This is a genomic window from Salmonella sp. FC25216 (assembly GCF_057751355.1).
In genome coordinates, this window is the sequence record NZ_JBDGON010000013.1 from 56,837 (window position 1) to 114,507 (window position 57,671).

Genomic DNA, 57,671 nt, shown 5'->3' on the forward strand with positions numbered 1-57,671 from the left:
TTTGCCTGCAGGAACAATGCAGCGAACGGGTGCTGCGGCAGCAGTTTCGCGCCCAAACCGGGATGACGATTAACCAATACTTACGCCAGGTCCGTATCTGCCACGCGCAGTATCTGCTTCAGCATAGCCCGCTGATGGTTAGCGAGATTTCGATGCAGTGCGGTTTTGAAGATAGTAACTATTTTTCAGTGGTGTTCACGCGGGAAACCGGGATGACGCCGAGCCAGTGGCGTCATCTCAGTAATCAAAGCGATTAGCTGGCCATGCCTAAACCAACAATATTCGCCGCGATAATAATTACCACGCAGCCGAGGCTTAAGACGCCAACGGGACGGCGACCAGCATTTTTCCACTCTTTTAGCACCAGACCGACCAGCCCCCCGCACAGCACATAGAAGCTCATGTGCAGCATCCAGCTCATGTAGTCATATTGCGCCGGAATGCGCGCGTGACCCCAGGCATAGAAAAAGAACTGTAAATACCACATCAGACCGCCAAGCGCGGACAGCAGAATATTGCTGATAATCAACGGCCTTGCCAGCGAGAAGTCGGCTTTTATCGACAGATTTTGTACTTTTGCCAGGCGGATAAAACAGAAACCGAGGTTAACCAGCGCGCCGCCGCCCATAATCACTACGTAACTCGGCAGCGCAGCATAGAGCGGGTCAACGCCAAGCGCGGCAGCGGCCTCATGCATCGGTTTAGCCGCGTTCATGGCAAAGGACATCCCCGCCGAGAAAATACCGCACATTACTGCCAGCAGAAGCCCTTTCTTCAGATTGAACTCCTCTGCTTTAATGCCCATTTTGCGTTCTTTTAACTGTCCGGCGCGCGTCACAATTCCGACGCCGATCAGCGCGACAAAAACGCCAAGTAGCGTCATGCGTCCCCCTTCGGTATGGATTAACACCTCGACGTTACCGTTGATGACAGGCGTCATCAGCGTGCCGACGATAAGCGTAATGCCGATAGCGATGCCGATACCCATCGACATCCCGAGATAACGCATGGTCAGACCGTAATTAATATTGCCGATGCCCCACATGGCGCCGAACAGAAAAACCGGTAAAAGGGTGGAGAGGTTAAATTGTCCATAATAGGCCCAGAAATCGGGCAGTAAGAGGGCGCTAATTGTCCACGGCAGAATAAGCCAGGAGACAATGCCGCCCACTGACCACATGGTTTCCCATGACCACTGTTTCACTTGCTTGAACGGGGCATAGAAGCAGGCTGCACTGGCCGCACCTATCAAATGCCAGAAAATACCCATCGTAATCGCGTTACTCATCACTTAATCCTCGTCGTTTTTAACGTCTTGTTACTGCTGCGATGAGACGAGTGTAAAAAGTGCGCAGATGATTAACCTTTCGCCAGTTGCCGTCGTTCCGATCTTCCTGGCAATCATCAGGATAAGTGGGTGATTTGGCTCACATCTTAGGCAATGTTATGAAAAATTATATCCTTACGAAAAGTACGGCATTGATAATCATTTTCAATATCATTTAATTAACTATAATGAACCAACTGCTTACGCGGCGTTAACACCCGGCCGCTCGACAATACTGGAGAGGAATATGAGTTATACACTGCCATCCCTGCCGTACGCTTATGATGCACTGGAACCGCATTTCGATAAGCAGACGATGGAGATTCACCACACCAAACACCACCAGACTTATGTGAATAACGCCAATGCGGCGCTGGAAAGTCTGCCGGAATTCGCTAACTTGTCTGCTGAAGAGCTGATCACCAAACTGGATCAACTACCCGCGGACAAAAAAACCGTACTGCGCAACAACGCGGGCGGTCACGCTAACCACAGCCTGTTCTGGAAGGGGCTGAAAAAAGGCACCACTCTGCAGGGCGATCTGAAAGCGGCGATCGAGCGTGATTTCGGATCTGTTGAGAAATTCAAAGAAGAGTTTGAAAAAGCGGCCGCCAGCCGTTTTGGTTCCGGCTGGGCGTGGCTGGTGCTGAAAGGCGATAAACTGGCTGTTGTTTCTACCGCTAACCAGGACTCTCCGCTGATGGGCGAAGCCATTTCCGGCGCATCCGGTTTCCCGATCCTGGGTCTGGACGTCTGGGAACACGCTTACTATCTGAAATTCCAGAACCGTCGTCCGGACTATATCAAAGAGTTCTGGAACGTAGTGAACTGGGATGAAGCGGCTGCACGCTTCGCTGCGAAAAAATAAAGTTGCATTGAAGCCCGTGAGAAGCGAGTCTGATGACTCGCTTTTTTTGTATCTGCATAAGGAGTCGCGATGCATTATCCGGTTGAGGTATTCACAGGCAAAATTCAGGATTACGCGGGAAGCCGCCCCAGCGCTATCGCGAAAGTGCAGGTCGATGGCGAACTCATGCTGACGGAGCTGGGTCTGGAAGGTGATGAGCAGGCGGAGAAAAAAATTCACGGCGGTCCCGACCGCGCGCTGTGCCATTATCCGCGCGAGCATTATCGTTACTGGGCGCAGGAGTTTCCGGAACTGGCGGAACGGTTTGTCGCCCCGGCGTTTGGCGAGAACCTTTCCACCGACGGTCTGACCGAGCAAAATGTTTATATCGGCGACATTTTTCGCTGGGGAGAGGCGCTCATTCAGGTAACGCAGCCGCGTTCGCCGTGCTTTAAGCTCAATTACCATTTTGCGATTAGCGACATGGCAAGCCAGATGCAAAACGTGGGTAAAACCGGCTGGCTCTACAGCGTGATAGCGCCAGGCAAGGTAGCGACAGATGCGCCGCTGGCGCTGGTTTCCCGCGTGAGCGATGTCAGCGTGCAGGAGGCGATCGCCATTGCCTGGCATATGCCGTTTGACGATGAGCAGTATCACCGGTTGCTGTCGGCGGCGGGATTATCGAAAAGCTGGACCCGAACCATGCAAAAGCGTCGCCTGAGCGGCAAGATTGAAAATCAGTCACGACGTTTGCAGGGCTGATGTGATGCCCGGTGGCGTTGCGCTTACCGGGCCTACGAGTTCCGTAGGCCGGATAAGGCGCTTACGCCGCCATCCGGCGCCACAGCGTTAATTACGAACGTTTATATAGCGGCAGCCAGATCACTAACCGCAATCCCCCCAGCGGGCTGTCATCCGCTTTCACCCAGCCGCGATGCTGTTGAATGGCGGTTTCGACAATCGCCAGACCCAGGCCGGTACCGCCGGATTCACGGTCGCGCGCCTCATCGGTGCGATAGAAGGGACGGAAGATCTGCTCTCTGTCTTCAGGGCTGACGCCCGGTCCGTCGTCATCGACCGTGATCGTAATACCGTCTTTATCCACCGAGAAGCCGACTTCAATCTTCGTGTGTGAATAGCGCAGCGCATTACGGACAATATTTTCCAGCGCGCTTTCCAGCGCGTTCGGGTTGCCATAGAGCGGCCACGGCCCCGGCGGATAATTTACCGTTAACGACTTGCCCATCTGTTCGGCTTCAAAGGCAGCGTTATCCAGCACTTCGCCCCATAGCTGATTAGCTTTCATCGTTTCACTGACCAGCGCGTTTTTCTGTTGGTTACGCGACATCACCAGCAGGTCGTTGATCATGCTGTCCAGACGTTGCGCTTCGGTCTCAATACGCTCCAGCTCTTTGCTTTCGCCGCTACGACGACGCAGCAGCGCGGTACCCAGTTGCAGGCGCGTAAGGGGCGTTCGCAGCTCGTGGGAGATGTCTGACAGCAAACGCTGCTGCGAGGTCATCATCCGTTCCAGCGCCGTCACCATCTGGTTAAAACTGGCGCCAGCGGCGAGGAACTCCTGCGGACCAGCCTCCAGCTCCGGGTGCTGACGCAGGTTGCCTTGCGCCACTTCATCAGCCGCGTTTTTCAACTTACGCGCCGGTTTTGCCAGACTCCACGCCAGCCATAGCAAGAGCGGCGAACTGACCAGCATCGTGACAATCAGCAACAGGAGCGGGCGGTCAAACAGCAGATTAATAAAATCGGATTGTGAACTGCTGGCCGGTCGAATCAGGTAAAGCTGGTAATTGTCTTCTCCATCGCGAACGGAGAATGGCCCGACCATCTCTACGCGGCCATATTTTTTCTTCTGCGGATGATCGGCGTTATCCGCCTGACCAATGAAGTTACGAATGATCTGCATTTCGCTGCGTTCAGCGCCGATCACGCGTCCTTCAGAGGTCACCAGTAATAACCGCTGTCCAGGCGGTGCCCACTTGTCGATCGCGCGGAACAGGCGACGCCACCACATCAGGTCGTTGGGCGGATCGTTCGCAAGTTCAGCTTCTACATGTTGCTCTATCATCAATCCCTGGCGCTGTTCGCTGTCCATCAGCTCGGTCATCTGGCGTGAATCGAGCTTGGGCAACATCAGTACCAGCATTAGCACCAGCGCCAGCGTCAACCAGAAGATGGCGAAGATGCGCGCGGTTAAACTTCCTATCATGAAGCGGAAACCATCAGATAGCCGCGACCACGCAATGTTTTAAACCACGGATGACCGTCTTTGCGTTCCGGCAGTTTGCGGCGCAGGTTAGAAATATGCATATCAATGGCACGATCGAACGGTGTCAGGCGCTTACCCAGCACTTCCTGACTTAAATGTTCACGGGAAACCACCTGGCCGAGGTGTTGCGCCAGCAAATAGAGCAGGGTGAATTCCGTACCGGTCAGTTCCAGCGTTTGGCCATCGAAACTGGCTTCCTGACGGCCAGGATTAAGGCTTAGCGCATCGACTTCCAGCGTCGGCGAGCCATTGTCGCTGCTCTGCTGCTGTTCGCTCCAGTGGGAGCGGCGCAAAATAGCCCTGATGCGCGCTACCAGTTCGCGGTCGTTAAACGGCTTAGGTAAATAGTCGTCCGCGCCCAGCTCAAGGCCGAGAACGCGATCCAGCTCGCTGCCGCGCGCGGTCAGCATAATGACAGGCGTCTGGTGTGTCTGGCGAAGCGCCTTCAACGTATCGATACCGTTTTTCTTCGGCATCATGACGTCAAGCAAAAGTAAATCGATGCTGTCATCCAAAAGCTCAAGCGCCTGCTCGCCGTCGTGGGCCACCAGAACATTAAAACCTTCCATTTCGAGGAGCTCTTTTAACAGGGAAGTCAGCTCTCGGTCATCATCAACTAACAGGATTTTATTCATTGTTTACATACCTCCGAGGCAGAAATTACGTCATCAGGCGTCGCTAATCCATGACTTTACGTTGTTTTACACCCCCTGACGCATGTTTGCAGCCCGAATCGTAAACTGTCTCTCGTTGAATCGCGACAGAAAAGATTTTGGGAGCAAGCGATGCGCAAAGTTACCGCTGCTGTTATGGCCTCAACGCTGGCATTCAGTTTCTTAAGCCACGCAGCTGAAGTTGTTACAAGCGATAACTGGCACCCCGGTGACGGGGCCACGCAGCGTAGCACGCAAAATCATATGTTTGACGGCATAAGTTTAACCGAACATCAGCGTCAACAGATGCGAGATCTTATGCAGCGGGCAAGGCACGAACAGCCTCCTGTTAATGTTAGCGAAATGGAGACAATGCATCGGCTTGTCACCGCAGAAAAATTTGATGAAAGCGCTGTGCGCGCTCAGGCAGAAAAAATGGCGCAAGAGCAGGTTGCCCGCCAGGTCGAAATGGCCCGCGTGCGTAACCAGATGTATCGCCTGTTAACGCCGGAGCAGCAAGCGGTTTTGAATGAAAAGCATCAGCAACGAATGGAGCAACTGCGCGACGTGGCGCAATGGCAAAAAAGTTCATCGTTGAAATTATTGAGTAGTAGCAACTCACGTTCCCAGTAACAACCCTGTTTTCCTTGCCATAGACACCATCCCTGTCTTCCCCCACATGATGTGGGGGTTTTTTTTATCCCCAATTTGTCATTCTGTTATTAGCTTACTGTTTTAAACCATCCGTTATACTACCGGCAGAAGATAGCGGGAGTATTTATGAATCAAACCTATGGACGGCTGGTCAGCCGGGCGGCTATCGCGGCAACGGCGATGGCATCAGCGTTACTTTTGATCAAAATTTTTGCGTGGTGGTATACGGGCTCGGTGAGTATTCTGGCGGCGTTGGTGGATTCGTTGGTGGATATTGCCGCGTCATTGACGAACTTATTGGTCGTGCGTTATTCGCTGCAACCAGCAGATGATGAACACACGTTTGGTCATGGTAAAGCGGAGTCGCTGGCGGCGCTGGCGCAAAGTATGTTTATTTCCGGTTCGGCGCTGTTTCTATTTTTGACCAGTATCCAGAACCTGATTAAGCCGACGCCAATGAACGCCCCCGGCGTGGGGATTGGCGTTACCGTCATCGCTCTGATATGCACTATTATACTGGTCACGTTTCAGCGCTGGGTGGTACGCAAGACCCAAAGTCAGGCGGTACGAGCGGATATGCTTCATTATCAGTCTGATGTTATGATGAACGGAGCGATTCTTATCGCGCTTGGGTTATCCTGGTACGGCTGGCATCGTGCGGATGCCCTGTTTGCGTTAGGTATTGGCATCTATATTTTGTATAGCGCGTTACGTATGGGGTATGAGGCGGTGCAGTCATTATTGGATCGCGCGCTGCCCGATGCGGAACGACAGGAAATTATTGATATCGTGACGTCATGGCCGGGCGTCAGCGGCGCGCACGATCTCCGCACGCGGCAGTCAGGGCCGACCCGCTTTATTCAGATTCATTTGGAAATGGAAGATAATCTGCCGCTCGTTCAGGCGCATTTAGTGGCTGAACAGGTAGAGCAGGCGATTTTGCAGCGTTTTCCGGGTTCAGATGTCATTATTCATCAGGATCCCTGTTCAGTCGTCCCCAGGGAAGGCAAGAAGTTCGAGCTTGTATAATTGATTGTTAAAAAGTGAGCCAGGCCAGCATTTTGTGTATAAATTACCGCCATTTGGCCTGACCTGAATCAATTCAGCAGGAAGGGATTGTTATACTATCTGTATATTCGTTGGATCGTTTCGAAGTGCGAAATCGGCTTCCGGCAATAGATTTCATTTTGCATTCCAAAGTTCAGAGGTAGTCATGATTAAGAAAATCGGTGTGTTGACAAGCGGCGGTGATGCGCCGGGCATGAACGCGGCAATCCGCGGTGTTGTGCGCGCAGCGTTGACGGAAGGGCTGGAAGTCATGGGCATTTATGACGGCTATCTGGGCCTGTATGAAGATCGTATGGTTCAGCTTGACCGTTACAGCGTATCTGACATGATCAACCGTGGCGGTACTTTCCTCGGCTCCGCCCGTTTCCCGGAATTCCGTGACGAAAATATTCGCGCTGTCGCGATCGAAAACCTGAAAAAACGTGGCATCGATGCGCTGGTAGTTATTGGCGGCGATGGTTCTTATCTGGGTGCAAAACGTCTGACTGAAATGGGCTTCCCGTGCATCGGTCTGCCAGGCACCATCGATAACGATATCAAAGGCACCGACTACACTATCGGCTATTTCACTGCTCTCGGCACCGTGGTGGAAGCGATTGACCGTCTGCGTGACACCTCCTCTTCTCACCAGCGTATCTCTATCGTTGAAGTGATGGGGCGTTATTGCGGCGACCTGACGTTGGCGGCGGCTATTGCCGGCGGCTGTGAGTTTATCGTGGTGCCGGAAGTTGAATTTAATCGCGAGGATCTGGTGGCGGAAATCAAAGCCGGTATCGCGAAAGGTAAAAAACACGCTATCGTCGCTATCACCGAACATATGTGCGATGTTGACGAACTGGCGCACTTTATTGAAAAAGAAACGGGTCGTGAAACGCGTGCGACGGTGCTGGGCCACATCCAGCGCGGCGGTTCTCCCGTACCTTACGATCGCATTCTGGCTTCCCGCATGGGCGCTTATGCTATTGACCTGCTTCTGGAAGGCCACGGTGGTCGTTGTGTCGGTATCCAGAACGAGCAGCTTGTTCATCATGACATCATCGATGCGATTGAAAACATGAAGCGTCCGTTCAAAAGCGACTGGATGGAGTGCGCGAAAAAACTGTACTAAGTTTTGGCGACGTAAATTGCCTGAAGGCGCTGTGCTTATCCGGCCTACAAGTTACGTGTAGGTCGGATAAGTCGCAAGCCGCCAAAAATCCCTCTGTTACATATTCCCCTCTGTTATAGCCAATCTTTTTTTATTCTTTAATGTTTGGATCGCTTTCTGGCACGCTTTGCTCATCACAACACAACATAAGCGAGTCGGGCGATGAAAAAGTGGGGCGTGGGATTCACATTATTGCTGGCGTCAACCAGCGTTCTGGCAAAGGATATTCAGCTACTTAACGTGTCTTACGATCCAACGCGCGAACTGTACGAACAGTACAACAAAGCGTTTAGCGCGCACTGGAAACAGGAGACCGGCGATAATGTGATTATCCGTCAGTCGCACGGCGGCTCAGGCAAACAGGCTACGTCGGTGATTAACGGTATTGATGCGGATGTCGTTACGCTGGCGCTGGCCTGGGATGTTGATGCCATTGCCGAGCGTGGGCGCATTGATAAGGCCTGGATCAAACGCCTGCCGGACAATTCTGCGCCGTATACGTCCACCATTGTCTTCCTGGTGCGCAAGGGCAATCCAAAACAAATTCATGACTGGAACGATCTGATTAAACCCGGAGTGTCGGTGATTACGCCAAACCCGAAGAGCTCCGGCGGCGCTCGCTGGAACTATCTGGCGGCATGGGGTTATGCCCTGCATCATAACAATAATGACCAGGTCAAAGCGCAGGATTTTGTCAAAGCGCTATATAAGAACGTCGAGGTGTTAGACTCCGGCGCACGCGGCTCAACCAATACCTTTGTGGAACGCGGGATCGGCGATGTATTAATCGCCTGGGAAAACGAAGCGTTGCTGGCGACGCACGAGCTGGGCAAAGACCAGTTCGAGATTATCACGCCTGGCGAATCCATTCTGGCGGAGCCGACCGTGTCCGTGGTCGATAAAGTCGTTGAGAAGAAAGGGACGAATGCGGTGGCGGAAGCATATCTCAAGTACCTCTATTCGCCGGAAGGCCAGACAATTGCGGCAAAAAATTATTATCGTCCGCGCGATGCTGACGTGGCGAAAAAATACGACGATGCGTTTCCGAAGCTGAAGCTGTTCACCATTGACGAGGTGTTTGGCGGCTGGGCAAAGGCGCAAAAAGATCACTTCTCTAATGGCGGTACGTTCGACCAAATCAGCAAACGCTAAACCGTTTATAAACCCGGTAACGTATTATGTTGCCGGGTTTTTTCTTTGCCATAATTTTGCGTTACTCTTCTCCGTCTATGAGACACAGGGAACGCATAATATGAAAAAAACAGGCTACTTTTTACTGGCGGTGATAGTGATTGTCGCCGCGGCGGGCGTCGGTTACTGGAAATTTTCCGGCAATCCTGATGCATTACGGGAAATCGTTCTTGAACAGTGCCTGCCCGATCAGTTACAGCATCAAAATCCAGCGCCCTGCGCGGAAGTCAAACCTCGCGCTGGCTATGTCGTCTTTAAAGATCGTCACGGCCCGCTGCAATATTTATTGATGCCCACCTACCGTATCAATGGTACGGAAAGCCCGCTGCTGCTGGAGCCCGCTACGCCCAACTTTTTCTGGCTGGCCTGGCAGGCTCGCGGCTATATGAGTAAAAAATACGGGCATGATATTCCGGATAGCGCGGTTTCGCTGACGATTAATTCGCGGCTTGGTCGTTCACAGGACCATTTACATATCCATATTTCTTGCATCCGTCCTGACGTTCGGGAACAACTGGATAATGATCTCACGCGCATCAGTACTCACTGGCTTCCGCTGCCGGGCGACCTGATGGGGCATGAATACCTGGCGCGCCGGGTAACCGAGAGCGAGCTGGCGCAGCGTAGCCCGTTTATGATGCTGGCGGAAGAGGTACCGGAAGCACGCAATCATATGGGACGCTATGGGCTGGCGGTGGTGCGCCAAAGCGATGGTTCTTTTGTTCTGCTGGCGACGCAGCGTAATTTATTGACCCTCAATCGCGCTTCTGCTGAGGAAATTCAGGATCATCAGTGTGAGATTCTGAAGTAACTCTGGCGATTCTGGCGTTTACTCTACGTGCCTGTCCCCGTATTCTTGTTGAAAAAAACAACAGGAGACAGGCATGTCGCTCTGGCTTTCGCACCCTCTGTTTCTTCCTTCGCTGGTTGTCGGCATTACTATCCTGCTTTGGGCTACTTCGTTGCTGCCGGAATTTATTACCGCACTGCTCTTTTTTACCATAGCGATGGCGGCGAAAATTGCGCCGCCGGATACGATCTTCGGCGGTTTTGCCTCTTCAGCTTTCTGGCTGGTATTCAGCGGATTCGTACTGGGAATCGCGATTCGTAAAACCGGGTTGGCGGACAGAGCGGCGCGCGCATTATCGGATAAATTAACGGACTCCTGGTTTCTGATGGTTAGCAGTGTGGTGTTGCTTAGCTATGCTCTGGCGTTTGTGATGCCCTCAAATATGGGACGTATTGCGCTGCTAATGCCGATTGTCGCGGCGATGGCGAAACGCGTCGGAATAGCGGATGGCACCCGCGCCTGGTATGGATTGGCACTGGCCGTCGGGTTTGGCACCTTCCAGCTTTCCGCCACCATTTTGCCTGCGAACGTGCCCAACCTGGTGATGAGCGGCGCGGCAGAAGGCTCTTATGGCATCCACCTGAACTATGTGCCGTATTTACTGCTGCATACGCCGGTGCTGGGATGGTTAAAAGGCATCGTATTAATCGCCCTGATTTGCTGGCTATTTCCCGGTGCGCCCCATGCGCAGCACGAGGCAGCGCCGCCTGCGCCAATGAGCCGCAATGAAAAGCGGCTGGCGTGGATGTTGGCGGTGGTGTTGACGATGTGGGTAACGGAAAGCTGGCACGGCATTGGCCCAGCCTGGACCGGTCTGGCGGCAGCGGTAGTGACGATGTTGCCGCGAGTAGGTTTTATCAGCGGGGATGAGTTTGCCAGTGGTATTAATATTCGCGCCTGTATTTATGTCGCCGGGATTCTGGGGCTGGCGCTCACCGTAACGCAAACCGGTATTGGTAATGCGGTGGGGGAAACATTACTGCGCGTTATGCCATTAGATACGCAAAAACCGTTTACCAGTTTCCTTGCGCTCACGGGAATCACGACGGTACTGAATTTTATTATGACCGCTAACGGCGTACCGGCGCTCTATACGACTTTGGCGGAAAGTTTTGCAGATGCTACCGGTTTTCCACTGTTATCGGTCATTATGATTCAGGTGCTGGGTTATTCCACGCCGCTATTACCGTATCAGGCGTCGCCGATTGTTGTTGCGATGGCGTTAGGAAAGGTGCCGGCAAGGGCGGGAATGTTACTGTGTCTGGCGCTGGCGGCGGTGACGTATCTTGTACTGCTACCACTGGATTACGCCTGGTTTCGAGTTCTGGGTAAATTATAGTTTTAACGGACTGTTAATTTTTTGTTTTGTGAGAGGGTGAATTGTTTTATTTGCATCGATGCCGGTTAATACCGGAGCGCAGATGTGTGCGCTGGAAACTCAAGGATTGATTCATGGACAGATTGACCCCCATTCGCTGTTGGCCTGCCATCATTTCGATCGTGATTACTCTGACCATCTGGTTTGTTATCCCTTGTCCTGCGAATGTGACTCCACAGGCATGGCAACTGCTGGCGTTGTTTATCGGTACTATCGCGGCGATTATCGGGAAAGCCATGCCTATTGGCGCTATTGCGATTGTGGCGATTATGCTGGTGGCAATGACCGGCGTCACCCATCCCGGTAAACCTTCAGCGGCGCTGAACGATGCGCTGAGCGGTTTTTCTAATCAACTTATCTGGCTGATTGGCTTATCCATCATGCTGTCGCAAAGTTTGTTGAAAACGGGACTGGGCGCGCGTATAGGCTATGGGTTTATTGCTCTGTTTGGTAAAAGAACGTTGGGGATCGCCTGGGCATTAACGCTGGCAGAAACCCTGATTGCGCCGGTGACGCCAAGTAATACCGCGCGTGGTGGCGGCATTATTCACCCGGTGATGCGGGCGATTGCGGAAAGTCTTGGTTCCGAGCCTGGAAACCGTGAGAATGGCGCGACGGGCCGTTACCTCGCGCTGGTGAATTACAATATTAATCCGATCAGTTCGGCGATGTTTATCACTGCAACCGCGCCTAACCCGTTAATTGTCAGTTTCTTGACCAAAGGGACGGACGGGGTACTGAATATGACCTGGGGAATGTGGGCTATCGCCGCGCTCCTTCCTGCGGTGGTATCGCTGGTTGTGATGCCCATTGTGATCTGGTGGCTCTACCCGCCTGCCGTTACGCGTACGCCGGATGCGCCGCAGTTCGCCCGACAAAAGCTAACTGCGCTTGGCCCTCTCTCGCTGGCAGAGAAAATCACCCTCGCGGTTTTTATTTTGCTGCTTTGCCTGTGGGCTGGCGTTCCTGCCATGCTCATGGGGAGCGGCTGGACCGTCAATCCTACCAGCGCCGCATTAATTGGCTTATCAATTCTGTTACTGACGGGAGTATTAAACTGGGACGACATTCTGAAATGTCGTGGGGCGTGGGATACTATTGTCTGGTTCGCCGCGCTGGTGATGATGGCTGATTTTCTCAGCAAGCTGGGGTTGGTCGGTTGGCTGGCGACCAGCGTCGGTAGCGCCATCAACCATCTCGGCGTGCACTGGAGCATAGCAACGCTACTGCTGATCCTGCTTTACGTTTATTCGCATTACTTTTTCGCCAGTACCACGGCGCATATTACCGCGATGTTTGCTGCGTTCTTCGCCGCGGGATTGGGTCTCGGCGCGCCGCCGGCGCTGCTTGGGCTGATGCTTGGTTTCTCTTCCTCGTTGATGATGTCGCTGACGCACTATGGCACGGGCACCGCGCCCATTATCTTTGGCTCTGGCTATGTTACGTTGGCGGAGTGGTGGAAAACGGGGCTGGTGATGAGTGTAGTCAACCTGACTATCTGGGGCGTGACCGGTGCCTTCTGGTGGCACTGGTTGGGATATTGGTGACACGATAATAACGGGAGGTGAGTTCCTCCCGTCGCAACAACTTAAGCCTGTTTAGCAGCTTCGGCTGCTTTCACGATCACGGCGAAGGCGTCAGCTTTCAGAGAAGCGCCGCCTACCAGTGCGCCGTCGATGTCCGGCTGCGCGAACAGTTCGGCTGCGTTGGACGCGTTGACGGAACCGCCGTACTGGATAATGACCTGCTCAGCGATTTTAGCGTCAGCTTTGGCAATGTGGTCGCGGATGAATTTGTGTACCGCCTGCGCCTGAGCCGGGGTCGCAGATTTACCGGTGCCGATCGCCCATACGGGTTCGTAAGCGATAACCACGCCTTCAAAGGCCGCCGCGCCCTGCGTTTTCAGTACCGCGTCGATCTGGCGTGCGCACACTTCTTCTGTTTTGCCCGCTTCGTTTTCCGCTTCGGTTTCACCGATACACAGTACCGGCGTCAGACCTTGTTCTTTCAGCACGGCGAATTTTTTGGCGATCAGCTCGTCAGATTCTTTGTGATAAGTACGACGCTCGGAGTGACCGATAATGATGTATTGCGCGCCGATATCCTTCAGCATTTCAGCCGAAGTTTCACCGGTGAATGCGCCAGACAGGTTCAGATCAACGTTCTGCGCGCCCAGCATGATGTGGCTGCCGGCAGCAGCGCGTTTCGCCAGATCGATATACATTTCCGGCGGAGCGATTGCCACGTCGCAGCCTGCTACGCCCGCCAGCTCTTTACGCAGGTTAGCCACCAGTTCGTTTACCATGTGGCGGCTGCCGTTCAGTTTCCAGTTACCCATCACTAAAGGATGTCGCATTTCATTTCTCCACGCTTAGTCAGCGAATTAAGGAAGATGGCCGCTCGTCAGAGCAGCATGGTCTGTGAAACAGTATAGAGATTCATCCCCGGAAAGGCTTTGCTTTTTGTCATCAATTCGCCCCTTCCAGATTTTCAGATAACGTCAGCTTAATCGGTTCAACCGCGAAGGTCAGCCCCTTTTCGCCGTTATCTGCGACAACATAACGTACCGCGCCTTCGGTCTCAGCGTAATAGTGTTTACCTTTACCGGCGATAAGCATCTTTTGCAGTTTTTTCTGGCTTTGCTCTTTTGTCAGCAACGGGGCGACAGTGCGAATAATGGCGGCCATATATTCCAGCGCTTTCGCTTTCGCCGCTTTCTGTTCCGGCCCCTGAATTGGCAGCCAGGTAATCTGCATACTTTTCACTTTGAGCGTACCGCGCTCCAGCGCCGTGGAGGCATACAGATTTTCGTTAATCTTACTGGCGGCGCGGGTCAGATTCGCTTTATCGCGGCTATTCTCAATGGCACGAAATTCATTGAGCGGCAGATCGGGATTCTGGCGGTTAAAGTTCTCACGAAACTGGCTAATAGAGAGATCAAAGGTCGGCGAGCCCGCCAGCAGATAGGGCGCTGTCGTGGTCAATGAAGAGAGCTGCGCGCGCGCCGTTATGCTGGTGGTGAGAGCAGAAAACAACAGTAAAAACAGAGTACATCCTGGCTTCATCAATCTTACCTTTCGTTAGGACTGCTCACGATTAAAACGATAACTGTCAGGCTTGTCAAAAGGGTAAACTGTAGCGGAAGGCAAAATATAAGGAACTTACATGACCATACAGCAATGGTTATTCTCATTTAAAGGGCGTATTGGGCGCCGTGATTTCTGGATTTGGATCGGCCTCTGGTTTGCCGGGATGCTGGCGCTATTTTCGCTGGCGGGGAAAAATCTGCTTGATATTCAAACGGCGGCATTTTGCCTGGTGTGCCTGCTGTGGCCGACCGCTGCCGTCATGGTCAAGCGTCTGCATGACCGGGGGCGCTCCGGCGCGTGGGCGTTGCTGATGATTCTGGCGTGGATGCTGCTGGCCGGAAACTGGATGATGCTGCCGGGGATGTGGCAGTGGGTCGTCGGGCGATTTATTCCGACGCTGATCCTGGTGATGATGCTTATCGATCTGGGCGCGTTTGTCGGTGTTCAGGGGGAAAATAAGTTTGGGAAAGCGACACAGGACGTGAAGTTTAAAGCAGAACCGTAAACGGGCGGTAAACCGTAATTTGCCCGGTGGCGCTGACGCTTACCGGGCCTATGGATTGGTGATGATTTGTGGGCCGGATAAGGCGCACAAATCATCCGGCAAAACATCACCAGTAATGTTCAGCCGTCATATGTCCCGGTCGGCGGCGCAGATGTTTAGTCATCTGTCGGGTCTCTTTCAGCAGTTGCTGCGTATCGCGCACCATCTGCGGGTTACCGCACAGCATGACATGGCTGGTCTCTTTATCCATCGGCAATCCCACGGCTTTTTCCAGCTCGCCGTTTTCAATGAGCGCAGGCACACGTCCGGTAAGCGAGCCTGGCACGCTCTCCCGGCTGACCACCGTTTGGATACGTAGCTTGCCTTCATAACGCTGTTGCAGTTCCAGCATTAGCGGCAGATAGCTTAAATCGGCGGCGAAGCGTGCGGCATGAACTAAGACCATATTTTTAAAGCGCGCTACATCCTGGCCATATTGCAGAATAGACAAATACGGACCGATAGCGGTTCCAGTCGCCAGCATCCATAGCGTCTCGCAGTCAGGCACTTCATCCAGTACAAAGAAACCCGACGCGTCGCTGACCACTTGCACCTCATCGCCAGGTTTTAGCGCCGCCAGCCGCGGGCTGAGCTTTCCTTGCGGAACTGTAACCAGATAAAACTCTAAATTCGGATTGTCAGGCGCATTCACATAGGAATACGCGCGCTGAACGCGCTCGCCATCGATCTCCAGTCCGAGTTTGGTAAATTGGCCTGCAGTGAAAGGATTAATGGGGGCGTGAACGGTCAGGCTGAACAGTGCGTCAGTCCAGTTTTGCACCTTAGTGACTTTACCTGTTACCCAATCGGCCATGGTTTTCTCCTGTTCTGAATCGCTAACCTTATCTTCGTTCGTCAGGAGAAAGATTTCCAGCCCCGCGAGGCTGGAAGGCTCTAACTAACAAATGCGCTAGAGGATATGCGCCTGCACATCCGGATCTTTACGATCAAGGTAGTGGATTGACTGAATGCGGCGGATAGTGCGTGATTTGCCGCGGATCAGCAGCGTTTCCGTCGTGGCGATATTGCCTTTCCGGCTAATTCCTTCCAGCAGATCGCCTTTCGTGATGCCAGTCGCGGAGAAAATAACGTTATCGCTACGCGCCATGTCGCCCAGGCATAACGCCTTGCCCGCTTCAATCCCCATTGCTTTGCAGCGCGCCAGTTCCTGTTCGCCAATGCGGCGGTTTTCTTCGCTGTCGCCTTTCACGTCATGGCGTGCCAGCAGACGTCCCTGCATGTCGCCGTCCAGCGCGCGGATCACCGCTGCGGATACCACGCCCTCTGGCGCGCCGCCAATCCCGTACAGCACGTCGACTTCGCTATCCGGCATACAGGTCAGAATTGAGGCCGCGACGTCGCCGTCAGGAATGGCAAATACGCGCACGCCCAGTTTGGCCATCTCTGCGATGACCTCGTCATGACGCGGTTTTGCCAGAATGGTCACGGTCAGATCGCCAGGCGGTTTACCCAGCGCATCCGCGATGTTGCGCAGGTTATCCGCCAGCGGCAGATTGAGATCGATTGCCCCTTTGGCGCCCGGACCGACAATCAGTTTTTCCATATACATATCGGGCGCATTCAGGAAACAGCCTTTATCGCCGACCGCCAGTACCGCCAGCGCGTTCGCCTGGCCCATCGCCGTCATGCGCGTGCCCTCAATCGGATCGACGGCGATATCTACCGCATCGCCGTGGCCTGTACCGACTTTCTCGCCGATATAGAGCATCGGGGCCTCGTCGATTTCGCCTTCGCCAATCACGATGGTGCCGTCAATGTTGACCTGGTTGAGCATGATACGCATGGCGTTGACCGCCGCGCCGTCCGCGATATTTTTATCGCCGCGTCCCAGCCATTTGTAGCCAGCCAGCGCCGCCGCTTCGGTTACACGGGAAAATTCGATGGCAAGTTCTCGTCTCATAACAAACTCGTAGCAGAAAGGAATGGCGCGCAGTGTAGCACAGGGGAGGGAGGGAATAATTGATGTGTGTGCGGAGTTGCCCCCGCACAAAGATTTTGCCGGATGGCGACCTTACTTGTCGTGTTCTTCCCACGCCATCGCGCGTTGAACCGCTTTCTTCCAGCCGCTATAACGGTAGTTACGCTCGGTAGTTTCAATGCCGGGGCGGAATTCACGCTCAATAACCGCTTTTTCCTGCAGCTCATCCAGATTCTGCCAGTAGCCGACCGCCAGACCGGCCAGATAGGCCGCGCCCAGCGCCGTCACTTCACGCACTTCCGGGCGTTCCACGCGGGTGCCGAGAATATCTGACTGGAACTGCATCAGGAAGTTGTTGGCCACCGCGCCGCCGTCCACACGCAGAGCGTGCAGGCGAATGCCGGAATCCGCCTGCATCGCTTCCAGTACGTCGCGGGTCTGGTAAGCGATGGATTCGAGCGTCGCGCGGATAATGTGATTGGAGTTCACGCCGCGGGTCAGGCCAAAAATGGCACCGCGGGCATACGGGTCCCAGTACGGCGCGCCCAGACCGGTGAAGGCTGGAACCACGTAGACACCGTTGGTATCTTTCACTTTCGTGGCGAAATATTCGGAGTCGAACGCGTCGCTGATGAGCTTCATTTCATCACGCAGCCATTGAATGGACGCTCCCGCCATAAACACCGCGCCTTCCAGCGCATAGTTAACTTCGCCGCTTGGGCCGCAGGCGATGGTGGTCAGCAGGCCGTTTTCCGATTTTACCGCTTTCTCGCCGGTGTTCATCAGCATAAAGCAGCCGGTGCCGTAGGTATTCTTTGCCATTCCTTCCTTTACGCACAGTTGGCCGAATAGCGCGGCCTGCTGATCCCCGGCAATCCCGGCGATAGGAATACGTGTACCGCCTTTACCGCCAATATTGGTCTGGCCGTAGACTTCGGAGGACTTACGTACCTGGGGCAGCATCGCGCGTGGGATATCCAGCACGTCCAGCATCTTATCGTCCCAGTCCAAATCATGAATGTTGAACAGCATGGTTCGTGAGGCGTTGGTGTAATCCGTAACGTGGACGCGGCCCTGCGTCATCTTCCAGATAAGCCAGGTATCCACCGTACCGAACAGCAGCTCGCCACGCTTCGCGCGTTCACGCGAACCTTCCACATGGTCAAGGATCCATTTCACTTTAGTGCCAGAGAAGTACGGGTCGACGACCAGACCAGTATTGTCGCGGATGTAATCTTCCAGGCCGTCGCGTTTAAGCTGTTCGCAAATATCGGCGGTACGACGGCACTGCCAGACAATAGCGTTGTATATCGGTTTGCCGGTTTCACGTTCCCAGACGATCGCGGTTTCACGTTGGTTGGTGATACCGATAGCGGCAATCTGATCGGAACTGATATCGGCCTTGGCCAGCACTTCTACCAGCGTTGAGCTTTGGGACGCCCAAATTTCCATCGGGTCGTGTTCCACCCAGCCTGGCTTAGGATAAATTTGCTCAAATTCGCGCTGTGATACGCTGACGATATTCGCGTCATGATCCATAACGACCGCGCGGGAGCTGGTGGTGCCCTGGTCGAGCGCAACGATATATTTTTTTTCAGTCATAATTTTGTCCCGTAATCAGATTACAGCGAAGCATTTTGTTGTGTGGTAGCGGTGGAGTCCTTCTCTTCCACGACGCAGGTATCGCACGGCAAATGACGGCCAATAAATTTGCGATAAGCAAATGCGCCCAGAATGGCGCCGACGATGGGGCCAAACAGCGGCACCAGGAAGTAAGGAATGTCTCTACCGCCGGTAAACGCAATTTCGCCCCAACCGGCAAGCCCGGCGAACATTTTGGGGCCAAAGTCACGCGCCGGATTCATCGCAAAGCCGGTCAACGGCCCCATAGAGGCACCGATAACGGCGATCAGTAAACCAATGAGCAGTGGTGCAAGCGGACCGCGAGGTACGCCGTTGCCGTCGTCGGTCAGCGCCAGAATCAGCCCCATCAGAATAGCGGTAATCACCATTTCAACCGCGAAGGCCTGCACAAAATTGATATGAGGATTCGGGTAAGTTGAGAAAATGCCTGCGAGATCAAGACTTTCAACGCTGCCACGGACGATATGGTGGGTTTGTTCGAAGTCCACAAAAAGATTGTAATAAAGCCCGTAAACTAACGCCGCTGCGCAAAAGGCGCCGGCAACTTGAGAAATAATAAAAGGAACAACTTTACGTTTGTCGAAACAGGCAAATAGCCAGAGTGCGATGGTCACTGCCGGGTTCAGGTGTGCGCCAGAAACACCTGCCGTCAGGTAGATAGCCATCGCTACTCCCAGACCCCAGATGACGCTGATTTCCCACTGCCCAAAAGTGGCTCCGGCAACTTTAAGCGCAGCGACACAACCCACACCGAAAAAAATCAACAACCCGGTACCGAGGAATTCAGCAATGCACTGGCCTTTTAAGGTTGATGTTTGACTCATAATCGGATCCTGAAGAGTATGTAATGTTTATTGGTATGCGAGGAGGTCATGGACATCCACGATGCCCTGTAGGCACACTGTTAATTTATCGTTAACGAGCAAAAACGAGAAATATCGAAATCGAAATGTGTGTACTGCGTCAATAAAATGAGCGTTATCGCGCCATGAAGCGCGTTTTGAGACAGTAGAAGAGTGTGAATTGAATCATTTTATTAACCAACATGTTAACACTTTTGAGTTATTGGATGAATGTTACCAGGAGATGGATGAAAATTGTTGCAAACCGCAATCTACGCGGTATGTCGCTGGACAGCGAGAGCGGGGCTTCATACAATCGGCACTATATATTGTGCGCGTTTACGTGAAGCGTCGCCTTGCAATTCAGGAGAGGTAAGATCATGTCTTTAGAAGTGTTTGAGAAACTGGAAGCAAAAGTACAGCAGGCGATTGACACCATCACCCTGTTACAGATGGAAATTGAAGAGCTGAAAGAAAAGAACAACAGCCTGGCGCAGGAAGTACAGTCTGCACAGCATCAGCGTGAAGAGCTGGAGCGTGAGAACAACTCTCTGAAGGAACAGCAGAGCGGCTGGCAGGAGCGTCTGCAGGCCCTGCTTGGTCGTATGGAAGAAGTCTGATTACGCTTTATCTTTCGTGCCGTAGCTGCGTTGGCTGCGCTCAGTTACCCCAGTCACGTAGTTCACTACGCTCCTGGGGATATCTTCGCTTGCCGCCTTGCTACAACACGAAATCTTTCGCGTAATCGTCCCTGCGTGTAAGCTGCCATCCGGCAATCAGCGACAACGCATAAAAAAGGCGCCTTGCGGCGCCTTTTTTTGATCACTCGATATCAAGCGGGTCTTCGGAAAGGATAATACCGGTGTTGTCGGCATAGAGATGATCGCCGGAGAAGAACGTCACGCCGCCGAAATTGACGCGCACATCGCTTTCCCCAATGCCTTCACCTGCGGCGCCAACCGGGATTGCGGCGATCGCCTGAATGCCGATATCCAGCTCTTCCAGATCGTCCACCTGACGCACCGCGCCATAGATAACCAGCCCTTCCCATTCATTTTGCGTAGCCAGACGCGCCAGCTCCGCATCGACCAATGCACGACGGACAGAACCGCCGCCATCGACCAGCAGAACCCGACCACGGCCATTTTGTTCGAGCAGATCGTACAGCAACCCGTTGTCCTCGAAACATTTTACCGTGATGATTTGTCCGCCAAACGACGACCGCCCTCCAAAGTTAGAGAACAGCGGTTCCACGACGTTGACATCTTCCTGATAGATGTCACAAAGCTCGGAAGTATCGTATTTCATAGGCTTAACGTTTAGTTGCTGCGACAATTTTTAGTATATCGCGCTAAGTACACTGTTGGCAAAATCATCAATTGTTAATTGATATTTGTCAGTTAAACGGTCCACTGACTTAAGAGTATCCCAATCACAAATAACAGGTTGGTTAACAGCGCGCCTTTAACGGTACGTTCAAGCATCGGGCGCATTGCCGCAGGCTCCCTTTCGCGCATCACATAGCACGCCTGTTTGATGAGTAACGGCGCAGCCAGAATAAACAACCATCCCCACGGACTGTGTAACGAGAGCAGATTAAACAGCGCCAGACAGAGCAGCGCGCCCAGCAACAGGCAGGCGTGATAACGACGCGCGTTGACATCGCCCAGACGTACCACAAGGGTGTTTTTGCCATTCTCTCTGTCGCTATTAATATCGCGCAGGTTATTAATATTCAGTACCGCCGTCGCCAGTAAACCGCAGGCGGTGGCAGGGAGAATCAGCGCCGGAATCAGCGTATGCGCCTGGAGATACCAGCTCCCCATGACACTTAGCCAGCCAAAGAATACCAGGACAGAGATATCGCCCAGCCCGATATAACCGTAGGGCCGATTACCCACGGTGTAGGTGATGGCTGCGATAATCGACAGCCCGCCCAAAATCAGGAAGCCGACAAAATCGGTTAACGTATGGCACGCGACCGCCACCAGCGCCAGTCCGGAGATACAGATTAGCACGACGGTAATGATTAACGCCCGCTTCATCTCCTGCCGGGTGATGATGCCTTTTTGCATCCCCCGCAGCGGCCCGATGCGATCCGGTTTATCACTGCCTTTGACAGCGTCGCCGTAATCGTTGGCGAGGTTGGATAAAATTTGCAGCAGCCCGGCGGTGATAAGGGCCAGCAGTGCAACCAGAGGATCGAAATAGCCTTGCCACCATGCTAAGGCCGTACCGACGATAATCGCCGCGAAGGCGAGGGGTAAGGTTTTGGGTCGTAAGCTTTCCAGCCAGGCCTGGGTGCGGCTAATTTGTTGTTGTTCAGTCATATTTAGCGCCAATAAAAATGGGGCTTTTCAGCCCCATCAACAGTGATGAAAATGCATTGGACGCGATTATAAGATAAAACGGCTTAGATCTTCATCTGCGACCAGCGCATCCAGATGTTTGCTCACATATTCCGCATCAATTGTGATGTCCTGGCCGTGTAGATCGCTGGCGTTATAGGAAATTTCTTCCATCAGACGTTCCAGTACGGTGTGTAGACGACGCGCACCGATGTTTTCGGTGGTTTCGTTAACCTGCCAGGCCGCTTCGGCAATACGTTTAATACCGGAATCGGTGAACTCAATATTGACGCCTTCAGTTGCCATCAGCGCTTTGTACTGCACGGTGACGGACGCGTTTGGCTCGGTCAAAATGCGTTCGAAATCGCTGGTGGTCAGCGCCTGAAGTTCAACGCGAATAGGCAGACGGCCCTGCAGCTCCGGGATCAGATCAGACGGCTTCGCCACCTGGAACGCGCCAGAGGCGATAAACAGAATATGATCCGTTTTGACCATCCCATGTTTGGTCGAAACCGTGCAGCCTTCTACCAGCGGCAGTAAATCGCGCTGTACGCCTTCACGTGAAACATCCGGGCCGGAGGTTTCGCCACGCTTACAAATTTTGTCAATTTCATCGATAAACACGATGCCGTGCTGTTCAACCGCGTCGATAGCGTCCTGTTTCAGCTCTTCCGGGTTGACCAGCTTAGCAGCCTCTTCTTCAACCAACAGTTTCATCGCGTCTTTAATTTTCAGCTTACGCGGTTTCTGTTTCTGACCGCCCAGGTTCTGGAACATAGACTGCAACTGGCTGGTCATCTCTTCCATGCCCGGAGGCGCCATAATCTCTACGCCCATTGGCGCGGCGGCGAGATTAATCTCGATCTCTTTATCGTCGAGCTGGCCTTCACGCAGTTTTTTGCGGAACGTTTGACGGGCGGCAGAAGGCTCCTGCTGCTGTTCGGCCTGGCCCCAGTTATTTTTTGCCGGCGGGATCAGCACGTCGAGAATACGTTCTTCCGCCAACTCTTCCGCACGATAGCGGTTTTTTTCGATAGCCTGTACGCGAACCATTTTCACAGCGGCATCGGTCAGATCGCGGATGATAGAGTCCACTTCTTTACCAACATAGCCCACTTCGGTGAATTTGGTGGCTTCGACTTTAATGAACGGCGCGTTGGCGAGTTTTGCCAGACGACGGGCGATTTCGGTTTTACCGACGCCGGTCGGGCCAATCATCAGAATATTTTTCGGAGTCACTTCGTGGCGCAGCTCTTCATCAAGCTGCATACGACGCCAGCGGTTACGCAATGCAATCGCCACGGAACGCTTAGCGTTATCCTGGCCGATAATGTGTTTGTTCAGTTCGCTGACAATTTCGCGTGGGGTCATTTCAGACATGAGAGGTCCTTACGCTTTGGAGGTCAATTCTTCAATGGTGTGGAAATGGTTGGTGTAAATGCAGATATCGCCTGCAATATCCAACGCCTTTTCAGCAATTTCGCGCGCGCCGAGCTCGGTGTTTTCCAACAGAGCGCGAGCGGCAGCCTGGGCATAAGGACCGCCGGAGCCGATAGCAATTAAATCGTTTTCAGGTTGCACGACATCGCCGTTACCCGTGATGATGAGCGAGGCGGTTTCATCCGCGACGGCCAGCAACGCTTCAAGCTTGCGTAGCATACGGTCGGTACGCCAGTCTTTCGCCAGTTCAACGGCGGCTTTGACCAGATGCCCCTGATGCATTTCCAGTTTACGTTCAAACAGCTCGAACAGCGTGAATGCATCCGCAGTACCGCCCGCAAAGCCCGCAATGACCTTGTCGTTGTAAAGACGGCGGACTTTCTTCACGTTGCCTTTCATTACGGTGTTACCCAGTGTGGCCTGACCATCACCGGCGATTACCACGTGGCCGTTACGGCGTACGCTTACTATTGTTGTCACGAGCAGACCCCTTGGTTACTAATGCAGAATTCTAGCCCCGTACGGCGTACGGGGCGTAATGCAAGTATAGATGGGGGAGATTTTGAGGGTTTCAACCCCCGGTGGCGAGTCGAATGCAGTTTGTATGACCCGCCATCTTCAGACGGTTAATGGTGCTGTCGGCATTTTCTTTACCTTTAATCGGCCCGATAACGACGCGATTCCAGCCGTTATTGGTGGTTATTTTGGAGTCAAAGCCTTCAAACGCTAGCTGAGCGCGTACGCTTTCTGCCTGCTCAGCGCCTTTGAATGATCCACATTGCACCATCCAGCGACGTTCATCTTTTTTCTCTGCTGTCGCTTTCGGCGCTTCAGGCGCACGCGTAATTGGCGCGGCTTTCGGCGCTGCCGCACTGGTATGCGCCGGCGTTTGCAGCAAATCCTGATAAGGTTGCTGCGAGGCCGTCTGCTTCGGCGGCTGGCTCTGGCGCGCGGGTTGCGCCGGGGCGGACTGTACCGTGCGCGTTTGCGGCTGCTCGTTTATCCGCGGCTGCGTTCGTGGTTGCTGAACCGGCTGCGTTTGAGTCCACTGCTGCTGCTGCTGCTGCTGCTGCTGCTGCGCCTGACGCTGGCGCTGTAGCGTTTGCTGACGCTGTTCTGGCGTCTGCTCGTTCCACGGCACTTCATTAAGTTGCGTCGGCTGTTGACGCATATCCGCCTGCATTTGCGCCAGGAGTTGACGCTGCTCGCTGGTGAGCTGATTCGGATTCATGACTTCGCCGCCGGCGGACGGTTCCGTTGGCGTACGCACGCCCGGTTGGCGACTTTCCAGCTCTTTGATGTAACGCCAGCGTTCCTCCGGTTTTGGTGGAAGCCCATTGCCGGTGACTTTCTGGTTTTGTAGCGTTTCGGACTCTTCTTTCTTATGGTGCGTAATGAAGTACAAGCCGCCGATAAAGGTCACAAGGACGGCTGCCGCAATCGCGACCATTGCCGGCGAGACCGCAGGCATGTTGCTTTGCTTTTTCCGTGAGTTCCGTGAGGTGCTCTTTTTGCGCCGCGAAGGAGCCGGTTGGCCGCGACGTACATAATCTCGTTGTGCCACTATCGTTTCGCTGTATTTATTCGTTCGTCAGCCCGTCATGTTACTGAAGCGGCGGGCCTTTGACCAGACAGGTGAGTCTTAAAGCTATTTACTTTAGGGTAAAGCGCGCGTAGAACCGCGAATAATCAGCTCGCAATCCATTAAACGCGAGCCGCTGCTCACATTTTGCCCCTGCATCTGATCGAGCAACAACAGCATCGCCTCGCGACCAATGTCAAAACGCGGCTGTGCCACGGTTGTTAACGGAGGGTCGCAAAACTCGGCCAGTGCGATATTGTCAAAGCCGATAATCGACAGATCGTCAGGCACTTTCAGACCCTGGCGCTTGGCCCAGGAGAGCGCGCCCAGCGCCATTACGTCGCTATGACAAAAGACGGCGGTAGGCGGTAACGGTTGCTCAAGCAACTGCTTTAATGCGTTTGCCCCGGCTTCGTAGGTAAAGTCGCCACGGGCGATGTAATGCGGATCGACCACAATGCCACTGCGTCTTAATGCCTGTACGTAACCTTGTAAGCGATAGTGACAGAGTGGCATATCTTCCGGCCCCGCAATACAACCAATCCGCTTGTGGCCCAAATCCAACAGGTAGTTCATGGCATTGAACGCGGCGGTCAGGTTATCGATATGTACCGTCGGCAGTTCAAGCTCCGGCGCAAACTCATTCGACATCACCATCGGAGGCAAATTGCGCTGTTCCTCAACGCTGGCGTCAAAGGGCAGTCGGGAACTGAGAAGTACCATGCCGTCGATCTGTTTGGTGATGATGAGATTAAGAAAGGTTTTTTCTTTCTGGTTTTGATGCGCGCAATCGCCAATCAGCACCAGATATCCCTGTTCTGCCGCGGTAACTTCGATACCGCGGATAATTTCACTGAAGAAGGGATCGCAAATATCCGGGACAATTACCAAAACCGTACGAGATTCATTGCGTTTTACATTTCGCCCCATCGACTGCGGGAAATAACCCACTTCAAGCGCGGCCTGTTCAACCCGGCTACGGGTCGACTGGGAGACTTTATCGGGGTTCATTAACGCGCGGGATACGGTTGCCGTAGAGACTTTCGCCTTCAACGCAACATCCTTCATCGTAGCGGCAGTAACCTGCTTGTTCGATTTCACTCTTTCTCCTCGCCTGGGAACTGCTGGCGCAGATCTATCCCTGCTAACACTCATCGAAAACATTTTTATCAGATAGTGCGTGGAAGCGGTTACAGAATTTTCATAAAAAGTGTGATGGATGTTTAATTTTACGATCCGCCTCGCATCGTGAGGACTATCCTTCAATCGGATCGACGTCAAGAACCCATTTAACTTTTCGCGCTTCAGGGAGCGTATTGATCAACGCCAGCGTGCCGCTGATGATGTGTTGCAGGCGAATCCGTGAAGGATGCTGAAGCAAAATTTGCCAGCGATAGCGGCCGCCGCGTTTTGGCGCGAGGGCCGGCACCGGACCTAAGATCCACAGCTTATCGTCTAATAGCGGGCTGGCCTGAATCAAATTACGCAACTGCTGGAGAAAGACTGGTGCCTGCTGATTGTTGTGATCCTCTGCGCGAATAATGACGTGGCTGGTCCACGGCGGAAGCTGGAGCGTTTGCCGTTCCGCCAGCGCCTGTTCCGCAAACGCATCATAGCCTTTATGCAGTAACGTTTGCAGCAGGGGATGCTCAGGATGGTGCGTTTGTAGCACCACTTCGCCCTGTTTACCCGCGCGTCCGGCGCGGCCGGAAACCTGAGTGTAGAGTTGAGCGAAGCGTTCCGCTGAACGAAAATCGGCGGAGAAGAGCGCGCCATCGACATCCAGCAGGGCTACCAGCGTGACGTCGGGGAAGTGATGGCCTTTCGCCAGCATTTGCGTGCCTATCAGGATGCGCGCTCCGCCACGGTGAACTTCCGCCAGATGCTGCTCCAGCGCGCCTTTACGACTGGTGGTATCACGGTCGATTCGTGAAATCGGCACGCCGGGGAAGAAGGGGGCCAACACTTGCTCAAGCTGTTCCGTCCCTAACCCAACCGGTAGCATATGTGTGGAGCCGCAGGAGGGGCACTGGCGCGGTACCGGACGCTGACTGTCGCAGTGGTGACAGCGTAAATGATGCTGCGCCTGGTGTAGCGTGTAGTAGTGATCGCAACGCGGGCACTCCGCAATCCAGCCGCAGTCGTGGCAAAGCAGCGCGGGCGCGAATCCCCGGCGGTTAAGAAATAAAATCACCTGATTGTCGGCCTGGAGATGTTGGCGCATACGGGCGATAAGGGCGGGCGCCAGTCCCGCCTGGAGACGCTGGCCTTTTAAATCCAGCACATGCTGCAGGGCTGGGCGGGCGTTGCCTGCGCGCCGCGTCAGACGCAGCATCCGGTATTTTTTCTGCCGTACATTGCATAGCGTTTCCAGTGCTGGCGTGGCGGAGCCGAGAATAATCGGGATCTGCTCGCTATGGGCGCGATACACCGCCAAATCGCGGGCATGGTAGCGCCACCCTTCCTGCTGTTTATAAGAACTGTCGTGCTCTTCATCAATAATAATCACGCCAAGATGCTTAAACGGCGTAAAGAGGGAGGAACGCGTGCCGATGACAATCGCCGCTTCGCCGTTTTTCGCTTTCAGCCATGCCGAAAGACGCTCGCTGTCGTTTAGCCCGGAATGCAGCACTTCCACCGGCGCGTTGAAACGTTCGCGAAAACGGGCGATCGTTTGCGGCGTCAGGCCGATTTCCGGCACCATCACCAGCGCCTGTTTGCCCTGGGCGAGGACGTTTTCCAGCACGCTCAGATACACTTCGGTCTTGCCGGAACCGGTCACGCCTGCCAGTAACCAGGCGGAGAAACCGTCCGACGCGCTGTGAATCGCGCCGACTGCCGTCGCCTGTTCGGTATTCAGCCGCAGCCGCTCCCCTGCGACGGCATAACATTCTCGCCAGTCGGTAAACGCGGGCGTTTCACTGGCAAGCTCACAAAGCCCCTTACGTCGCAGCGTTTGCAGCGTGGCGTCGGTAAAATCGAGCTCAGCGACCTGATAGCGCCAGATCTTTCCTTGCCGCAGCGCCGCCATCGCCTGTTGTTGTTTGGCGGAGCGTTTCAGGTTGTTGATGTCGACGGCTTGCCCCTCTTCGGTGGCGAACCAATACCATAGGGGCGCGTTGCTGGCTGGTTTTCCCTGACGCAGTAAAACCGGCAGAGCGTGAAACAGAACATCGCCGAGGGGATGGTGGTAGTAATCCGCCGCCCAGAGGAGTAAGCGCCAGACGGAGGTAGAAAAGACCGGCTCGTTATCCAGGATTTCAATGACCGATTTTAATTCATCGAGCGGCAATTCGCTGTGGTCGCTAACCGAGACGACAATGCCCACACGCTCTTGCTGCTTACCGAATGGCACGCGCACGCGGCACCCGGCTTTGGCGACCCCGCCTTCCGGCAGCAGGTAATCAAAGGTTCGGGGAAGCGGAACGGGCAAGGCAACGCGCGCGACGGACATAGCATCTTCCTGACTTGAAATTTCGTCGGGTAGTATACACATTACGATAAGGGAGCGCGGATCAGTTTGCATACGGTGGTCAAATTCTGTATGATTCGCCGCCTTTGGTGCGTGTTATGAGCATCAAACCCTTTACTATTAACTTCGCGTGGTGTCTGGCGTTAGGGCTGGAAGAGCGACGCGGCCTTACACTGAGGTTCCCCATGAAAAAAGGTATTCACCCGAATTACGTAGAAATTACTGCAACCTGTTCTTGCGGTAATGTTATCAAAACCCACTCTACCGTGGGTCACGACCTGAACCTGGACGTGTGCGGCAAATGCCACCCGTTCTTCACTGGTAAGCAGCGTGTTGTTGATACCGGTGGTCGTGTTGAGCGTTTCAACAAACGCTTCAGCATCCCTGGCAGCAAATAAGTTATCGCCAGAAAAAAGCGCCGCAAGGCGCTTTTTTTGTATGAGTGAACCAGAATTGGAATATACATTTAGTCATTGAATGAATTTCCTTTATTAATAAATAAAACGATGTTTTTATTTTTTCGATAAATTGTTTCTATTAGTGATCTCCATCCTTTTTATCTTCATTTTTTTGCCATTTGTTTCTTTTGTTGGCAAAATCAAAAAGGTTTTGTTTCCCTTGCTTCAATACACTTTTTAGGAAATTTAAAATTATTCATAGGCCCGATTTTCTTTTTCCATAACGGAGTAAAGATCGGGTTAATTACTTAATTGTGTATGAAGAGGGACGATCATGAAATTAAAATTCGTATTATTAATTATTCCATTACTCTCTGCGGCCACGCACGCGGGTTATGTTGATTACCGTCATGAATATTATGATGATGGACGTAACTATGATCGTGTTTATATGTCTCACCGTTTTGCTACAGGTTTTGGGGTAGCAGTCGAAGCCATTTCTCGCTCCGATGACGCGCAATCTAACGATGCGTGGAACAATATGGAAAGCAACGGCAACGAGTATACCGCAAGCTATCAGTTTACCTGGCAGGATCTTATCTGGCAACCTGGTATTGCTATTGAAACGGGCGATAACATCGCGATTTATAAGCCTTATATCCGCGTGCAGTATAACATCAATGACAGTTGGTGGACCGCGTTCCGCTATCGCCTGGAGTACATGCGCAGAAACAGCGATGGTAAAGATGACCGCATGGTCTACCGTCCTGAAACATGGCTTGGTTATAACATCAATAACTGGATGTTTGAACTCAACGGGATTTATAAGATTGCCGATAGCGAAGATTTGTATAACAACAAAAAAGAAGATTACGAATATAACTTTCGCGTTGCTTATAACATAGGTTCCTGGCTCCCATTTATTGAGTTGGGTAACGTTTCCTCGGGTTATAACACCACAACGACAGACGATCGTCAGACCCGTTACCGTGTTGGTCTTGGATATAACTTCTGATTAATACCCTTCGTATCGGCTTATTACGTTGAGCGTCAGGATATATACATAATTTGCGTGAGTAACGTATCTAAGGAGTTGACATCATGTCTAGTGATGGTGCTATCACCGGAAACAATAAGAGTATTACCATCAGGCCTTTTGGGCTCAGAGATAAATTTGGTTATTTGTGTGGTGACCTGGGAACCTGTTTTATTCTTGGGTTAGTAAATAGTTTTTTAATGATTTATTACACTAACGTACTTGGCATTTCCGGCGCTATTGTCGGCTCGCTCTATTTTGTGACTAAATTCTTTGATGCGTTTGTCGATGTTGGGGTCGGGCGTTTATGTGATACCTCCAGGCTGACGGCCCATGGGCGTTTTAACCCCTGGGTGCGCCGCATGAAGTATCCGTTCTGCATCATCGCGGTCGTCCTGTTCCTGCCGTTTGTGCAGGATTTTTCGTATACGGCGAAAATTATCTACATCTGCTGCTCCTATTTTATTTATGGTTCACTGTTATCGACCATAAGTATTCCTTATGGCGCGATGTCTGCAGCGATAAGCTCGAACCCCGAAGATCGTGTGTCACTCTCAACTTACCGCAGCGTTGGGTCAGCAATCGGCGGCGGGGCAACTGGCTTTTTTATTCCGATCCTGATGTATACCACTCTGGTGGACGGAAGCCAGGTGATTTCCGGGCAGCATTTCTTCTGGATCGCCATTGGTTGCGCTGTACTGGGTTTCATCTTCTTATCGTTGACCTGCCAACTCACGACGGAACGCGTGCGTGTGGAGAGAAAAGAGAGCATGCCCGTGTCGGTGCTGCTGAAGGGATTGGCGCGTAATAAGGCGCTGATTGTTTTAGTGGTTGTGGATCTGCTGATCGTGATTAATCAGGGATTGTCCGGTACCAACATGACTTACCTGTTTAATGACTATTTCCACAATAAAGGGGCCATGTCTGTCGCGCTGTTGTTTACTTTTGGCTCCCTGGTTTTGCTGGCGCCATCGGCATCCTGGCTCACGAAGCGCTTTGGCAAAAAGGAGGCCAGCGTCGGCGCGCTGCTCTTTGCGGTAGCGATGTATCTGATTATGTTTTTCATCCACATTACCGACGCGAAAGTCTATTTAGTTTTCCTGTTCCTGGCGACGCTGGGGGCGGGGTTATTTAACCTGATGATTTGGGCGTTTATGACCGATGTGTGTGATTACCACCAGTATGTTACTGGCGATCGAGAGGATGGCACTGTTTATGGTGTGAACTTCTTCGCTCGCAAGGTTGGTCAAGCGTGCGCAGGAGCTATTGGCGGTTTTATGCTGGCTATTATTGGTTATCAATCCTCGTCAGCGGGTGGCGCTGTTCAAACCAGCGCCGTGCAGGAAAATATTTATACGATGGCGAATCTCTTACCGGCTTCATGCCTGTTTTTGGCGGCGGTTATTCTGATTTTTTTCTATCCACTGAACCGTAAAGAAACGCTCAAAATGGAAAAAACACTAAATAAATTCAATGGCATTAGTCAGTAACGCCATGAGTTCATGAACGGATCGAGAAGAGGCGGAAGCAATCTCGCCTCTTCTTATCTGTGGGGGTAAGGTAGAGCAACTGTAGAGTAGAGGGTTTTCGTTACCATGAAAACAGCGGCCAGGAATTCTGCGCCGCTCTTTTCGGGATCAATACTCCCACGTTTCCGGGTCAATCCCCATCTCACGCATGATTTCCTTTGCCGCTTCCGGGATTTCATCGCTGCGCTCTTTTCGCAGATCGGCATCATCCGGTAAGGGTTGCCCGGTAAAGGCGTGCAGAAATGCTTCACACAACAGCTCGCTGTTGGTGGCGTGGCGCAGGTTGTTCACCTGACGACGCGTACGTTCATCGGTGAGGATTTTTAACACCTTCAGAGGAATGGAAACCGTAATTTTCTTGACTTGCTCACTCTTCTTGCCGTGCTCAGCGTATGGGCTGATATATTCGCCGCTCCATTCAGCCATGAGATACTTAATCCTCTTCGTCATTAATATTGAGGTCTGAACCTGAGCCCGGACCATAATCGCGCGTAGTTTACCGTAGTGGCGCGGCCCTGACACGAAGTTAGCGGTCGCAGATGTGCGCTAATGCATATAATTTTAACGGCTATTTGCAGTTTGCTCAATCTATACGCAAAGAAGTTTAGATGTCCAGATGTATTGACGTCTATTGTGGCAGTGGTTAATCTGTGGCCTGACTTTCACCGACTCAGCCAGGAATATCTTCATATGACGCGTAAACAGGCTACTATCGCAGTGCGTAGCGGATTAAACGACGACGAACAATACGGCTGCGTTGTGCCGCCAATCCATCTCTCCAGTACCTATAACTTTACCGGTTTCAATGAGCCGCGCGCGCATGATTATTCCCGCCGCGGTAATCCTACGCGTGATGTTGTTCAGCGCGCGCTGGCGGAACTGGAAGGCGGCGCGGGCGCGGTATTGACCAATACCGGCATGTCGGCAATTCATCTGGTCACGACCGTTTTCCTCAAGCCGGGCGATCTGCTGGTCGCGCCGCATGATTGCTACGGCGGCAGTTATCGTCTGTTTGACAGTCTGGCGACGCGCGGTTGCTATCGTGTGCGGTTTGTCGATCAGAGCGATGAGCACGCCTTACAGACCGCGCTGGAAGAAAAACCGAAGCTGGTACTGGTAGAAAGTCCAAGTAATCCATTGTTACGCGTGGTAGATATTGCGAAAATCTGTCGGCTGGCGCGCGAGGCGGGCGCAGTGAGCGTCGTTGATAACACGTTTTTAAGCCCGGCGCTGCAAAATCCGCTGGCGTTGGGCGCCGATCTGGTGTTGCATTCATGCACGAAATATCTCAACGGACATTCGGATGTCGTGGCCGGCGTGGTGATCGCTAAAGATCCAGAAATGGTCACTGAACTGGCGTGGTGGGCGAATAATATTGGCGTCACTGGCGGGGCGTTTGATAGCTATCTGCTGCTGCGCGGCCTGCGTACGCTGTCGCCGCGTATGGAGGTGGCGCAGCGTAATGCGCAAGCGATTGTGGATTACCTGCAAACCCAGCCGCTGGTGAAGAAGCTGTATCATCCGTCGCTGCCGGATAATCAGGGACATGAGATTGCCGCGCGTCAGCAAAAAGGCTTTGGCGCAATGTTGAGTTTTGAACTGGATGGAGATGAGGAGACGCTACGTCGTTTTCTGGGCGGGCTGTCGCTGTTTACGCTGGCGGAATCTTTAGGGGGAGTGGAAAGTTTGATCTCTCACGCCGCCACCATGACGCACGCCGGTATGTCGCCACAGGCGCGTGCCGCCGCCGGGATCTCCGAAACGCTACTGCGTATCTCCACCGGTATTGAAGATGGCGAAGATTTAATTGCCGACCTGGAAAATGGCTTCCGGGCTGCAAACAAGGGGTAAACATGAGTGTGATTGCGCAGGCAGGGGCGAAAGGTCGTCAACTGCATAAATTTGGCGGCAGTAGTCTGGCGGATGTGAAGTGTTACCTGCGTGTCGCAGGCATTATGGCGGAGTATTCGCAGCCTGACGATATGATGGTAGTGTCCGCCGCAGGCAGTACCACCAACCAGTTGATTAGCTGGCTCAAGTTAAGCCAGACCGATCGCCTTTCTGCGCATCAGGTATTACAGACGTTACGCCGCTACCAGTGCGATCTGATTAGCGGGCTGCTTCCCGCCGACGCGGCAGATGACTTAACCAGCGCTTTTATCAGCGATCTGGAACGTCTTGCCGCCTTGCTCGACGGCGGCGTAACGGATGCCGTCTATGCTGAGATCGTCGGACACGGCGAAATTTGGTCGGCGAGATTGATGTCCGCTGTCCTGAATCAGCAGGGGCTGGATGCCGCCTGGCTGGACGCGCGCGCATTTTTACGCGCCGAACGCGCCGCACAGCCGCAGGTTGATGAAGGGTTATCTTATCCTTTATTGCAACAGCTACTGGCGCAGCATCCTGGCAAACGTCTGGTCGTGACCGGCTTTATCAGCCGCAATCATGACGGCGAAACGGTCCTGCTGGGCCGTAACGGTTCCGACTATTCCGCCACGCAAATCGGCGCGCTGGCGGGTGTTTCCCGCGTGACCATCTGGAGCGATGTGGCGGGCGTTTATAGCGCCGACCCGCGCAAAGTCAAAGATGCCTGCCTGCTGCCGTTGTTGCGTCTGGACGAAGCCAGCGAGCTGGCGCGTCTGGCGGCGCCTGTTTTGCACGCCCGTACGCTACAGCCGGTGTCCGGCAGCGATATAGATTTGCAGTTGCGCTGTAGCTACACGCCGGATCAAGGGTCTACCCGAATTGAACGGGTGCTGGCTTCCGGGACGGGCGCGCGTATCGTGACCAGTCACGATGATATCTGTCTGATTGAGTTCCAGGTACCCGCCAGCCAGGATTTCAGGCTGGCGCACAAAGAGCTCGACCAAATTTTAAAACGGGCGCAGGCGCGTCCGCTGGCGGTGGGCGTGCATCGCGATCGCCAGCTATTGCAGTTCTGCTATACCGCCGAGGTAGCGGATAGCGTACTGAAGCTCCTCGACGATGTCGGGCTGCCGGGCGAATTGCGCCTGCGACAGGGGCTGGCGCTGGTGGCGATGGTCGGCGCGGGCGTCACTCGTAATCCGCTACACTGCCATCGCTTCTGGCAGCAGCTCAAAGGTCAGCCAGTGGAATTTACCTGGCAGTCGGAGGAGGGCATCAGTCTGGTGGCGGTGCTGCGTACCGGTCCGACTGAAAGCGTGATCCAGGGGTTGCACCAGTCGCTGTTCCGCGCCGAAAAACGCATCGGGCTGATGTTGTTCGGCAAGGGGAATATCGGCTCCCGTTGGCTGGAACTGTTTGCCCGTGAGCAAAGTACGCTTTCCGCGCGTACTGGTTTTGAATTTGTGCTGGCGGGCGTGGTGGATAGCCGCCGCAGCCTGCTCAGCTATGACGGGCTGGATGCCAGTCGCGCGCTGGCGTTCTTTGATGATGAAGCCGTTGAGCAGGATGAAGAGTCGCTATTCCTGTGGATGCGCGCTCATCCCTACGACGATCTGGTGGTATTGGACGTGACCGCCAGTGAGCAGTTAGCCGATCAGTATCTTGATTTCGCCAGCCACGGTTTTCATGTGATTAGCGCTAATAAACTGGCAGGCGCAAGCGCCAGCGATAAGTATCGCCAGATTCATGACGCATTTGAAAAAACCGGGCGTCACTGGCTGTATAACGCCACTGTGGGCGCAGGATTGCCGATCAATCACACGGTGCGAGATCTGATCGACAGCGGCGATACGATTCTCTCGATCAGTGGGATCTTCTCCGGGACGCTATCCTGGCTGTTCCTGCAATTTGACGGTACGGTGCCGTTTACCGATCTGGTGGATCAGGCCTGGCAGCAGGGGCTGACCGAACCCGATCCGCGCGTCGATCTTTCCGGAAAAGATGTCATGCGTAAGCTGGTGATTCTGGCGCGCGAGGCGGGATACGACATTGAGCCGGATCAGGTACGCGTAGAATCGTTGGTGCCTGCGCATTGTGAAGGAGGGTCTATCGATCATTTCTTTGAGAATGGCGATGCGCTAAATGAGCAGATGGTGCAACGTCTGGAGGCTGCCCGCGAACTGGGGTTGGTGCTGCGCTATGTGGCGCGTTTCGACGCTAATGGCAAAGCGCGCGTCGGCGTCGAAGCGGTTCGTCCGGAGCATCCGCTGGCGGCGCTACTGCCGTGCGATAATGTCTTTGCTATTGAAAGCCGCTGGTATCGCGATAACCCGCTGGTGATCCGTGGGCCGGGCGCGGGTCGCGATGTCACCGCCGGGGCGATTCAGTCCGATATCAACCGCCTGGCGCAGCTCTTGTAATATGCCTGCCGGATGGCCGCTTCGCCTGATCCAGCCTACGTTAAGCCAGATCCGTAGGCTGGATGAGCGCGTGAGCGTCACTATCCGGCTGTTACCCTAAGCGTGAATTGTATTCCAGCGCCAATGTCTTAAGGATTTGCGTGACGCGTCCGGCGGAATAGTGGGCACTTTGCTGGAATTCAGGCTGTTGCCATAGCCAGGTAATAAAGCGGCGACTGGCTGTCAGATTAACGGCGACGCCTTGTGCTAAGTGGGAACCGGTTAACGAACAGACCATTTTGCGGTTATTGCCGTGCCCCCAGAGTTGCCACTGATTTTGCACCCTCCCTGCCAGATTTTGCCTAACAGTTGCCACTCTGCGCGGCAATCGTCATCGTTTATCTCTTCCTCAACGAACCACAGCGAGGCGGGACGCTGGCGTACCTTCCCGTTCCCTAATGAACGGGTCATGATGGATTTAACCGGTAAACAATTGCGCAGCCTGATGGAACATGGCGCCGGATTAAGCAACGGTGTTTTGCCGGTGTCTAAAGGTCTGGAGATGAAGTATGACAGCAGCAAACCCATCGGTCAGCGCGTGGTAGCCTTTACGCTCAATGGCAAGCCGATTGATGATGCGGCGGTTTATCATATCGCCACCAACAGCTTCCTTGCCGACGGCGGCGACGGTTTTGCGGCGTTCACGGAAGGTCAGGCGCGGAATACCTCCGGCGGCTACTATGTGTCGAATGCGGTGGTGGCTTATTTTAACGCGGGAAACACCATCACGGATGAGCAGCTCAAAGGGATGCGCGTTGCGGATGTGAAGAAGTAATTTCCCCTGCCGTGGCGCGCTCAGTGTCGCGGCGTGACATGAGGAATATTCATCTTTGCTGAATATTCCTCATTCTTTGGCATGATTTTTCGGTTGACGTCCTCCCGCTTTTCCGTCATTTTTACATCTGGACGTCTAAACGGATAGATGTTTACAACATCACAAATAATAACACGCGATTGATGAGGTAAGGTATGAGCTTTTTTCACGCCAACCAGCGGGAAGCCCTGAATCAGAGTCTGGCGGAAGTACAGGGTCAGATTAACGTTTCGTTTGAGTTTTTCCCGCCGCGCACCAGTGAAATGGAGCAAACCCTGTGGAACTCTATCGATCGCCTGAGCAGCCTGAAACCGAAGTTTGTTTCGGTAACGTATGGCGCCAACTCCGGCGAGCGTGACCGCACTCATAGCGTTATTAAAGGCATTAAAGAGCGTACTGGTCTTGAGGCCGCGCCGCATCTTACCTGCATTGACGCCACGGGCGATGAACTGCGTACTATCGCCCGCGACTACTGGAATAACGGTATCCGCCACATTGTCGCTTTGCGCGGTGATTTGCCGCCGGGTAGCGGTAAGCCGGATATATACGCCGCCGATCTGGTCGGCTTGCTCAAAGAGGTGGCCGATTTCGATATTTCCGTGGCGGCCTATCCGGAGGTGCATCCAGAAGCGAAAAGCGCGCAGGCCGATCTGCTTAATCTGAAGCGTAAAGTGGATGCTGGCGCTAACCGCGCCATTACGCAGTTTTTCTTCGATGTGGAAAGCTACCTACGTTTTCGCGACCGCTGCGTTTCTGCCGGTATCGACGTAGAAATTATTCCAGGCATTTTACCGGTGTCTAACTTTAAACAGGCGAAAAAATTTGCCGATATGACCAACGTCCGCATTCCGTCATGGATGTCACAGATGTTTGAGGGGCTGGATGATGACGCGGAAACCCGCAAGCTGGTGGGCGCTAATATTGCGATGGATATGGTGAAAATTTTAAGCCGCGAAGGAGTGAAGGATTTCCACTTCTACACGTTGAATCGTGCGGAAATGAGTTATGCCATTTGCCACACGCTGGGCGTAAGACCTGGTTTATAACCTCCAGCCCTCTGCTGAGGGCTTTATTACAACTCATATTGATCTGCATCTCTGTAACTAAAAATATAAAAGGTATTAGCTATCGAATCTGTGGATTAATTCAACTATCTCTTCACTTAATTGGTGTATATCGTAACGGTAACACTTTAAAAGGGAGCTGAGATATGAGCACGACCGACGATACCCATAACACGTTATCTACTGGAAAATGTCCTTTCCATCAGGGTGGGCATGACCGAAGCGCAGGAGCAGGGACAGCCAGCCGCGACTGGTGGCCGAATCAACTTCGCGTGGATCTTTTGAACCAACATTCCAACCGTTCTAACCCGCTGGGTGAAGACTTTGACTACCGCAAAGAGTTTAGCAAGTTAGACTACTCCACCCTGAAAGGGGATCTTAAGGCGCTGCTGACCGATTCACAACCGTGGTGGCCTGCCGACTGGGGTAGCTATGTCGGTTTGTTTATCCGTATGGCCTGGCACGGGGCTGGCACTTACCGTTCTATTGATGGTCGTGGCGGCGCGGGTCGTGGTCAACAGCGTTTTGCGCCGCTCAACTCCTGGCCGGATAACGTCAGCCTGGATAAAGCGCGTCGTTTGCTATGGCCGATTAAGCAGAAATATGGCCAGAAAATTTCCTGGGCCGACCTGTTTATTCTGGCGGGTAACGTGGCGCTGGAAAACTCCGGTTTCCGTACCTTCGGTTTCGGCGCCGGGCGTGAAGATGTCTGGGAACCGGATCTGGATGTGAACTGGGGCGATGAAAAAGCCTGGTTGACGCACCGACATCCTGAAGCGCTGGCGAAAGCGCCGCTGGGCGCGACCGAGATGGGCCTTATCTACGTTAACCCGGAAGGGCCGGATCACAGCGGCGAACCGCTTTCTGCCGCCGCCGCTATTCGCGCCACCTTTGGCAATATGGGGATGAACGACGAAGAAACCGTGGCGTTGATCGCCGGCGGGCATACCCTCGGTAAAACCCACGGCGCGGCAGCAGCATCCCATGTAGGGGCCGATCCGGAAGCCGCGCCGATTGAAGCGCAGGGCTTAGGTTGGGCCAGCAGCTATGGTAGCGGCGTTGGCGCGGATGCTATTACCTCCGGGCTGGAAGTGGTCTGGACGCAGACGCCGACCCAGTGGAGCAACTATTTCTTCGAGAACCTGTTCAAATATGAGTGGGTACAAACCCGTAGTCCGGCTGGCGCTATCCAGTTTGAAGCGGTAGACGCGCCGGACATCATCCCGGACCCGTTCGATCCGTCGAAAAAACGTAAGCCAACCATGCTGGTCACCGACCTGACGCTGCGTTTTGATCCCGAGTTCGAGAAGATCTCTCGCCGTTTCCTTAACGATCCGCAGGCCTTTAATGAAGCCTTTGCTCGCGCCTGGTTCAAACTGACGCACAGAGATATGGGGCCAAAAGCGCGTTACATCGGACCGGAAGTGCCGAAAGAAGATCTGATCTGGCAGGACCCGTTGCCGCAACCGCTCTACCAGCCAACGCAGGAAGACATTATTAATCTGAAAGCGGCGATCGCTGCATCCGGGCTCTCTATTAGCGAGATGGTTTCGGTTGCCTGGGCATCCGCGTCTACTTTCCGTGGCGGCGATAAGCGTGGCGGCGCTAACGGCGCGCGTCTGGCATTAGCGCCTCAGCGCGACTGGGATGTAAACGCCGTTGCGGCTCGCGTTTTGCCGATATTAGAAGAGCTCCAGAAAACGACTAATAAAGCCTCTCTGGCCGATATTATTGTGCTGGCGGGCGTGGTCGGTATCGAGCAGGCGGCCGCTGCTGCGGGTGTCAGCATCAGCGTACCTTTTGCGCCGGGTCGGGTGGATGCGCGTCAGGATCAGACCGACATCGAGATGTTCTCGCTGCTTGAACCGATTGCCGATGGATTCCGTAACTATCGTGCGCGTCTGGATGTATCGACGACCGAGTCGCTGCTGATTGATAAAGCGCAGCAGTTAACGTTGACCGCGCCGGAAATGACGGTGCTGGTTGGCGGGATGCGTGTTCTGGGAACCAACTTTGACGGCAGCCAGAACGGTGTCTTTACCGACAGACCGGGCGTGCTCAGCACTGACTTCTTCGCTAATCTGCTGGATATGCGTTACGAGTGGAAACCCACCGACGACTCTAATGAGCTGTTCGAAGGCCGCGATCGACTGACTGGCGAGGTAAAATACACGGCAACCCGCGCCGATCTGGTGTTTGGTTCCAACTCCGTACTGCGCGCGCTGGCGGAAGTTTACGCGTGTAGCGATGCGCACGAGAAGTTTGTGAAGGACTTCGTCGCGGCATGGGTGAAAGTGATGAACCTGGACCGTTTCGATTTGTTGTAAATCTCATGTTGTAAATCTCATGCCGGATGATGCCAACGCTTATCCGGCCTACCGCTCCAGATGCCCTCCGGGCAAAAAAATCCCCGCGATTACGGGGATTTTTCATTACAAGCCGACCTTATTCCCATTCCTGCAAGAAGCGCTGACCGTACTGGTCGGCGACCAGTAGCGCGGCGTATACTTCATCCGGCGTGGCGCCGCCAGGCATGTTATGAATAGTTTCACCTTCTGCGCAGGAAGCTTCCGCGACGGTGCGCATTTTCGCCGGGATATCCTGTTTAATATCCAGTTGCGCCAGCGTCATCGGCAGACCAATGGAATGGCACAGTGCAGCAACGGTTTCGATCTCTTCGACCGGCGCGTTTTCCAGCACCAGTTGCGTTAGCGTACCGAAAGCGACCTTCTCACCGTGATAATAGTGGTGCGCATCCGGAATCGCCGTTAAACCGTTATGAATCGCGTGCGCTGCGGCCAGACCGCCGCTTTCAAAACCGACCCCGCTCAGGTAGGTGTTAGCTTCGATGACGCGTTCCAGCGCTGGCGTGACGACATGCTGTTCGGCGGCCAGCATTGCTTTTTCGCCTTCTTCGATCAGCGTGTTATAACATAGCTCCGCCAGTGCCAGCGCGGCCTGTGTACACTTGCCGCCCGCCATCGTGGTGGCGCCGCTGCGTGAGCAGGCGCGCGCTTCAAACCAGGTTGCCAGCGCATCGCCGATACCGGCTGCCAGCAGACGCGCCGGTGCGCCCGCTACTATTTGGGTATCGACAATGACCATATTCGGGTTATGCGGCAGCATCAGATAGCGGTCAAACTCACCGGCATCAGTATAAATAACCGAGAGCGCGCTGCACGGCGCGTCGGTAGAGGCGATGGTCGGCGCGATAGCGACCGGGACGTTCATAAAGTGCGCCAGCGCTTTGGCGGTATCCAGCGTTTTACCGCCGCCGATGCCCAGTACGGCGCCGCACTGGATTTGCTCGGCGACGGCGCGGAGCCTGTCGATCTCATTTTGCGAACATTCGCCGCCAAACGGGACGATTTCTACTGATAAATCTGCATCAGTCAGGCTCTTGCGTAGCGTCTCTTCGGCAAATCCCAGCACGAATTTATCGCCCACAACCAGCCAGTTGTTCGCCATCGGTTTTAAATAATCGCCAAGACGCGCGATGACGTTTGCACCCTGAATATACTTGCCTGGTGACTGAATAATGCGATCCATACATTTCTCCCCTACAGGTTCAGATTACCAAAAGCGTTTTTCCAGTCTTGCTCAAACTTCTCTATTGCTGACTCTACCGCAGGCGTATTGAGCATTTGTTGCGCTACATCTAAAGGAAGGGTAATCGCCTGGCAACCTGCCAGTAAGCAATCCAGCGCCTGCCGCGGCGTTTTAAAGCTGGCCGCCAGCACCATACTGTCGGGCGCGTGACGTTCCAGTAGCGTTTGCAGCTCCTGAACCATACGAATGCCATCACCGCCCTGAGCATCAACGCGGTTGACGTAGGGAGCGACATATTTTGCGCCCGCCAGCGCCGCCAGCAGGCCCTGCGATGCGCTGTAGACGGCGGTGCCCAGCGTCACGATGCCTTCTTTTTTCAGCAGCTTAATAGCCGCGAGACCTTCGGCGGTCACTGGAATTTTAACCACAATACCGGGGATGGCGTTATTCAGTCGTTTGGCTTCTTCCACCATACCTTTCGCGTCGCGGCTCATGGTCTGCGCAAATAAAGTGCCTTCTTCGCCGATGGCGTTTTGCAGCCTGGGCAGCACATCCCAGACAGATTCTTTGCTGGCAGCCACAATGCTCGGATTGGTGGTGACGCCGGCAATCGGGAAAATGCGCGCCAGACGTTCAACTTCCGCCACGTTAGCGGTATCCAGATAGAGTTCCATAGTCTTTCCTTTCGTGAGCTTTCGTTATCGACAGGATAAAGGAGCGTTGCCGGGATGCGCTATGTGACAAATCTGCCAAAAACTGGACAAATGTGATGTGCTTGGTAAAGTGTGATTAACTTCACAAGTTGGCGATGATTAACGTGTAACGTGCTGTTGTATGCCCTGTGGGGGAGTGAGTTTTTTGCATTTATATTACAATAATCCAGTAAATGCGCCTTTTATCTACTGCATTTTCTTTATTGTAGTGTGGATTATTTCTCCGTTAGCTGGCTGTGATACTGGCGGCGATACTCCGATGGCGAGCGTTCCGTATTTTTGCGAAACAGGCGGCAGAAATAGTTACTGTCGACAAAGCCGCAGCGGTGCGCCACCTCTTTAACTTTCAGGTCATAACCCTTCAGCAACGTTTTGGCGTGTTCCAGCCGCGTATGGTTCAGGTATTCGTTAAAGCCGATGGTTCCCGTTTTCTGAAACAAGTGCGAGAGGTAATTTGGCGAGATATAAAACGCCTGCGCTACCGATTCGCGCGTCAACGGTGCGGCGTAGCGCTCATCAATATACTCCCTAATAGCTTCAAAAAGCGCGCGGCTGCGGGAGGCGGTCTGGATTTGGCTGCCGAGCAGATCGCGGCAATGGCTTAGCAGGCTGGCGACAATCAATCTGGCCGTTTGCTGCTCTTGCGGCTGCATCTGCATCTCATTAAGCGTCTGTAACAGGAAAGAGCCGATACGCGGGCCGCGGCGCGCAACGTGCTGTTTCGTGAGGTTTTGATGCTGCTGACCGTCCCAGTGGACCACGCTGAAACCTAACTGCTGTTTGCCAAACAGGATGCTCAGGGTGGTGACGGGCGTTTGCCATTGCGGGATGTTCCAGCCGCCAGCCGGAACGTAGAGAACATCGCAAGGAATGAGCGGGGCGGTAATGCTTATGTCAGTAAGCTCGCCCTCCAGCACAATCTCCAGCCGCGGAAAATCAACCTGATGTGCCAGTTCCGGTGCTGGGCCGCTGGCGCTGGAAAAATAAATCTGACGCAGCGGCTGCGGGCCGTTGATGAGGCGGGAAAGAAGGTGGCTGACGTCGTGATACATGATAATCCCTTGCCGATAGCAAACAGGGGAAACAGTAACGTCGAAAACCGATGCCCTCAAGCGATTATTGCCGGATGGTGGCGCTGAACTGCGCCTTATCCGGCCTACGGGAGAGAATAACGCCAGGCCCGATAAGCGTTAGCGCTATCGGGCAATATACCGGTTACTGATTCCCAGGCTGATCGCCATACGGCAACGTATCATAATCAATCAGCGCATTTTTCTTATACGGGTTGCCAATCCAGCGCGTGGTTGCTTTGAATTGCGGGCTGGTGATGGAACGCGTCGGGTCGTAGCCATCATAGGTCAGGCCCGCTAAGTCAGACCAGGTATGGATAAGCTCGGAGCTACTGTACTTACGATCGACATCCTGCGAGAAGTCGCGCGGATGCGCCGCCTGCCATTTCTCTGAGGTCCACAGCAGAAACGGCACCGTATACATATGACGGGTTGGCGAATCTTCGTTCCGTCCCTGCGTTTTATGCGGCGGCGTGTCATACACTTCTTCACCGTGATCGGAGAAGTAGAGCAGGAAACCGTTCGGATCGGTCGCTTTATAGTCCTTAATCAGGCTGGCGACAACATAGTCGTTATACAGATTCGCGTTGTCGTAATCGTTATACGATTCCAGTTCGTCATTGCTTAATCCCGGCGGAACATGGTCGGTTTTACCATCAAACTTGCCCTGGTTTTCCGGATAGCGGAACTTGTACTTAATGTGCGTTCCCAGCAGATGCACAATAATGAATTTTTTGGGCGCCGGGTCGGCTAACACCGCTTTAAACGGCGCCAGCACGTTGCTGTCATATTCGCGTGCGCTTTGAGTGCGCTGCTGGTTCATATAGAACTGCTTATCAGTCTGCTTAGAGAACACGGTCAGCATGGTATTACGCGCCGTCATCGTCTGCTGGTTAGTGATCCAGAAGGTTTTATACCCGGCCTGTTTCATCATATTCATCAGCGATGGCTTCGTCAGATACCAGTCCGGGTTCTTTTCGTCCGCGAACGTTAGCGCCTGTTGCAGAATCTCAATGGTGTAAGGTCGCGAAGTCACCACATTATTAAACACGGTCAGCCCGGGATCGGTTTTATGCAGCGCGTCCAGTTCCGGCGTGGTTTCGCGCGGATAACCGTACAGGCTCATACGGCCACGCTGGGTCGATTCGCCAATCACCAGTACCAGCGTGCGTGGCGCATCGCCGGAGTGGTCTTTGAAGTTAGCCAGCGGCGGCAGGGCGTCGTTTTCATTCAGCAGATTATTCAGCGAGGTGAGCTGGCGATGATACTGGTAGTAGCCAGAGATAAACTGCCACGGCGCGGCGGGTTCCATTCGTGACGCCAGGCTATCCAGCGTTTTCTCCATCGACTTATGCTTGATAAAGGTATTCATCGCGATGGGATGCAGGATCAGCCCGTACAGCAGGGCAAACGACACCAGATAACGCCAGGGCGATGGAATATAAACCGGGCGCAGACGTGTCCACAGCAAAATCGCCGCCACCGTATAAGCCAGCGCGACAAGAACAATTTTCAGACTGAAATATTGGCTTAAATATTCGCTGGCTTCATTGGCATTGGTTTCAAACATCACAAACAGAACGCTTTGTGAGAACTCCTGCCCGTAGATCACGTAATAGCTCAGCGCCGCCAGCGAGGCGGCCCAGAGTACGACGCCAATGACGGCGGCAATGAGTCGGATGCGGCCTGGAAACAGAAAGACGGGGATCAGCCACAGTGAGCTGTACAGTAGCGAATCCCGCAGGCCGTTTGTCCCGCTGTATCCGGTGAGATAAATAATGGCCTGCAGGAGGGTGGAAAAGAACCAAAAGTAAAGGAGTGCCCAACCCAGGGCTTTCCAGCTAAACGCGGGTTTAGTCTGGAGTAATGTGGATTGCATAATGAGAGCCTGTCTTTAATCGTAGCGCCAAACGTAGCGCCTGAACCTTAAAAGAATCTGAAGCAAACCTGCTTTATGCCGCGCGTTTTGCTAAGAAAGATTTATAGATGCATAAAATGCAGACAGGAATATATTGAAAAAACGACGATTATGACAGCAGTATTTCATGCCGCCCCCTGCTTAATCGCATGAGGGCGGCTTTCTTTTCGCGTTAGCCGGTGTTGCGCATACCAGCGGCGACGCCCGCAATCGTGACCATCAACGCCTGTTCAACGCGAGGATCGGGCGATTTTCCCTGCTCTTCAGTCAGACGGGAACGATGCAGCAACTCCGCCTGCAACACGTTTAAAGGATCGGTATAAACATTTCTTAACTGAATGGACTCCGCAATCCACGGTAAGTCGGCCATCAGGTGCGAGTCGTTGGCAATCGCCAGCACCACTTTAATGTCCTCTTCCAGCAGGTCTCGTAGCTCTTTGCCCAGCGGCCATAGCGTTTTCGCCACCAGGCGCTGATCGTAATAGTCGGCCAGCCACAGGTCGGCTTTCGAGAACACCATCTCCAGCATTCCAAGACGCGTGGAGAAGAACGGCCAATCGCGACACATGGCTTCCAGTTCACTTTGTTTACCATCCTCCACCACTTTTTGCAGCGCAGTACCCGCGCCCAGCCAGGCTGGTAGCATCAGGCGGTTTTGCGTCCAGGCGAAGATCCACGGAATCGCGCGCAGCGATTCGACGCCGCCGGTTGGACGACGTTTCGCTGGACGTGAGCCGAGCGGCAATTTGCCCAGCTCTTGTTCCGGCGTCGCGGAGCGGAAGTACGGCACAAAGTCTTTATTTTCGCGCACGTAGCCACGGTACGTTTCGCAAGAGATCACAGAAAGCTCATCCATAATATGACGCCAGCCGTCTTTCGGTTCCGGCGGCGGCAGCAGGTTTGCTTCCAGAATTGCGCTGGTGTAGAGCGACAGGCTGCTGACGGTGACTTCCGGCAGGCCGTATTTGAAGCGGATCATCTCACCCTGCTCGGTCACGCGCAGACCGCCTTTCAGGCTGCCCGGTGGTTGCGAAAGCAGCGCCGCGTGGGCTGGCGCGCCGCCACGGCCAATAGAGCCACCGCGACCGTGGAAGAGGGTTAGCTCGATACCGGCTTTTTCACAGGTTTTGATCAGTGCGTCCTGCGCCTGATACTGCGCCCATGATGCGGCCATGACTCCGGCGTCTTTTGCCGAGTCGGAGTAGCCGATCATTACCATCTGCTTACCCTGAATCAGCCCGCGATACCAGTCGATATTCAACAACTGAGTCATCACGTCGTCGGCATTGTTCAGGTCGTCAAGAGTTTCAAACAGCGGCGCGACCGGCATGGCAAAGCCGATACCTGCCTCTTTCAGCAGTAGATGCACAGCCAGCACGTCAGACGGCGTTTTCGCCATTGAAATCACGTAGGCGGCGATCGACCCTTTCGGCGCTTCGGCAATGACCTTGCAGGTTTCAAGCACTTCGCGGGTATCGTTGCTCGGCTCCCAGTTACGCGGCAGCAGCGGACGTTTGGAGTTCAGCTCGCGGATCAGGAAGGCCTGCTTGTCGGCTTCCGACCAGCTTTCGTAGTCACCAATACCAAGGTAGCGGGTAATTTCGCCCAGTGCTTCGGTATGGCGGGTGCTCTCCTGGCGAATATCAATACGCACCAGCGGTACGCCGAAACACTTCACGCGGCGGAGCGTATCGAGCAACTCGCCGTTGGCGATAATGCCCATGCCGCAGGCCTGTAGCGACTGGTAGCAGGCGTAAAGTGGCTCCCAGAGCTGCTCGTTTTGCGTCAGCAGACCAGCCGGTTTGGGCAGTTTCTCACCTTTCAGACGCGCTTCCAGCCAGGACTGGGTCGCCATCAGACGGGCGCGCAATTTTTTCATCAGATAGCGATACGGTTCAGACGCGCCTTCTTCGCCCACTAACGCCAGCAGCTCCGGCGTGGCGTCGACCATTGACAGTTCTGATACCAGAACATGAATGTCTTTCAGGAACAGATCGGTGGCTTTCCAGCGGCTTAACAAGAGTACGTGGCGGGTGATATCCGCCGTCACGTTCGGGTTGCCGTCACGGTCGCCGCCCATCCAGGAGGTAAAACGTACCGGCACAAAATCCACCGGCAATTTGTAGCCAAGATTTTCTTCCAGTTGTTCGTTCAGTTCACGCAGATAGTTAGGTACGCCCTGCCACAGGCTGTTTTCTACCACGGCGAAGCCCCATTTGGCTTCATCCACCGGGCTTGGACGCTGCTTGCGGATTTCATCCGTATGCCAGGATTGGGCAATCAACTGGCGCAGGCGACGCATCACCTGGTGGCGTTCGTAGTCGGCGATATCGGTATTATCAAGCTGTTTTAGACAGTTGTTGATTTCACCCATCTTGTGAATAAGCGTACGGCGGGTAATTTCTGTCGGGTGGGCGGTCAGCACCAACTCCAGAGACAGCGTCTCTACCGCTTTTTTGATGGTTGCGTCGTTGAGGTCCGGTTGGTTTTTCAGTTTACGCAGAGTGCGGGCAATCACTTCCGGGTTGCTGGCAGCTTCGCCTTTTGGCGAAATGCTGTGGTATTGCTCGGCAGTATTGGCCAGGTTCAGGAACTGACTAAACGCGCGCGCAACTGGCAGCAGCTCGTCGTTAGACAAATTTTGTAGCGTGGTGAGCAGCTCCTGGCGATTAGCTTCATTGCCGGCGCGTGAAGATTTGGATAGCTTACGGATTGTTTCTACGCGATCAAGAATGTGCTCTCCCAGCGCATCCTTGATGGTTTCTCCCAGCACCTTGCCGAGCATACTGACATTACTACGCAACGCGGAATATTGTTCGTTCATATGATCCCAGACACCCCATCTCTGTTGTAATTGTCCTGCATCTTTCACGCTGCGGCGGCGTTGGCTGCGCTCTCCCACCCAGGTCACTTACTTATGTAAGCTCCCTGGGATGTGCTCGTTTGCCGTCTTGCCGCAACGCGAAATCTTTCGGACCAAGCTTTTTCACATCACTTCTCATCTTTATAAAGCCACGTAAAACCCGTGGCGTCAATTACTGCGAAATCGGTTCAGCAAACGAAAAAATGGCGATAATTTACGTTATTTAATTCATACCGAATCAAATAAGCATTGCTTATGGAAATGTAAAAAACATGGTAATGACCTGTTGCCGGATGACACTACACTAATCCGGCAACAGGTGGATTCTGGCCCGATAAACATAGCGCTACCGAGCAATATGCATTAATGCCAGCAAAAATGGTGTACTACCTGGGTAATTAATTCCCGGGTGGGCTTAATAAAACGCGTTTCGAGATATTCATCCGGCTGATGGGCCTGATTAATTGAGCCAGGACCGAGCACCAGCGTTGGACATAATGTCTGAATAAACGGTGCTTCAGTACAGTAGTTCACCACGTCGGTTTTTGTACCCAACAGTTTTTCTACTACTTCAACCAGTTGGTGGTCCGGTGGACACTCGTAGCCCGGAATCGGCGGATGTAATTCTGCCACCGTCAGGCGGCCCGGCCAGCGTTCGCTTACGGGGGCCAGAGCGTCGTTAAGCAATCCATTGAGGTCGTTTAACGTCATGCCCGGCAGTGGACGAATATCCATATGTAGTTCACAGCAGGCGCAGATGCGGTTTGAGGCATCGCCGCCGTGGATATGGCCCAGGTTCAGCGTTGGATATGGAACGGTAAACGCCTCGTAGTGATATCGCGCTTTCAGCGCGTCACGCAGTTGCATGATACGGCCAACCGCATCGTGCATCAGTTCAATGGCGTTAACCCCACGCGCCGGATCGCTGGAGTGACCGGACTGGCCCAGGACGCGAACGACATTAGAGATATGCCCTTTGTGTGCGCGTACCGGTTGCAAAGATGTCGGTTCGCCAATGATTGCGCAGTCCGGACGTAATGCCGTGGTTTCGGAAAAATAACGCGCCCCGGCCATGCTGGTCTCTTCATCGGCGGTCGCCAAAATGTAGAGCGGCTTTTTCAGTTGTGTTACGTCAACGTCACGTAGCGCGTCCAGAATAAAAGCGAAGAAGCCTTTCATATCCGCAGTGCCCAGGCCATAGAGCTTGTTGTCGTGCTCGGTCAGCGTGAACGGGTCGCGCGTCCAGCGTCCGTCATCAAAGGGAACCGTATCGGTATGACCGGCCAGCAGCAAACCGCCCGCGCCATGTCCGGTGCTGGCGAGCATATTAAATTTGTTTCGCGTTCCCGGAACCGGTTGAACCTCTACGTTGAAACCAAGATCGCTGAACCAGCCTGCAAGCAAAGTGATTAAAGACGCATTACTTTGATCCAGGGATTCTTCGGTTGCGCTTATCGATGGTGTGGCAATCAGAGCGCGGTAAATCTCGATAAATGGCGGTAAAACGTTTTTCATTGTTGACACACCTCAGGTCATGATAGTATCAATATTCATGCATTAATTGTGAATAAAAATACACTAACGTTGAGCATAAAGGAACCCGATGTTGAATACGCTGATTGTAGGCGCTAGCGGTTATGCGGGCGCAGAGCTTGTAAGCTACGTAAATCGCCACCCACATATGACCATAACCGCTTTGACCGTCTCAGCGCAAAGCAATGATGCAGGAAAGTTAATTTCTGATTTACATCCGCAGTTAAAAGGGATTGTTGATCTGCCATTGCAACCGATGTCGGATGTGCGTGACTTTAGCGCAGATGTTGATGTGGTGTTCCTGGCGACAGCGCATGAAGTGAGCCACGATCTGGCGCCGCAGTTTTTACAGGCCGGATGCGTCGTATTCGATCTTTCCGGCGCGTTTCGGGTAAATGATCGCGCCTTCTATGAAAAGTATTACGGATTTACTCATCAGTATCCTGAACTGCTGGAACAGGCGGTGTACGGTCTGGCGGAGTGGAATGCCGATAAACTGAACGCGGCGAATCTGATTGCGGTTCCTGGTTGTTATCCAACCGCGGCGCAGTTGTCGCTAAAACCGCTGATTGACGGTGGGCTTCTGGAGCTGACGCAGTGGCCAGTAATTAATGCCACCAGCGGGGTGAGTGGCGCGGGGCGCAAGGCGGCAATGTCGAACAGTTTCTGTGAAGTGAGTCTGCAACCGTATGGCGTGTTTACGCATCGTCATCAGCCGGAAATCGCCGCCCATCTGGGCGCGGAGGTCATCTTCACCCCGCATCTGGGGAATTTTCCTCGCGGGATTCTGGAAACCATTACCTGCCGCCTGAAAGCGGGCGTAACCCATGTGCAGGTCGCCGACGTGTTGCAAAAAGCCTATGGCGACAAACCGCTGGTGCGCCTGTATGACAAAGGCGTTCCGGCGTTAAAGAACGTCGTCGGGTTGCCGTTCTGTGATATTGGTTTTGCCGTCCAGGGCGAACATCTGATTGTGGTGGCAACCGAAGATAACCTGTTGAAAGGCGCAGCGGCGCAGGCGGTGCAATGCGCTAATATTCGTTTCGGCTTCGCTGAAACGCAGTCTCTTATTTAAGGGTGAAATGATGAATCCATTAATTATCAAGCTGGGTGGCGTATTACTGGATAGCGAAGAGGCTCTGGAACGTCTTTTTACCGCGCTGGTCAACTATCGTGAGTCCCATCAGCGTGCGCTGGTGGTTGTTCACGGTGGTGGTTGTGTGGTGGATGAGCTGATGAAAGGGCTTAATTTGCCAGTGAAAAAGAAAGACGGCCTGCGCGTGACGCCTGCCGATCAGATTGGCATCATTACCGGGGCGCTGGCGGGAACCGCTAACAAAACCCTGCTGGCCTGGGCGAAGAAACACCATATCGCCTCTGTTGGTCTGTTTCTGGGCGATGGCGACAGCGTAAAAGTGACTCAACTCGATGAAGCGTTAGGCCACGTCGGGCTGGCGCAGCCGGGGTCGCCGAAGCTGATTAACACATTGCTGGAAAACGGCTTTCTGCCGGTAGTCAGCTCCATTGGCGTAACAGACGACGGCCAACTGATGAACGTCAACGCCGATCAGGCGGCAACCGCGCTGGCGGCGACGCTGGGGGCCGATCTGATCCTGCTTTCTGACGTGAGCGGTATTCTGGACGGCAAAGGCCAGCGTATCGCTGAAATGACGGCGTCCAAAGCAGAGCAGCTTATCGACCAGGGCATTATTACCGACGGTATGATTGTGAAAGTGAATGCGGCTCTCGATGCTGCGAGGGCGCTGGGTCGCCCGGTGGATATCGCTTCCTGGCGTCATGCGGAACAATTGCCAGCGCTGTTTAATGGTACGCCGATTGGCACGCGTATTCTGGCTTAACTATTTGTGCGCCGGATAATCGTAGCGCTATCCGGCAGTGAAATTCGAAGAATTTAAGGAAGTATATTATGGCACTTTGGGGTGGGCGCTTTACACAGGCGGCAGACCAGCGGTTTAAACAATTCAATGATTCGTTGCGCTTCGATTACCGTCTGGCGGAGCAGGATATTGTCGGTTCTGTGGCCTGGTCCAAAGCATTAGTCACGGTGGGCGTACTGACTGCCGATGAGCAACGACAGTTGGAAGAGGCGCTGAACGTGCTGCTGGAAGAGGTTCGCGCGAATCCGCAGCAAATCCTGCAAAGCGATGCGGAAGATATCCATAGCTGGGTGGAAGGTAAGCTCATCGACAAAGTGGGTCAGTTGGGTAAAAAGCTGCACACCGGACGCAGCCGTAACGATCAGGTGGCGACGGACCTGAAACTGTGGTGCAAAGAGACGGTGATGGAGCTGCTCACCGCCAACCGCCAGCTACAGAGCGCGCTGGTGGAAACCGCGCAGGAGAACCAGGACGCGGTAATGCCGGGATATACCCATCTGCAACGCGCGCAGCCAGTGACTTTCGCCCACTGGTGTCTCGCGTATGTCGAAATGCTGGTGCGAGATGAAAGCCGCCTGCAGGATACACTCAAACGTCTGGACGTGAGTCCGTTAGGTTGCGGCGCGCTGGCGGGAACAGCCTATGAAATCGACCGTGAACAATTGGCAGGCTGGCTGGGCTTCACGTCTGCGACCCGCAACAGTCTGGACAGCGTGTCGGATCGTGACCACGTACTGGAACTGCTTTCTGATGCGGCTATTGGTATGGTGCATCTGTCACGCTTCGCGGAAGATCTGATTTTCTTTAATTCTGGTGAAGCGGGCTTTGTGGAGCTTTCTGACCGCGTTACTTCCGGTTCATCGTTAATGCCGCAGAAGAAAAACCCGGACGCGCTGGAGCTGATTCGCGGTAAGTGCGGTCGCGTACAAGGGGCGCTAACCGGCATGATGATGACCTTAAAAGGTCTGCCGCTGGCTTATAACAAAGATATGCAGGAAGACAAAGAAGGGCTGTTCGATGCGCTCGATACCTGGCTTGACTGCCTGCATATGGCAGCGTTGGTGCTGGACGGTATTCAGGTGAAACGCCCACGTTGCCAGGACGCGGCGCAACAGGGGTATGCCAACGCCACGGAGCTGGCGGATTACCTGGTCGCGAAAGGCGTGCCGTTTCGCGAAGCGCACCATATTGTCGGCGAAGCGGTGGTAGAAGCCATTCGCCAGGGTAAGCCGCTGGAAGCGTTGCCGCTGGCTGATTTACAGAAATTCAGCCGCGTGATTGGCGACGATGTGTATCCGATATTGTCTTTACAGTCGTGTCTGGATAAACGGGCGGCAAAAGGCGGTGTTTCTCCGCAACAGGTAGCGCAGGCCATCGACGATGCGAAGGCGCGCCTCGCGTTGTAGGCCTGATAGCGTAGCGCCATCAGGCAATATAGCCCGGCCGAGCGTAAGCGACGCCGGGTTTTTTACGCAAAAAAAAAGCGGACCAGAGGTCCGCAAAAGTTCACGTTGGCTTTAGTTATTTCGGGTTCGAGAGATACCCTCTGAACGGGCGGTGTCTTCAAGGGTTAAACGAGAAACCGCTCCGTTTCTGTGATGTATTATTAATCAGAAAGGTTGATAGGGATAATCGTTCGTTGCTATGCTACCTATCGCCATGAACTATCGTGGCGACGGAGGATGAATAATGAATATTCGTGATCTTGAATATCTGGTGGCGTTAGCCGAACATCGCCATTTCCGGCGAGCGGCGGACTCCTGTCACGTCAGCCAGCCAACCCTTAGCGGGCAAATTCGCAAGCTGGAAGATGAGCTGGGCGTTATGCTGCTGGAGCGTACGAGTCGTAAGGTGCTGTTTACCCAGGCGGGCTTACTGCTGGTGGATCAGGCGCGCACCGTGCTGCGTGAGGTCAAGGTGCTCAAGGAGATGGCAAGCCAACAAGGTGAGGCGATGTCCGGCCCGTTACATATTGGTTTAATCCCAACGGTTGGCCCCTATTTGCTGCCGCTTATTATTCCGATGTTGCACCAGACTTTCCCGAAGCTGGAAATGTATCTGCATGAGGCGCAAACCCATCAGCTGTTAGCGCAACTCGATAGCGGCAAGCTTGACTGCGCTATTCTGGCACTGGTGAAAGAGAGTGAGGCATTTATCGAAGTGCCGCTGTTTGATGAGCCCATGATGCTGGCTATTTATGAGGATCATCCGTGGGCGAATCGCGATCGCGTGCCGATGTCCGATCTGGCGGGCGAAAAATTGCTGATGCTGGAAGATGGCCACTGTCTGCGCGATCAGGCGATGGGGTTCTGTTTCGAAGCGGGAGCGGATGAAGATACCCATTTCCGGGCGACCAGTCTGGAAACGCTGCGCAACATGGTGGCGGCGGGCAGTGGTATTACGCTACTTCCTGCGCTGGCAGTGCCGCAGGAGCGTAAGCGCGACGGCGTGGTCTATCTGCCATGCATTAAGCCGGAGCCGCGTCGTACCGTGGGGCTGGTTTATCGCCCGGGATCGCCGCTGCGTAGCCGTTATGAGCAACTGGCAGAGGCCATCCGTGGCGCAATGGATGGCCATTTCGACAAGGCGTTAAAACAGGCGGTTTAAGCCGTTTAGCGCCGCAACCCGATAAGCTTCCGCCATGGTTGGGTAGTTAAAGGTGGTGTTAACGAAGTACTCGATGGTGTTACCGCCACCTTTCTGCTCCATGATCGCCTGGCCGATATGAATAATTTCGGCGGCGCGTTCGCCAAAGCAGTGAATCCCCAGAATTTCTTTGGTTTCACGGTGGAAGAGAATTTTTAGCGTGCCGACGTTCATGCCAACGATTTGCGCTCGCGCCAGATGCTTAAACTGCGCGCGGCCCACTTCATAAGGCACTTTCATTGCCGTTAACTGCTGCTCGGTTTTGCCGACAGAACTGATTTCCGGAATGGTATAAATCCCGGTGGGGATATCTTCGATAAGATGCGCGGTCGCTTCGCCTTTCACCAGCGCCTGCGCTGCAATACGCCCCTGATCGTAGGCTGCGGAAGCCAGACTGGGATAGCCAATCACGTCGCCCACCGCATAGACGTGCGGCAGGGCGGTCTGGTACATGCTGTTGACCTTGAGCTGTCCACGGCTGTCTGTTTCCAGACCAATATTCTCCAGCGCCAGCGAATCGGTGTTACCGGTACGGCCATTGGCATAGAGCAGACAGTCAGCCTTCAGTTTTTTGCCGGATTTCAGGTGCATGATGACGCCATCATCGCAGCCTTCGATTTTCTCATACTCTTCATTGTGGCGAATCACCACACCACTATTCCAGAAATGGTAAGAGAGAGAGTCGGACATCTCCTGATCGAGAAAGGCCAGCAGGCGATCGCGAGTGTTGATCAGATCCACTTTCACATCCATACCGCGGAAGATGGACGCATATTCGCAGCCGATAACGCCGGCGCCATAAATAATAACGTGGCGCGGTTCATGGTGGAGGCTAAGGATTGAGTCGCTGTCATAAATGCGCGGATGCGAGAAATCCACATCATTGGGATGGTAAGGACGCGAACCACAAGCAATAACAAATTTTTCTGCCGTCAGGGTTTCAACCGTGCCGTCATGGCATTCCAGCGCCAGGGTATGTTCGTCAATAAAATGGGCGTTGCCCTGCAAGATTTCACAGTGGTTACGCTCATAAAACCCCTGACGCATACGCGTTTGTTGATTAATCACGTTATCAGCATGGTTGAGGATATCGGCGAAAGAAGAACGAAGGAGACGGGAGTGGTCGCTATAGAGCGGGTTTTGATTAAATTCGATAATACGGCTGACGGCGTGGCGAAGGGCTTTGGATGGGATGGTGCCCCAGTGGGTACATCCGCCGCCAACGTTATGATAACGCTCAATCACCGCGACGCGTGCTCCTTGCTTAACCAGACCCATTGCAGCGCCTTCACCGCCGGGGCCTGACCCTATGACGACTGCATCATAATCCCAGGAATGTGGCATGGTATTACTCACCTGTTTTTATACATAAAATAAACACGATGATAACATTTGCCCAGCTTTAACCCAATTATCGTTGTGCTTTTTTGCGAAGCCGGAGCACAAACTGTCTGTAAACAATCATTCACAATCCAGTGTGAACCCGTTACTTTTATTCTCTGGTATAGTGCCGAATAAGGCATATGGAAGGATTCAGACATTGTGATGGGTGTTAGAGCGCAACAAAAAGAAAAAACCCGGCGTTCGCTGGTGGAAGCCGCATTCAGCCAACTGAGCGCTGAGCGGAGTTTCGCCAGCCTGAGTTTGCGTGAAGTGGCGCGTGAAGCGGGCATTGCGCCGACGTCGTTTTACCGTCATTTTCGCGATGTTGATGAACTCGGTCTGACGATGGTGGATGAAAGCGGTCTGATGTTGCGTCAGTTGATGCGTCAGGCGCGACAGCGCATCGCGAAAGGCGGCAGCGTCATCCGCACGTCGGTCTCCACATTTATGGAGTTTATCGGCAACAACCCCAACGCCTTCCGTCTGTTGTTGCGCGAGCGTTCCGGCACTTCAGCGGCGTTTCGTGCTGCCGTCGCGCGGGAGATTCAGCACTTTATTGCGGAACTTGCCGACTATCTGGAACTCGAAAACCATATGCCGCGTGCGTTTACTGAAGCCCAGGCCGAAGCGATGGTGACTATTGTCTTTAGCGCGGGTGCAGAGGCGTTGGACATCGGCGCTGAACAGCGTCGGCAATTAGAAGAGCGGCTGGTATTGCAACTGCGCATGATTGCGAAAGGGGCGTATTACTGGTATCGCCGTGAGCAAGAGAAAATAGCACATCATTCCGAATAACGTGAAGGACGAGTAATGAAACAGTCAGGTCAAGATAAAGGTACGCTGTTGCTGGCGCTCATCGCTGGCTTATCGATTAACGGCACATTCGCGGCACTGTTTAGCGCTATTGTGCCGTTCTCCGTATTCCCGATTATCTCGCTGGTGCTGACGGTATATTGCCTGCATCAACGCTACCAAAATCGTACTATGCCGGTGGGTTTGCCGGGGCTGGCCGCCGCCTGTTTTATTCTTGGCGTTTTACTGTATAGCACCGTCGTGCGTGCAGAATATCCGGATATGGGCTCTAATTTCTTTCCGGCGGTGCTGTCGGTGATTCTGGTATTCTGGATTGGCTTTAAGATGCGCAATCGGAAGCAGGACATCGCGGAGTAGTGTGCGAATGCCAGATGGCGGCGCAAGCGCCTGATCCGGCCTACAACTGTACATATATGTAGGCCGGGCAAGCGAAGCGCCCCGGCAGAACGCCAGATAGCGGTATAATCGGCTATCCGACGTATATTTTACCTTGCGGTCAATAACACCCCGCATTCCATATGATGCGTATACGGGAACTGATCGAACAGCGCCAGGCGAGACACCGTGTGCGTCTGGCTTAATGTTTCCAGGTTTTTGCACAACGTTTCCGGATTGCAGGAAATGTACAGAATACGTGGATAAGCCTGCACCATTTTTTCAGTTTCGCTGTCCAGACCGCTGCGCGGCGGATCGACAAAAATGGTTTCGCACTGATAGCGCTTCAGATCGATCCCCTGTAAGCGATTAAACTCACGGACGCCGTTCATCGCCTGGGTAAACTCTTCCGCCGCCATGCGAATAATCTGAACATTATCAATATGATTAGCGGCAATATTATACTGCGCGGCAGCGACGGACGGTTTGGCGATTTCGGTTGCCAGCACGCGGTTAAAATTGCGCGCCAGCGCTAAAGAAAAATTGCCGTTGCCGCAATACAACTCAAGCAGATCGCCTTTTGAGTCTTTCGTCACCTCCAGCGCCCACTCTAACATCTGAATATTCATGGCGGCGTTTGGCTGCGTAAAGCTGTTTTCGACTTGGCGGTAGATCATTTCTTTACCTGCCACAGGCAGACGCTCATCAATATAATCCTGATCCAATTCGACTTTGGTTTTAGTGGCCCGGCCAATCAGGTGTACGTTCAGACCTTGCGCGCGTAAAGCATCGCGTAACGCAGTGGCGGCTTCATGCCACTCTTCGTCCAGCTTCTTATGGTACAGCAACGACACTACCGCCTGGTTGCTCAAGGTGGTGAGATAATCGATCTGGAACAGCTTATGCCGCAGTGCATGATTATCGCGCACGCCGGCAATCATCGCCTTCATTAAGGTATTAATCAGTTGGCTGGCCGCCGGGAAGCTGTCAACGCGAATCCGGCTTTTGGTCTGCTGATCAAACATAATGTGGTACAGGTCATCGCCGTCATGCCACAGGCGAAATTCCGCACGCATACGATAGTGACTGACCGGCGAGCGAAATACTTCCGGAACCAGGCCAGAAAACGGCGCCATCATACTCTGCAAGCGCGCCACTTTTTCGGCTAGCTGCGCCTCATACTGTTCTGTCGGAAGATGTTCGGGGGTCATATCGCATCCTGAATAATAAAAGTACGCGGGGATTGTAGGGATTGCTCAGTGGATGTCCAGCTATTGATGATTTCTGATTTGTGATGCGCGGTCTGGACAGGGTGTTGTGACAGACGGTAGCATCCGTGGGCCGGTCCTGTGAGTTAATAGGGAATCCAGTGAAAATCTGGAGCTGACGCGCAGCGGTAAGGAAAGGTGAGATGAGAGCGTAAGCAGACACTGCCTCCGGTG

Annotated in this window: 50 protein-coding genes, 2 pseudogenes and 1 riboswitch (2 of these 53 running past the window's edge); of the genes and pseudogenes, 26 read left to right on the top strand and 26 right to left on the bottom strand. The window is 53.6% G+C overall.

The window, feature by feature from the left end; genetic code table 11:
* A protein-coding gene (gene rhaR, locus AC3G3F_RS20700; RefSeq protein WP_053528789.1) for an HTH-type transcriptional activator RhaR crosses the window boundary here: on the top strand, window positions 1–257 show its final stretch. The gene continues 592 nt to the left of window position 1, outside the view; the window shows 257 of its 849 coding nt (coding positions 593–849); the start codon falls outside the window, past its left edge; its stop codon occupies window positions 255–257.
* Here the strand turns inward: rhaR and rhaT are convergent.
* Window positions 254–1,288, bottom strand: a complete 1,035-nt coding sequence (gene rhaT, locus AC3G3F_RS20705) for an L-rhamnose/proton symporter RhaT (protein ID WP_023249132.1) — start codon at window positions 1,286–1,288, stop codon at window positions 254–256. The two genes, rhaR and rhaT, sit on opposite strands and share 4 nt — an antisense overlap.
* 286 nt (window positions 1,289–1,574) lie before the next feature.
* Here rhaT and sodA point away from each other — a divergent pair, with 286 nt between their 5' ends.
* Both sodA and yiiM read left to right on the top strand, forming a co-directional pair.
* Window positions 1,575–2,195, top strand: coding sequence for a superoxide dismutase [Mn] (gene sodA, locus AC3G3F_RS20710; RefSeq protein WP_023249133.1), 621 nt, complete (start codon window positions 1,575–1,577; stop codon window positions 2,193–2,195).
* A gap of 69 nt (window positions 2,196–2,264) precedes the next feature.
* On the top strand, window positions 2,265–2,936 hold the full coding sequence (yiiM, locus tag AC3G3F_RS20715) for a 6-hydroxyaminopurine reductase (protein WP_023249134.1): 672 nt from the start codon (window positions 2,265–2,267) through the stop codon (window positions 2,934–2,936).
* Between the two features lie 91 nt (window positions 2,937–3,027).
* On the opposite strand, the gene cpxA is transcribed toward yiiM, so the two are convergent.
* Window positions 3,028–4,401, bottom strand: coding sequence for an envelope stress sensor histidine kinase CpxA (cpxA, locus tag AC3G3F_RS20720; RefSeq protein ID WP_000580434.1), 1,374 nt, complete (start codon window positions 4,399–4,401; stop codon window positions 3,028–3,030).
* Window positions 4,398–5,096 carry an envelope stress response regulator transcription factor CpxR gene (cpxR, locus tag AC3G3F_RS20725; protein WP_001033731.1) on the bottom strand — a complete coding sequence of 233 codons (699 nt, stop codon included), beginning with the start codon at window positions 5,094–5,096 and terminating at the stop codon, window positions 4,398–4,400. The genes cpxA and cpxR overlap by 4 nt, the downstream gene beginning before the upstream one ends.
* Window positions 5,097–5,246: 150 nt before the next feature.
* Between cpxR and cpxP the strand changes: the two genes are divergently transcribed.
* From cpxP to AC3G3F_RS20760, 7 genes are all read left to right on the top strand, one after another.
* Window positions 5,247–5,747 (top strand): cell-envelope stress modulator CpxP, encoded by a 501-nt coding sequence (gene cpxP, locus AC3G3F_RS20730; RefSeq protein ID WP_023249135.1) that lies wholly within the window; start codon window positions 5,247–5,249, stop codon window positions 5,745–5,747.
* Between the two features lie 147 nt (window positions 5,748–5,894).
* Window positions 5,895–6,797 (top strand): CDF family cation-efflux transporter FieF, encoded by a 903-nt coding sequence (gene fieF / locus AC3G3F_RS20735; RefSeq protein WP_488395687.1) that lies wholly within the window; start codon window positions 5,895–5,897, stop codon window positions 6,795–6,797.
* A 184-nt stretch (window positions 6,798–6,981) separates the two neighbouring features.
* Window positions 6,982–7,944, top strand: a complete 963-nt coding sequence (gene pfkA / locus AC3G3F_RS20740) for a 6-phosphofructokinase (RefSeq protein ID WP_023249137.1) — start codon at window positions 6,982–6,984, stop codon at window positions 7,942–7,944.
* Window positions 7,945–8,145: 201 nt separating this feature from the next.
* Window positions 8,146–9,135: a sulfate ABC transporter substrate-binding protein gene (locus AC3G3F_RS20745; protein WP_023249138.1), complete on the top strand. Its 990-nt coding sequence runs from the start codon at window positions 8,146–8,148 to the stop codon at window positions 9,133–9,135.
* Window positions 9,136–9,235: 100 nt separating this feature from the next.
* Window positions 9,236–9,985, top strand: a complete 750-nt coding sequence (locus tag AC3G3F_RS20750; RefSeq protein WP_023249139.1) for a CDP-diacylglycerol diphosphatase — start codon at window positions 9,236–9,238, stop codon at window positions 9,983–9,985.
* A gap of 73 nt (window positions 9,986–10,058) precedes the next feature.
* Window positions 10,059–11,363: an SLC13 family permease gene (locus AC3G3F_RS20755; protein ID WP_079796596.1), complete on the top strand. Its 1,305-nt coding sequence runs from the start codon at window positions 10,059–10,061 to the stop codon at window positions 11,361–11,363.
* A gap of 113 nt (window positions 11,364–11,476) precedes the next feature.
* On the top strand, window positions 11,477–12,949 hold the full coding sequence (locus AC3G3F_RS20760; RefSeq protein WP_488395690.1) for a DASS family sodium-coupled anion symporter: 1,473 nt from the start codon (window positions 11,477–11,479) through the stop codon (window positions 12,947–12,949).
* Between the two features lie 41 nt (window positions 12,950–12,990).
* On the opposite strand, the gene tpiA is transcribed toward AC3G3F_RS20760, so the two are convergent.
* Together tpiA and AC3G3F_RS20770 are read right to left on the bottom strand one after the other, a co-directional pair.
* Window positions 12,991–13,758, bottom strand: a complete 768-nt coding sequence (gene tpiA, locus AC3G3F_RS20765; protein ID WP_023249142.1) for a triose-phosphate isomerase — start codon at window positions 13,756–13,758, stop codon at window positions 12,991–12,993.
* A 112-nt stretch (window positions 13,759–13,870) separates the two neighbouring features.
* Window positions 13,871–14,467 (bottom strand): YiiQ family protein, encoded by a 597-nt coding sequence (locus AC3G3F_RS20770; protein ID WP_023249143.1) that lies wholly within the window; start codon window positions 14,465–14,467, stop codon window positions 13,871–13,873.
* Window positions 14,468–14,567: 100 nt separating this feature from the next.
* Between AC3G3F_RS20770 and AC3G3F_RS20775 the strand changes: the two genes are divergently transcribed.
* Window positions 14,568–14,996 carry a DUF805 domain-containing protein gene (locus AC3G3F_RS20775; protein WP_023249144.1) on the top strand — a complete coding sequence of 143 codons (429 nt, stop codon included), beginning with the start codon at window positions 14,568–14,570 and terminating at the stop codon, window positions 14,994–14,996.
* 106 nt (window positions 14,997–15,102) lie between these two features.
* Here the strand turns inward: AC3G3F_RS20775 and fpr are convergent, their stop codons facing one another.
* The 4 genes from fpr to AC3G3F_RS20795 all read right to left on the bottom strand — a co-directional run bounded on the left by fpr (window position 15,103) and on the right by AC3G3F_RS20795 (window position 19,442).
* On the bottom strand, window positions 15,103–15,849 hold the full coding sequence (gene fpr / locus AC3G3F_RS20780) for a ferredoxin--NADP(+) reductase (RefSeq protein ID WP_053509995.1): 747 nt from the start codon (window positions 15,847–15,849) through the stop codon (window positions 15,103–15,105).
* Window positions 15,850–15,945: 96 nt separating this feature from the next.
* Entirely contained in the window at window positions 15,946–16,956 is a 1,011-nt protein-coding gene (gene glpX / locus AC3G3F_RS20785; protein ID WP_079796599.1) for a class II fructose-bisphosphatase, read from the bottom strand.
* 111 nt (window positions 16,957–17,067) lie between these two features.
* Entirely contained in the window at window positions 17,068–18,576 is a 1,509-nt protein-coding gene (glpK, locus tag AC3G3F_RS20790) for a glycerol kinase GlpK (RefSeq protein ID WP_053528784.1), read from the bottom strand.
* A 20-nt stretch (window positions 18,577–18,596) separates the two neighbouring features.
* Window positions 18,597–19,442: an MIP/aquaporin family protein gene (locus tag AC3G3F_RS20795; protein WP_000084285.1), complete on the bottom strand. Its 846-nt coding sequence runs from the start codon at window positions 19,440–19,442 to the stop codon at window positions 18,597–18,599.
* 398 nt (window positions 19,443–19,840) lie between these two features.
* On the opposite strand from AC3G3F_RS20795, the gene zapB reads away from it, so the two are divergent.
* Window positions 19,841–20,080 carry a septal ring assembly protein ZapB gene (zapB, locus tag AC3G3F_RS20800; RefSeq protein WP_000051365.1) on the top strand — a complete coding sequence of 80 codons (240 nt, stop codon included), beginning with the start codon at window positions 19,841–19,843 and terminating at the stop codon, window positions 20,078–20,080.
* A gap of 202 nt (window positions 20,081–20,282) precedes the next feature.
* Here zapB and rraA read toward each other — a convergent pair whose 3' ends face one another.
* The 7 genes from rraA to priA form a co-directional block, all read right to left on the bottom strand.
* On the bottom strand, window positions 20,283–20,768 hold the full coding sequence (rraA, locus tag AC3G3F_RS20805) for a ribonuclease E activity regulator RraA (RefSeq protein ID WP_000872918.1): 486 nt from the start codon (window positions 20,766–20,768) through the stop codon (window positions 20,283–20,285).
* 92 nt (window positions 20,769–20,860) lie between these two features.
* Complete coding sequence (gene menA / locus AC3G3F_RS20810) at window positions 20,861–21,790, bottom strand: 1,4-dihydroxy-2-naphthoate polyprenyltransferase (RefSeq protein ID WP_023249149.1); 930 nt, start codon at window positions 21,788–21,790, stop codon at window positions 20,861–20,863.
* Window positions 21,791–21,856: 66 nt separating this feature from the next.
* On the bottom strand, window positions 21,857–23,188 hold the full coding sequence (gene hslU, locus AC3G3F_RS20815; RefSeq protein ID WP_023249150.1) for an ATP-dependent protease ATPase subunit HslU: 1,332 nt from the start codon (window positions 23,186–23,188) through the stop codon (window positions 21,857–21,859).
* Window positions 23,189–23,197: 9 nt separating this feature from the next.
* Window positions 23,198–23,728, bottom strand: coding sequence for an ATP-dependent protease subunit HslV (gene hslV, locus AC3G3F_RS20820; RefSeq protein ID WP_000208241.1), 531 nt, complete (start codon window positions 23,726–23,728; stop codon window positions 23,198–23,200).
* Between the two features lie 91 nt (window positions 23,729–23,819).
* On the bottom strand, window positions 23,820–24,812 hold the full coding sequence (gene ftsN, locus AC3G3F_RS20825; protein WP_488395695.1) for a cell division protein FtsN: 993 nt from the start codon (window positions 24,810–24,812) through the stop codon (window positions 23,820–23,822).
* Between the two features lie 93 nt (window positions 24,813–24,905).
* Window positions 24,906–25,931, bottom strand: a complete 1,026-nt coding sequence (gene cytR / locus AC3G3F_RS20830) for a DNA-binding transcriptional regulator CytR (RefSeq protein WP_023249152.1) — start codon at window positions 25,929–25,931, stop codon at window positions 24,906–24,908.
* A gap of 154 nt (window positions 25,932–26,085) precedes the next feature.
* Entirely contained in the window at window positions 26,086–28,284 is a 2,199-nt protein-coding gene (priA, locus tag AC3G3F_RS20835; RefSeq protein ID WP_053510002.1) for a primosomal protein N', read from the bottom strand.
* 203 nt (window positions 28,285–28,487) lie between these two features.
* On the opposite strand from priA, the gene rpmE reads away from it, so the two are divergent.
* From rpmE to AC3G3F_RS20850, 3 genes are all read left to right on the top strand, one after another.
* Window positions 28,488–28,700: a 50S ribosomal protein L31 gene (gene rpmE, locus AC3G3F_RS20840; RefSeq protein WP_000715284.1), complete on the top strand. Its 213-nt coding sequence runs from the start codon at window positions 28,488–28,490 to the stop codon at window positions 28,698–28,700.
* A gap of 334 nt (window positions 28,701–29,034) precedes the next feature.
* Window positions 29,035–29,715 carry an oligogalacturonate-specific porin KdgM family protein gene (locus tag AC3G3F_RS20845; RefSeq protein WP_023249154.1) on the top strand — a complete coding sequence of 227 codons (681 nt, stop codon included), beginning with the start codon at window positions 29,035–29,037 and terminating at the stop codon, window positions 29,713–29,715.
* Window positions 29,716–29,801: 86 nt separating this feature from the next.
* Window positions 29,802–31,226, top strand: coding sequence for an MFS transporter (locus tag AC3G3F_RS20850; RefSeq protein WP_023249155.1), 1,425 nt, complete (start codon window positions 29,802–29,804; stop codon window positions 31,224–31,226).
* Between the two features lie 147 nt (window positions 31,227–31,373).
* Here the strand turns inward: AC3G3F_RS20850 and metJ are convergent, their stop codons facing one another.
* Entirely contained in the window at window positions 31,374–31,691 is a 318-nt protein-coding gene (gene metJ, locus AC3G3F_RS20855; RefSeq protein WP_000852811.1) for a met regulon transcriptional regulator MetJ, read from the bottom strand.
* 264 nt (window positions 31,692–31,955) lie between these two features.
* Between metJ and metB the strand changes: the two genes are divergently transcribed.
* Window positions 31,956–33,116, top strand: coding sequence for a cystathionine gamma-synthase (gene metB / locus AC3G3F_RS20860; protein ID WP_023249156.1), 1,161 nt, complete (start codon window positions 31,956–31,958; stop codon window positions 33,114–33,116).
* Between the two features lie 2 nt (window positions 33,117–33,118).
* The gene (gene metL, locus AC3G3F_RS20865; protein WP_023249157.1) at window positions 33,119–35,551 is read left to right on the top strand and encodes a bifunctional aspartate kinase/homoserine dehydrogenase II; all 2,433 of its coding nucleotides are present in this window, start codon (window positions 33,119–33,121) and stop codon (window positions 35,549–35,551) included.
* 91 nt (window positions 35,552–35,642) lie between these two features.
* Here the strand turns inward: metL and AC3G3F_RS20870 are convergent.
* Window positions 35,643–35,977, bottom strand: a pseudogene (locus tag AC3G3F_RS20870) (cytoplasmic protein); the annotation flags it as partial.
* Here AC3G3F_RS20870 and AC3G3F_RS20875 point away from each other — a divergent pair.
* The 3 genes and pseudogenes from AC3G3F_RS20875 to katG all read left to right on the top strand — a co-directional run.
* A pseudogene (locus AC3G3F_RS20875) lies at window positions 35,973–36,365 on the top strand (5'-nucleotidase C-terminal domain-containing protein); the annotation flags it as partial. The pseudogenes AC3G3F_RS20870 and AC3G3F_RS20875 overlap by 5 nt on opposite strands.
* 194 nt (window positions 36,366–36,559) lie before the next feature.
* Window positions 36,560–37,450, top strand: a complete 891-nt coding sequence (metF, locus tag AC3G3F_RS20880; RefSeq protein ID WP_023249160.1) for a methylenetetrahydrofolate reductase — start codon at window positions 36,560–36,562, stop codon at window positions 37,448–37,450.
* Between the two features lie 164 nt (window positions 37,451–37,614).
* A complete protein-coding gene (katG, locus tag AC3G3F_RS20885) occupies window positions 37,615–39,795 on the top strand; it encodes a catalase/peroxidase HPI (protein ID WP_023249161.1) in 2,181 nt (726 codons plus the stop codon).
* Between the two features lie 118 nt (window positions 39,796–39,913).
* On the opposite strand, the gene gldA is transcribed toward katG, so the two are convergent.
* From gldA to argE, 6 genes are all read right to left on the bottom strand, one after another.
* Window positions 39,914–41,017 carry a bifunctional L-1,2-propanediol dehydrogenase/glycerol dehydrogenase gene (gene gldA, locus AC3G3F_RS20890; protein WP_488395698.1) on the bottom strand — a complete coding sequence of 368 codons (1,104 nt, stop codon included), beginning with the start codon at window positions 41,015–41,017 and terminating at the stop codon, window positions 39,914–39,916.
* An 11-nt stretch (window positions 41,018–41,028) separates the two neighbouring features.
* Entirely contained in the window at window positions 41,029–41,691 is a 663-nt protein-coding gene (gene fsa, locus AC3G3F_RS20895; RefSeq protein ID WP_023249163.1) for a fructose-6-phosphate aldolase, read from the bottom strand.
* 254 nt (window positions 41,692–41,945) lie between these two features.
* Window positions 41,946–42,782, bottom strand: a complete 837-nt coding sequence (locus AC3G3F_RS20900) for a helix-turn-helix transcriptional regulator (RefSeq protein WP_053528776.1) — start codon at window positions 42,780–42,782, stop codon at window positions 41,946–41,948.
* Between the two features lie 163 nt (window positions 42,783–42,945).
* Entirely contained in the window at window positions 42,946–44,679 is a 1,734-nt protein-coding gene (locus AC3G3F_RS20905) for a phosphoethanolamine transferase CptA (RefSeq protein ID WP_063389971.1), read from the bottom strand.
* Window positions 44,680–44,890: 211 nt separating this feature from the next.
* Complete coding sequence (gene ppc, locus AC3G3F_RS20910) at window positions 44,891–47,542, bottom strand: phosphoenolpyruvate carboxylase (protein WP_053528810.1); 2,652 nt, start codon at window positions 47,540–47,542, stop codon at window positions 44,891–44,893.
* 402 nt (window positions 47,543–47,944) lie between these two features.
* Window positions 47,945–49,096 (bottom strand): acetylornithine deacetylase, encoded by a 1,152-nt coding sequence (argE, locus tag AC3G3F_RS20915; RefSeq protein ID WP_023249167.1) that lies wholly within the window; start codon window positions 49,094–49,096, stop codon window positions 47,945–47,947.
* Window positions 49,097–49,184: 88 nt separating this feature from the next.
* Between argE and argC the strand changes: the two genes are divergently transcribed.
* The 4 genes from argC (at window position 49,185) to oxyR (ending at window position 53,619) form a co-directional block, all read left to right on the top strand.
* On the top strand, window positions 49,185–50,189 hold the full coding sequence (argC, locus tag AC3G3F_RS20920) for an N-acetyl-gamma-glutamyl-phosphate reductase (RefSeq protein ID WP_053528774.1): 1,005 nt from the start codon (window positions 49,185–49,187) through the stop codon (window positions 50,187–50,189).
* Window positions 50,190–50,196: 7 nt separating this feature from the next.
* Window positions 50,197–50,973: an acetylglutamate kinase gene (argB, locus tag AC3G3F_RS20925; protein ID WP_139384838.1), complete on the top strand. Its 777-nt coding sequence runs from the start codon at window positions 50,197–50,199 to the stop codon at window positions 50,971–50,973.
* Window positions 50,974–51,041: 68 nt separating this feature from the next.
* Window positions 51,042–52,418: an argininosuccinate lyase gene (gene argH, locus AC3G3F_RS20930; RefSeq protein WP_023249170.1), complete on the top strand. Its 1,377-nt coding sequence runs from the start codon at window positions 51,042–51,044 to the stop codon at window positions 52,416–52,418.
* Window positions 52,419–52,701: 283 nt separating this feature from the next.
* Window positions 52,702–53,619, top strand: coding sequence for a DNA-binding transcriptional regulator OxyR (gene oxyR / locus AC3G3F_RS20935; protein ID WP_023249171.1), 918 nt, complete (start codon window positions 52,702–52,704; stop codon window positions 53,617–53,619).
* On the opposite strand, the gene sthA is transcribed toward oxyR, so the two are convergent.
* A complete protein-coding gene (gene sthA / locus AC3G3F_RS20940) occupies window positions 53,602–55,002 on the bottom strand; it encodes a Si-specific NAD(P)(+) transhydrogenase (protein WP_001120789.1) in 1,401 nt (466 codons plus the stop codon). The genes oxyR and sthA overlap by 18 nt on opposite strands.
* A 198-nt stretch (window positions 55,003–55,200) precedes the next feature.
* Here sthA and fabR point away from each other — a divergent pair, with 198 nt between their 5' ends.
* Window positions 55,201–55,836 carry an HTH-type transcriptional repressor FabR gene (fabR, locus tag AC3G3F_RS20945; protein WP_000971958.1) on the top strand — a complete coding sequence of 212 codons (636 nt, stop codon included), beginning with the start codon at window positions 55,201–55,203 and terminating at the stop codon, window positions 55,834–55,836.
* Window positions 55,837–55,851: 15 nt separating this feature from the next.
* Window positions 55,852–56,211: a YijD family membrane protein gene (locus AC3G3F_RS20950; RefSeq protein WP_023249172.1), complete on the top strand. Its 360-nt coding sequence runs from the start codon at window positions 55,852–55,854 to the stop codon at window positions 56,209–56,211.
* 128 nt (window positions 56,212–56,339) lie between these two features.
* Here AC3G3F_RS20950 and trmA read toward each other — a convergent pair whose 3' ends face one another.
* Window positions 56,340–57,440: a tRNA (uridine(54)-C5)-methyltransferase TrmA gene (gene trmA, locus AC3G3F_RS20955; protein ID WP_053510014.1), complete on the bottom strand. Its 1,101-nt coding sequence runs from the start codon at window positions 57,438–57,440 to the stop codon at window positions 56,340–56,342.
* Between the two features lie 114 nt (window positions 57,441–57,554).
* Window positions 57,555–57,671, top strand: a riboswitch (cobalamin riboswitch); it runs 76 nt beyond the window's last position.

Coding starts and splice junctions, on each gene's coding strand:
- rhaT (WP_023249132.1), bottom strand. CDS start 1,288: ATGAGTAACGCGATTACGATGGGTATTTTCTGGCATTTGATAGGTGCG.
- sodA (WP_023249133.1), top strand. CDS start 1,575: ATGAGTTATACACTGCCATCCCTGCCGTACGCTTATGATGCACTGGAA.
- yiiM (WP_023249134.1), top strand. CDS start 2,265: ATGCATTATCCGGTTGAGGTATTCACAGGCAAAATTCAGGATTACGCG.
- cpxA (WP_000580434.1), bottom strand. CDS start 4,401: ATGATAGGAAGTTTAACCGCGCGCATCTTCGCCATCTTCTGGTTGACG.
- cpxR (WP_001033731.1), bottom strand. CDS start 5,096: ATGAATAAAATCCTGTTAGTTGATGATGACCGAGAGCTGACTTCCCTG.
- cpxP (WP_023249135.1), top strand. CDS start 5,247: ATGCGCAAAGTTACCGCTGCTGTTATGGCCTCAACGCTGGCATTCAGT.
- fieF (WP_488395687.1), top strand. CDS start 5,895: ATGAATCAAACCTATGGACGGCTGGTCAGCCGGGCGGCTATCGCGGCA.
- pfkA (WP_023249137.1), top strand. CDS start 6,982: ATGATTAAGAAAATCGGTGTGTTGACAAGCGGCGGTGATGCGCCGGGC.
- AC3G3F_RS20745 (WP_023249138.1), top strand. CDS start 8,146: ATGAAAAAGTGGGGCGTGGGATTCACATTATTGCTGGCGTCAACCAGC.
- AC3G3F_RS20750 (WP_023249139.1), top strand. CDS start 9,236: ATGAAAAAAACAGGCTACTTTTTACTGGCGGTGATAGTGATTGTCGCC.
- AC3G3F_RS20755 (WP_079796596.1), top strand. CDS start 10,059: ATGTCGCTCTGGCTTTCGCACCCTCTGTTTCTTCCTTCGCTGGTTGTC.
- AC3G3F_RS20760 (WP_488395690.1), top strand. CDS start 11,477: ATGGACAGATTGACCCCCATTCGCTGTTGGCCTGCCATCATTTCGATC.
- tpiA (WP_023249142.1), bottom strand. CDS start 13,758: ATGCGACATCCTTTAGTGATGGGTAACTGGAAACTGAACGGCAGCCGC.
- AC3G3F_RS20770 (WP_023249143.1), bottom strand. CDS start 14,467: ATGAAGCCAGGATGTACTCTGTTTTTACTGTTGTTTTCTGCTCTCACC.
- AC3G3F_RS20775 (WP_023249144.1), top strand. CDS start 14,568: ATGACCATACAGCAATGGTTATTCTCATTTAAAGGGCGTATTGGGCGC.
- fpr (WP_053509995.1), bottom strand. CDS start 15,849: ATGGCCGATTGGGTAACAGGTAAAGTCACTAAGGTGCAAAACTGGACT.
- glpX (WP_079796599.1), bottom strand. CDS start 16,956: ATGAGACGAGAACTTGCCATCGAATTTTCCCGTGTAACCGAAGCGGCG.
- glpK (WP_053528784.1), bottom strand. CDS start 18,576: ATGACTGAAAAAAAATATATCGTTGCGCTCGACCAGGGCACCACCAGC.
- AC3G3F_RS20795 (WP_000084285.1), bottom strand. CDS start 19,442: ATGAGTCAAACATCAACCTTAAAAGGCCAGTGCATTGCTGAATTCCTC.
- zapB (WP_000051365.1), top strand. CDS start 19,841: ATGTCTTTAGAAGTGTTTGAGAAACTGGAAGCAAAAGTACAGCAGGCG.
- rraA (WP_000872918.1), bottom strand. CDS start 20,768: ATGAAATACGATACTTCCGAGCTTTGTGACATCTATCAGGAAGATGTC.
- menA (WP_023249149.1), bottom strand. CDS start 21,790: ATGACTGAACAACAACAAATTAGCCGCACCCAGGCCTGGCTGGAAAGC.
- hslU (WP_023249150.1), bottom strand. CDS start 23,188: ATGTCTGAAATGACCCCACGCGAAATTGTCAGCGAACTGAACAAACAC.
- priA (WP_053510002.1), bottom strand. CDS start 28,284: ATGTCCGTCGCGCGCGTTGCCTTGCCCGTTCCGCTTCCCCGAACCTTT.
- rpmE (WP_000715284.1), top strand. CDS start 28,488: ATGAAAAAAGGTATTCACCCGAATTACGTAGAAATTACTGCAACCTGT.
- AC3G3F_RS20845 (WP_023249154.1), top strand. CDS start 29,035: ATGAAATTAAAATTCGTATTATTAATTATTCCATTACTCTCTGCGGCC.
- AC3G3F_RS20850 (WP_023249155.1), top strand. CDS start 29,802: ATGTCTAGTGATGGTGCTATCACCGGAAACAATAAGAGTATTACCATC.
- metJ (WP_000852811.1), bottom strand. CDS start 31,691: ATGGCTGAATGGAGCGGCGAATATATCAGCCCATACGCTGAGCACGGC.
- metB (WP_023249156.1), top strand. CDS start 31,956: ATGACGCGTAAACAGGCTACTATCGCAGTGCGTAGCGGATTAAACGAC.
- metL (WP_023249157.1), top strand. CDS start 33,119: ATGAGTGTGATTGCGCAGGCAGGGGCGAAAGGTCGTCAACTGCATAAA.
- metF (WP_023249160.1), top strand. CDS start 36,560: ATGAGCTTTTTTCACGCCAACCAGCGGGAAGCCCTGAATCAGAGTCTG.
- katG (WP_023249161.1), top strand. CDS start 37,615: ATGAGCACGACCGACGATACCCATAACACGTTATCTACTGGAAAATGT.
- gldA (WP_488395698.1), bottom strand. CDS start 41,017: ATGGATCGCATTATTCAGTCACCAGGCAAGTATATTCAGGGTGCAAAC.
- fsa (WP_023249163.1), bottom strand. CDS start 41,691: ATGGAACTCTATCTGGATACCGCTAACGTGGCGGAAGTTGAACGTCTG.
- AC3G3F_RS20900 (WP_053528776.1), bottom strand. CDS start 42,782: ATGTATCACGACGTCAGCCACCTTCTTTCCCGCCTCATCAACGGCCCG.
- AC3G3F_RS20905 (WP_063389971.1), bottom strand. CDS start 44,679: ATGCAATCCACATTACTCCAGACTAAACCCGCGTTTAGCTGGAAAGCC.
- ppc (WP_053528810.1), bottom strand. CDS start 47,542: ATGAACGAACAATATTCCGCGTTGCGTAGTAATGTCAGTATGCTCGGC.
- argE (WP_023249167.1), bottom strand. CDS start 49,096: ATGAAAAACGTTTTACCGCCATTTATCGAGATTTACCGCGCTCTGATT.
- argC (WP_053528774.1), top strand. CDS start 49,185: ATGTTGAATACGCTGATTGTAGGCGCTAGCGGTTATGCGGGCGCAGAG.
- argB (WP_139384838.1), top strand. CDS start 50,197: ATGATGAATCCATTAATTATCAAGCTGGGTGGCGTATTACTGGATAGC.
- argH (WP_023249170.1), top strand. CDS start 51,042: ATGGCACTTTGGGGTGGGCGCTTTACACAGGCGGCAGACCAGCGGTTT.
- oxyR (WP_023249171.1), top strand. CDS start 52,702: ATGAATATTCGTGATCTTGAATATCTGGTGGCGTTAGCCGAACATCGC.
- sthA (WP_001120789.1), bottom strand. CDS start 55,002: ATGCCACATTCCTGGGATTATGATGCAGTCGTCATAGGGTCAGGCCCC.
- AC3G3F_RS20950 (WP_023249172.1), top strand. CDS start 55,852: ATGAAACAGTCAGGTCAAGATAAAGGTACGCTGTTGCTGGCGCTCATC.
- trmA (WP_053510014.1), bottom strand. CDS start 57,440: ATGACCCCCGAACATCTTCCGACAGAACAGTATGAGGCGCAGCTAGCC.